We start from the raw sequence: 57,671 nt of genomic DNA, 5'->3' as shown, positions 1-57,671 counted from the left end.
GTTAGCTCACGCTTCCTACCTGGTCGGCTGCCAAGCTACGGGGGAAGCGATCGTGATCGATCCGGCTCGCGATGTAACGCCATATATCACAACGGCTAAATCCGAAGGCTTGAACATCATCGCTGCTGCCGAAACCCATATACACGCTGATTTCGTGTCTGGAATGCGCGAATTCGGAGTGGAGCAAGAAGCAACACTTTACTTATCGGGCGAAGGCGGCCCGGATTGGATATATTCGTATGTGAGTGATGAGAGCGGGAACGAGGTCAATCATCGCCTTGTGAAGGATGGAGACCGATTCCACATCGGCAATCTCGAATTCGAAGTGCTTCATACCCCTGGCCATACGCCTGAGAGCATTTCGTTCCTGCTAACGGATCGGGGCGGAGGGGCCGATTCTCCGATCGGCATTTTTACGGGCGACTTCGTGTTCGTCGGTGATGTGGGACGCCCTGATCTGCTGGAGAAGGCAGTAGGGCTGGCAGGCACGGCAGAGGAGGGAGCAAGGCAAATGTTCCGCTCCTTACAGCGCTTCAAGGAGCTTCCCGAATACGTGCAGGTGTGGCCTGCCCATGGTGCGGGAAGCGCATGCGGCAAGGCGCTGGGCGCAGTTCCTTCATCGACGGTAGGCTATGAGAAGCGCTTCAATTGGGCCCTGTCCTTCACGAACGAAAATGAGTTCGTTAACTCATTACTGGCGGGGCAACCCGAACCGCCAACTTATTTTCCGAGAATGAAGCACGTGAATCGGGTAGGGCCTACATTACTTGGCCAGCTTTTTGTTCCAGAGCAAATCGAAGGGAGTGTGGAAGAAGTCGCGAGTTTCGTGCAAGCAGGAGCAATCGTCGTGGATACTCGCCCATGTGCTGCATTTGGTGCCGCGCATGTAAAGGGAACGATTAATGTGCCATACAATCGTTCCTTTACTTCATGGGCCGGATGGCTCCTGAATGACGAGCATCCGCTGTATGTGATGGGGGAAGAGGAACAATTGCCTCACATTGCCCGAGATTTGCGATCCATTGGCATCGATCGAATTGAAGGTCTGATCGAAGCGACGAAGATGTGGGTGGATAGCGCCCTCCGTTCATCTTCCAAAGAATTGCTGGAATCTTATCCTGACGTTACTCCTGCGAGCATCGCAGACCAGGTAGTTGGCGGCGAGGTCGTAGTTGTGGATGTGCGCTCAAGTGCAGAATGGGAGGAAGGCCACATTCAACATGCCAAACATATACTGCTTGGCAAGCTGCCGGAACGTGTTCGTGAGGTGCCGACTGAAATGCCCGTGCTCGTCCAATGCCGAACCGGAATGCGTTCCGCCATTGCGGTCAGCATTCTTCAGGCACATGGCGTTACGAATGTCTTCAACCTGCAGGGCGGCATTGTCAGGTGGCAAGAAGAGGGATTGCCTATTGTAACGCGATAGATGGCAAGATCTTGGCCCATACATTTCAAGGAATACCATAAAATAATGAGTAAAAAGCGGGCAAAGCATGCTCGCTTTTTTTATTGGCTGTACAGGGAGTAATCCATTGACTATATACTATAGGGGGGTATACTATAAAAGTAACAAAACACGAACATACGCCCTAAGTATATAGAGGAGGGATCGGATGACGCATCTCGCGAAGTTTGCAGTAACTCCGGGTTTTGAAGAAGGAGGAAGTCTTTTTACGCCTAAACAGTTGTCACTGCTTGGTTCTATCGTAGGCAATCAGGCAAAGATCGAGCTGACTACCTTCAAGCAGCTGTATGTCGAAATGGAAGAAGAACGAATGGGTGAGGTACAGCAGCGGTTGAAGGAAGTAGGGTTAGAGATCTACCCAGCGGGCTTCTACACCAAGAGCTTGATTACATGTAATTTCTGCAGAGGAGCAGAAGACACGAATATGGAGCTTGCTAAGCAACTGAATGAAGCGATAGCCGGAATAGAGGTTCCATATCCGATCAGGATAGGCTACTCTGGATGTGCACTCGGAACAGGAGAACCGTTGCTGAAGGATATCGGAATTGTGAAAATGAAGGATGCATTCGATATATACATTGGCGGAGAACCGAAAACAATCAAGCCAACCCTCGGACAATTGGCGATTTCCGGAGTGACAGCGGAGCAGTTAATCCCTTGCGTCACCCGAATGATCGATTTCTTTCAAGCGAATGGCAAGAAGAAGGAGAAATACGCTAAGTTTATTCAACGCATGTCGTTCGAAAAGATCATCGAAGAAGCTGTGCGTACCGAAAGTAAAACTGAATCAAGTTAACCTTGCACGCTAGGGAAGATCTGCATGTATATGATATCGTTTATCGTTCTGATAACCTCTTATTTATAGTTGAATGATGCTTCATGCACTTGTGTATAAAAAAGAGCGGTCGGATCAAGAATCTTCTTGAATCGTACCGCTCTTGTATATGGATTATGAGAATTCGTTCAACGCTTCAGGCGTCCAGTCCGTAACCCCGTTATCCTCTAAAACACCCAAAATAACGTCTGTAATATCTGGATCCGCCATCAGCTTGTCTTGAACGCGGAAAATAATATCATCAGCGTCGGCTAAGGTTAAGCCCTTGCGCAGTTCGATCATCGCATCGACGTGATAATAGCGCCCTTCCTGCGTAATTCGCAAATCATTAATATCCGTAACGTCTGAGTCAGCAAGAATAAGGAAAGCTACCTTCTCCGCAACATCGCGAGGAGCTGCGACCCCGATAAGTCCAACCATATTGTCATACCCGACTCGAAAAGCAACGCCAATCATTAATATCCCGATTAGAAGCGTCGCAATTCCATCCAAAGCCTTAAATGCTGTCAAGGAAGTGACGACAACTGCGCTCATGGCCAATAAGGCACCCGTAACAGCAACAAGGTCTTCATAGAATACTAAGCGAGTGGGCGGTGCAGAACGACTAACATGCTTAAATGAAGCAGGGATAAATGCAATACCTTTTGTTTCAACTCTTGCTTCCTTCGTAATTTCCTTCATCGCTTTGAGCAAAATAGCTCCATCAACAACTAAATTGAATACTAATGCCGCGATATTTATCCAGAACGCCCCACTGCTCGCTTGTACGGGGTGCTGAAGTAAATGCAGGCCCTCACGTATCGTCTCGTAGGCCATAATCGTTACAACAATAACAGCCACCATACAAAAGAGGTTGATGACTCGACCGAATCCAGTAGGGAATTGGCGAGTGGGCTTCTTCTCCGCAAGTATACTGCCGACGAATACAAAGCCTTGATTCACGCTGTCCGCCAGAGAATGCATGGAAGATGCGAACATCGCCCCACTGCCGCTCATTGCAGCACCTGCGCCTTTTGCAGCTGCAATAATGGCATTTCCTATCATTGCAATTGCAGAGGACTTGTTTCCTTTCTTAATAAGCTGTAATACCGTTTCTCGTTCCGATTCGGGATCCATTGCTTCCTCCTAAATGATGAATAAGATAAATGAAATTGTTGCCTAAGCTTACTAATTTTATTACAAGAAGCTTAATGCAATCAATTATTAATACGTTTAAATCAAAAATAGTTTCGAGATTTCATTTTTGCTTCTATCATTGATATAATTACCAGGATAGGAGATTGATAGAATTACGCGACAGAGCGTGGCAGTTATGAACTGCTTATTCGTAATTACTAACTTACATTGATTGAGCCTTAGGGGAGGAAACGATACATGGATCAAGAAGCAAGCACCGCCGGATGGGATGCGATTGATCAAGCAGTCACAGCAATTTATGGCGAGCAGGAGCCTAAGCACTACGGCACGATCATTTCATATGCATTGGGTGGACATGATCCCTTGGATGGAATCAGTGCATTCAAGGCGGATTTTCCATACCCGCATTGGCATTTTGTCACCTATGGTTTTTCAGAACTTTATGATAAAGAATTAGACGATGAAGAATGTAGCGGATACGGGTTTGAACTTACATTCAGAGTGGTTAGGCAGGCTGAGGATGAGGAACCTCCCGCATGGGCGCTTAACCTGTTGCAAAATATGGGGAGATACGTATTCAACTCCGGCAATGTATTTCGATCGGGAGATTATCTGGATGCGAACGGGCCGATATGCTTGGATGCAGATACCCAATTAACAGCGCTCGCCTTCGCTGAAGATCCTGATTTGCGTGCAATCGATACCCCGAATGGCAAGGTAGAGTTCATTCAAATGGTAGGGATTATAAATGATGAGCTTGAAGCGATGCAAACTTGGAATACACTCGGCCTTTTGAATGTATCCCAAACGTACCTGCCTTATTACATTACCGATCTGGAGCGGGAGTCGCTTCTTCGCATGCCAGAAGTGGCCGAAGCTGCTGAGCGAGGAATGCAGAATGATGGTTCAAACACCGGAATCTTATTCGTTCAGCAATTAGGATGGGAATCTGGCAAGAATGGATGGTTAGGCAAGAAGCCGGCTAAACTCCTCATCGGTGCAAAGCAGGCGGACTTAATTGGGAAGCTGCTGCAGGGGCGGATCTTGAAGCGCAAAGAACTTACACTGGTTGGGCCAGAGGTTACAATCGTAATAAAATCGGGCGATCGTACTTCTCACGAAACGACAGAAAATGCGATTCAGTTGTTCGTAGATGATCGCACGGTTGCTGAACTAAGCACGAAGCTGGAGCCGAAGGCGGGCATGATCGAACTTGCGTCTACACAGAGCATCGTCTTTCAGATTGAGATAACAGAAATTAAGGATCAAGAAGGCAACGTCGTCGAGGTTATTGGATAAGGCTGACACGAGAGACATGAATGGGTATGAGGAGGAGTTGTCATGAGCTGGCTAAGAGAAGAAATTGCGATGAAGTGGCGCACAGAAGGAAAGCGGTATGCCTCGGAAATTAATGAATATGTGCGCGTCGGGATGGAAAGCAACTGGGAACAGGCACAACAAGAGCCGGTGGATGATCAGCGTTCGGGCATGGCCGCAGACATCGTTAACATGATACGGGCTGCCAATCAAGCAGGGGACACCGAACGGCTGCGTCAGGAGATTCCGCCAGCATCCTGGCCAATTACACCCGGTTATGAGGAGAAGCAGCAAGCTATTAAACCAATTGTCTGCCTGAATGATGGAACTGTTCTTGTTCGTACTTATGGCGGCAGCATCTATCTCATTCAGCAGGATCAAATTACAGAGCTACCTGACTTCTATCATATTGGATGCTCTTCGGACGGAAACTACTTCGCGCTGAGTAATGAACAAGGAATACGTATAATACGAGGAATCGTTACAAGCTTGGGGAAGGGCGAAGAGATTGCCGCTTGGTCATGGCAAGTTATACAGCAACGTATTAAGGCAATCTTGAATGATTGTGAATCACTTGCCGATTCAGAACATCCGGCTAGCCATATTGAGGAGGCTATCCCATTCGACAATGGCTCACGTCTTCTTCTCGTAACCGATTGCGGCATCTACTTGCTTAGCAAAGACAATGTTGAGCTGCTTCATCCTGAACTGACGGAGATGCAGCAATATGATTACGAGGATACTCACATCGATATGGTACACGGTGCTGTGTCTCCGGATGGACGCTGGCTTGCGTACGGCAGCCAGTGCAGTGAACATCTATTGCGAGATGCAGCAAGTGGGAAGGTGTATACGTTCGAGCCGCAGTCCAGTTATCCGCATTATTCCCTGTTCGCCCAGGACAGTAGCGAAGTGTGGTATAATGCATGCCATTTCTATAATGGGGCAACGATTCAAGTACCGCTTGCAGACTTGGAGCAGCTTGAAGCTGGGGCAGAACAAGAGTGGCCGCTCATGAATGATGAGATGCGTGTATACGCCGCTGCTGCATTGACAGATGGTCATATATTGGGTGATGCCTATGGATATTTGCGCAAAATAGACAGTGAAGGTAATGAGATATGGCGATATTTTGTCGGCAGCACCTTATCCGGTATAATCGTATCACCAGATGAATCACGATTAGCGGTAGGCACATACGGAGGAATGCTGCATCTCATTGACTTACAGAGCGGTGTCAAGAGCGAGTACAGCATCGGTACTGCGAATATCATAGAGATTGACCGCTGGATTCTATGGCGGGATGAAGAACCGCTCCGCTGGTAGCTGAAGTAAGGTAGAAATACGGAAGAAGTATGGCATAAAACGCTCTACTGATCGAACCTGCTAACCAGATAAGAATATAATATTGATGATCTGCGCTGTGTGAGTTTCTGAGTTTGTAAGTTGTCAGCAGCACACCATAAAATCATGATGTAAAATCTCTAATTGAAGAAAGATTTATTGAAGAAGGACTGGTATACAACGATGTCTAAACGATGCGCTTGGGTAAAAGAAAATGAGCCTCTATATGTGGACTACCATGACAAAGAGTGGGGCGTTCCCGTATACGACGATCGAAAGTTATTTGAAATGCTGTGCCTGGAAGGTGCGCAGGCGGGGCTCAGTTGGTGGACAATCTTGCAGAAGAGAGAGCATTACCGTGAAGCCTTCGATCAATTCGAGGCAGAAAAAATCGTGCAGTACACGGAAGAGAAACTGGAATCCTTGCTTGATGATGCAGGGATCGTGCGCAACAAATTGAAAATTCACAGTGTCGTTAAAAACGCGCACGCTTTTTTGCGACTCCAGAAAGAGCACGGCTCCTTCTCTACGTACATATGGAGCTTCGTCGATAGCCAACCCATTGTGAACCATTGGGCGACAATCAAGGAGGTTCCCGTTACAACCGATATCAGTGATCGAATGAGCAAACAGCTTAAGAAAGACGGGTTCTCATTCGTAGGCAGCACGATTTGCTATTCATTCATGCAGGCGGTTGGCATGGTGAATGATCATACGCTGGAATGCATCTGCCATCCGTCACATCAAACGATTCGATCTTAGTTTTGGATTGATGTCTGTTTGATGTATGAATAGAGGTATCGATTGAAAGGAGGTGAGAAATCGATGAGTTCCATTCACATGCTGGCCGGCATACCGGGTAGCGGGAAGAGCCATTACGCGAAGGAGTTGTGCAAGCAGCATAGGGCTGTTCATGTAGCAACCGACTCCATACGTCAGAAGCTGTTCGGAGATGAGGCGAAGCAAAAGAATACGTATGTCGTATTTGATGAAGCGTTCTCTCAGATTGAGCAAGCATTGGCTTCTGGGCGCAATGTAGTATTTGACGCAACCAATGTCAGCCGAGAACGAAGATTGAAGTTCTTGAAGCGGTTCAGGGAGGTCCCGGTGGAATGTCATGTGTGCAGCACGCCCTATGATATCGCCATGCAGCGGGCTCAATCTAGGAAGCGTAGGATTGACGAGACCGTTATGTCCAAGTTTGCTAAGCACTTTGAGTTTCCGGTACTAGGCGAAGGCTTTCAACAACTTCATATCGTGCATGCTCCAGCTGATGCTATGCTTTCGCGCTCGGAGCTGGAAGAGCTGCTTGCGGATAATCCGGATCACGACGAATTGTTCAACTATTTGTCCCGCTCTCCGCATTTTCAGGTGATGGTAGGATATGATCAACAAAATCCGCATCATTCGAGAACGTTGTCCGAGCATACCTATGCGGTGCTGGAATATGTACGTGCGTTCTACGAAGGAGATAACATGCTGGCAATGCAGTTCGCTGCACTGTTTCATGATGCAGGCAAGCCATTCTGCAAGGTGTGGAAGGAAAGACGGGGATATTACTCCTATTATGGTCATGAACATGTATCCGCAGCGATCGCCTGCCATGTCCTGAAGCAAATGGGGTACGACGAGGAATTTGTCCTGCAGGTTGTCAATCTAGTCAGCTTCCATATGGAGATCCTGCACGGCGGGGATGCTGGAGCATCTCATATTTATCATTTGTTAGGCGATGAGATGCTGGCTCAATTGTATTTTTTTGCGGAAGCCGACACTTTCGCGAAATAAGGAGGTGAAACGACATGAAAATCAAATATCCGAAAACGATGCACCTTCCCTGGTCCAGAAGCTATACGAATGACGATAAAATCTTGCGGAATACGGATCATTTCATCGGCCGCGAGGTTGTTGTTACAGAAAAAATGGACGGGGAGAATACAACGATGTATAACAATGGCATCCACGCTCGTTCCCTGGACAGCAAGGATCATCCTTCTCGGCACATCGTCAAAATGCAGCATGGCGGCATTCAATACATGATCCCTGAAGGCTATCGATTATGCGGTGAAAATGTATATGCGAAGCATTCGCTATCTTATACGGACTTGCCGAGTTATTTCATGCTGTTCTCGGTATGGAATGGGCAGAACATATGCCTATCTTGGGACGATACCCTCGAATGGGCTGAACAGCTTCAGCTTACTGTTGTTCCGGTGCTGTATCGGGGAATATGGGATGAGGAAGCCGTCAGGAAGTGCTATACGATGCAATCCCGCTGCGGTGGGGAACAGGAGGGCTATGTTGTTCGACTCGCGTCTGCATTTCATTATGATGCATTCAAGGAAAGTGCAGCAAAGTTTGTCCGCCGCAATCATGTACAAACCGATGAACATTGGTTAAGCAAGCCGATCGAACCAAATGGTCTTGTGAGACAATAATCGAATTTTCGCTAATTTACAATACTAGATTATAAGAAAGGAATGGGTATCATGTAATTCATAATAGAAGTACCGATCTATAGAGGATTTATCCTAACAACAAACTAAAAAACCAGCTTCCTCCTTAATCGGCAAGCAAGCTGGTCTGCTATCGAATACCGTATTTATTTTACCCCTGCTTTTTCTTGTTCAGGGCATAGGCCGTGCTTCTTTCTAGAAACTCCAATACCTCATCTGATATCGGAAATAACCCCGTCTCACTGGCAGGACGTTTTCTTACTTCCCAGAACTTCTCGCTTAACTCCTCATCACCCTCAAATGTAATCATCGACAGCTCATGCAGCTCAATTGCAATTTTGCAACCTTCATCCGATTCTGGCGGAATAGACTGTTGAATACACCATTCGATCCGCCGCAGACAGGACACATATTGTTGAGTGATTGGATCGCTATTGCCGAGACTCGGAAGAGTCTGGCGCAATAACTTGCTTTCTTCTTCTCCGAAGTAATCCATCCACTGCTCGGAATTCTCTGGTGCGTTCTGCACAAGACTCGATACCTTCTCCCAAGAGAGATTTCCCTCTATATCAATCATATGTATGAGTGTCGCTGTATTGGAAATGCTCGTCTGCAGCGATGTTAACTGCTTCTGAAGATGATTATAATGGGCAGTTAGGATGTGACGGTAAGACAGCTTGTCTATCAATTGCTGAATATCCTCCAGCGGGAGTGACAATGACTTCATGAGCGTGATCTTCTCAAGCGTAAATAAATCTGCTTCCGAATAATAGCGTCGACCGTTGTCTTCCTTATGACTTGGCGTAAGTAGGCCAATCTGATCATAGTACCGCAATGTTCGTACGGATACATTTCTCATCTTCGATACTTGTCCTGTTGTCCAGCGATTCATGTCAGTCCTCCTGAAAAAAGTGCTTGCAGGTTACGTAACGTCACCTAATATAGTTGGATTATAACATAGAGGATTGAGGGATGAAGATTGAAGACAACAGAGATGTGGAAGAAAAATGATCCTTGGACTTGGCGCCAAATGCTGGCCTTGCTGGCACTGGAATTCGTATTTGTGATTTTTGTGATTAAATATCCACTGCAGCAATTGTACGATGATTGGATGCAGAACACACTATATGCAGGCACGATGACGGGACTTACTATAGCCATAACGCTAATGCTGGGCATATATTTCGTTGCTTTACGGCCACAGAAATTGAGCTGGACAGAGGTTGGAGTAAAGTCATTTTCGGCTAAAGATTGGTGGAGAATCATACTCTGGATACTTGCACTTATTATACTCAGCTTGGCAACCGTTTATCTTACCAGCTTTCTAGGGACTACGGTGGAGAATAGTAAAACAGAGAGCCTAAAACAGCATGTTACGTTATTTACTTTGCTGCTTGGTGTCATATCGGCAGGGATCATTTCGCCAGTATATGAAGAAATCTTCTATCGAGGATTCATCTATCGCTGGCTGCGGACACGTGTTGGAATGGTAGGAGCATTTCTTATAAGCGCGTTGATCTTTACTGCAGCGCACTACCCAACGACAAATGCGATGCCCGTTAATTTCGTTGGCGGAGTCATATTCGCATGGGCGTATGAGCGTACGGGTTCCGTATGGCCTGGAATCCTTGTCCATGGCATAACGAATACGATTGGTGTTCTATTAACGGTGGCAGGCTGATGCTGATTTATCCAATCGAATCCGTACAGGTGATTATTCTGACGAACCTCGTCCATCTTTGGGCGGGGTTTTTCTATGCTTCCTGATAGTGACTACCGACTCTAAGAAGGGGGGAATGGAGTTAATCGTGCTTTACTTGTAAACAGAATGATTGAGAACATGGGAGGATCTGAATTTGACATCATCTATTTTAGAGGTATATAATTCAGTAGTAAAATAATAGGTGACCTAATTATTTGATTGTCTAATAGTTAGCTAATCTAATATAGAGATAAAACGTGTTCTAGAATCTATGAGGTGATGCGGAAATGTTCGATCCAGATACAACGGCGTATAAGCTCGTCCAATCGTTCATGCGATTCAATCGGGCCGAGTGGAATCAACGGATGTCAGCAGGCAAGAAGCGCAGTGAGATGATGATGCTGTTCTGCATCAAGCGCCATGAGCAAGAGGGAGAGCCGGCTATGCGGGTATCCGACATCAGCAAGCATCTGCGGCTCACTTCTCCGACGGTTACTCAGACCTTGAATGTGTTGGAGAAGAAGGGACTTGTGGAGAGGTTTATGGATAAGGAAGACAGGCGTGCCGTTCGAGTACAACTGACCGAAGAGGGATTGAAGACAACAGAAGAAGGTCAGAAACAATTCGAGGAACAGATTAACGGGCTGATTCAGCATCTAGGTGAGGAGGATAGCCTTCATCTCGCGGATTTGTTAAAGAAAGTATACGAATACTATGACATCCGCAGCCAACAACGAGAAAAAGAAAAGACACATGATGATGGAGATGGAGTTGAAGAAGCATGATAAAGTTGTTTCGGTATTTGAAACCATACCGAGTGCCGATCGGCGTCATATTAGCGCTTGTCTTTGTACAATCGCTGTCGGAGCTATATTTGCCGACACTCATGTCTGATATTGTAAACTTCGGGATTTCAAAAGGAGATGTCCCGTACATTTGGAAAATTGGCGGTCTCATGCTAGTGGTAGCAATCGGAGGAACAATCTGTGCGATTGTGAGCAGTTATTTGTCAGCCAAGGTTGCAATGGGGTATGGAAAATTAATGCGCGGCAAGGTATTTAACCACGTACAGCATTTTTCCCTGCAGGAGTTCGACAACATTGGTACTGCTTCGCTTATTACGCGCACAACCAATGACATTACACAAGTACAACAGGTGCTTGTCATGATTCTTCGCATGATGATCAGTGCTCCGATGATGTGTATTGGCGGGATTATTATGGCCGTTAATAAGGATGCCAAGCTAACGTTAGTGCTAGCCGTTGTCATCCCAATCTTGGCGCTTGCAATCTATCTCGTAGCTAGTAAAGGGATTCCCTTGTTCAAGGCGCAGCAGAAGAAGCTGGATAAGCTGAATCAAGTGCTTCGCGAAAGCTTAATTGGTATTCGGGTAATTCGTTCCTTCAATCGCACGGAGCATGAGAAGAACCGTTTCAACGAAGCCAATACAGACCTAACGCAGACAGCGGTAAAGGTAAACCGCATTATGGCATCGCTAATGCCAGTCATTATGCTTGCTTTTAACTTCTCAACTCTTGCGATTATTTGGTTCGGAACGGATCGAATCAATGCTGGCAGCATGCAGGTGGGCGATCTGATGGCATTTATCCAATATGCGGCTCAGATTATGTTCTCTCTTGTTATGGTATCGATCATTTTCGTTATGATACCGCGCGCCTCCGCATCTGCCACACGAATTAACGAGGTGCTTGACATGGAACCAGTCATTCGTGATCAGGATCATGTAAAGAAAGCGGAAGGACTTCGCGGATACATTGAGTTCGATCGCGTGACGTTCAGCTATCCGGGTGCAGAGAATCCAGCATTGTCCAATATCTCATTCAGCGCCCGCCCTGGAGAGACGACTGCCATTATCGGCGGTACAGGTTCCGGTAAATCTACGATGCTGAATCTTATTCCGCGATTCTATGACATTGACAGTGGGCGCATCCTGATTGATGGTGTAGATGCCAGAGAGTTATCTCAGGAGGGCTTGCGGGAGAAGATTGGGTACGTGCCGCAGAAGGCCGTACTATTCTCAGGCACAATTGCAGATAATATTCGCTATGGCAAGCAGGATGCGACCGATGAGGAATTGCAGCATGCAGCAGTAGTTGCGCAAGCTGCTGATTTCATTGCAGCTATGCCGGAAGGATACGATTCAGCTATTTCCCAAGGAGGAACGAACGTATCAGGCGGCCAAAAGCAGCGCTTGTCCATAGCGCGGGCACTTGTGCGCAAGCCTGAGATTTATCTCTTTGATGACAGCTTCTCCGCTCTAGACTTCAAAACAGATGCCATGCTGCGGACAGCATTAAAAGGAGAAACAACTAACGCAACTGTAATTATCGTCGCACAACGTGTAAGTACGGTGAAGGACGCCGATCAGATTATTGTGCTGGAGGAAGGACGAATCGCAGATATTGGCACGCATCAAGAACTGCTGAAATCTAGTGAAGTGTATCGTGAGATTGTATCCTCGCAGCTGTCGGAGGAGGAGATCGCATGAGTGAAAAAAATAAAGCAGCGAATTCCGGCCGTAAGCATGGTGGTGGACCGATGGGGCCAGGGATGATGATGCCGGGCGAGAAGGCCAAGGACTTCAAGGGTACCCTACGCAGACTTCTGGGTTATTTGAAACCGAGCCGAACCAAGCTATTCATCATCTTTTTGATGGCTATACTCAGTACCATATTTTCAATCGTCAGTCCGAAAATTATGGGGAAGGCAACAACCAAACTGTTTGAATTTACAATGGCGAAGTTCAACGGACTCCCAGCTGTCATGGACTTTGACTTTATTAATAATATCCTACTGCTGCTTGTTGGCTTGTACCTGTTCAGTGCGTTTTTCAGTTATATCCAACAATACTTGATGGCAGGTGTAGCGCAAAAAATTGTGTATGACATGCGTCAGCAGGTCAATGATAAGCTGAATCGTCTACCGCTCAAGTACTTTGACGGGCGCACGCATGGCGAGATTCTAAGCAGAGTTACGAACGATGTAGATAACATAAGTACAACGCTGCAACAAAGCTTAACGCAGTTAATTACGTCCATCATCACGATCATTGGAGTCATCGTGATGATGTTGACCATCAGCCCGCTATTAACCCTCATCTGTATGCTGACATTGCCGCTCAGTGCGATCGTCATTAAGATGGTGGCTTCTCGGTCGCAGAAACACTTTATGGGACAGCAAAAGTCACTTGGTGAGCTAAACGGGCATGTGGAAGAAATGTATACGGGGCATAATATTGTCAAAGCGTTCGGCCATGAGGAAAAATCACTCGAAGAATTTAATGAGGTTAATGAACGCTTGTATGAATCGGGTTGGAAGGCACAATTTATTTCCGGCATGATTATGCCGCTTATGAACTTCATCGGCAATATTGGATATGTGCTGATTTGTGTAGTGGGCGGATTGCTCGTGACGAAGAAATCGATCGAGATCGGTGATATTCAAGCATTCATTCAATACGCTCGGCAATTCACACAGCCAATTGCTCAAACAGCCAACATTGCAAACGTCATTCAATCGACGATTGCCTCTGCAGAGCGGGTATTCGAAGTACTCGATGAGGTAGAAGAGGTTCCAGAAGCAGCGAAGCCGGTTGAGATCGCACATCCAGTCGGCCAAGTGGACTTCGAGCATGTGCAATTCGGCTATAAGGAAGATGAACTGCTCATTACAGACATGAATATCCATGTAAATCCAGGACAAATGATTGCGATTGTAGGTCCTACTGGAGCTGGGAAGACAACGCTCATTAACCTGCTGATGCGCTTCTATGAAATTAATGGCGGTGCCATTAAAATCGATGGCGTGGATATAACCGACATGGAACGCAGCAGTCTGCGGTCGATGTTCGGTATGGTGCTTCAAGATACATGGCTCTTCAATGGTACCATTCGTGAAAATATCGCGTATGGCCGAGAAGGAGCGTCGGAAGCGGAGATTGTACGCGCAGCGAAGGCTGCGCACGCCGATCATTTTATCCGTACGCTGCCGAAGGGATATGATACGGTTCTGAATGAAGAAGCCTCCAACATTTCACAAGGTCAGAAGCAGCTCCTTACGATCGCGCGCGCGATTCTTGCGAATCCATCCATTCTTATCTTGGATGAAGCAACGAGCAGTGTCGATACACGCACTGAGGTTCATATCCAGCGCGCAATGAACGAATTAATGAAGGGAAGAACGAGCTTCGTTATCGCTCATCGTTTGTCGACAATACGTAACGCTGACCTGATTCTTGTAATGAACAAAGGTACTGTAATTGAGCAAGGAACCCATGATGATTTGCTCGAACAAAAAGGCTTCTACGCGGATCTATATAATAGTCAATTCGAAGAATCAACACCAGAAGCAATTTAATTTCTATAGCCTGAGTATGTCAGTCCACGATGGGTCAGCATACTCGGGCTTTTTATTTGCAAATGAAACCCGAATATAAGTTTACATAATAAATATTACGTTACTTCATTTAATTACAAGATCTCTATTTTTGAGTAAATTACGCGTTACAGAAACGAATAAAATTTGACAATTTCCGATTACGAGTGTAATCTATACCTCGGGATGTTAATTACATATGTAATCAATAGAAAGAAGGTTGAAGATATGACAGAAATTCCGCGAATCTCGGATGCTGAATGGGAAGTCATGAAGGTATTTTGGGGGACAAACCATAAGCTGTCAGCGAACGATGTAATCGAGAAGCTAAGTGAGAATAGCGACTGGAAGCCAGCTACGATTAAATCGTTAATTAATCGATTGCTCAACAAAAATGCGCTCGGCTATGAACAGGAAGGGAAAACCTATCTATATTATCCTGTAGTCAGTGAAGAAGAGTGCGTCAGGGCAGAGAGCAATTCCTTCTTGCAGCGTCTATATGGAGGCGCCTTGAAGCCGATGTTTGTTAATTTCCTGAAGCAAGAGAAGCTATCCACAGAAGAAGTAGAGGAGCTGAAGAAAATACTCGACGAGGGGCAGCGTAGAGATGAATAACTTATTAACATGGTTAACTATAATTTTTGATTGGGTTGCAAAGACTTCCTTAATGGCATCAATCATTGTTGTCCTTATCTTGCTTGTGAGGGCCGCATTGAAGGATCGTCTCCCGATCAAATGGCAGTACATGCTCTGGTTCGTTCTGCTTGCCAGGATGCTGCTGCCTTGGGTACCTGAAAGCTCGTTCAGCTTATATAATCTATTTTCATTTGCAGATAAACCAATTGCGCTTCCTATCTCGTCAATGGATGATGATATGAACAGATTATCGGCGGAACATGCATCAGGAACAAACGAAACCAGCCATATTTTGGACAATAGCATGTCTGGTGCTGAGCGGTCAGATGTCACGAATAACGATAGTCCTACATTCATTCACTCCGCATTGTCACTTAGCTGGTTACTTGGCGTATTGACAATGACAGCCTATGTGCTTGTATCGAACCGCAAATTTTCGCGCGGGATGATGAGAGAATCCTATGTCGTATCCGATGAAGACAGCTTGCGTGTACTTCAGCAATGTCGCGAGGATTTGAAGATAAAGAGAACACTGCCGCTGCTGATATCGAATGGAGTGAGCAGTCCTACACTGTATGGGGTATTACGACCGAAGATATTGCTGCCCGGCAAGTATTTTGCACAGTTTCGCAATGAAGAACTAAGACATATTCTGCTTCATGAATTTGTTCATTACATACGCAAGGATATTGTGACAAACTGGTTATTCACCATCCTGCTTATCCTGAACTGGTTCAATCCGATTCTATGGTACGCATCCAGTAAAATGAGGGAAGACCAGGAGCTGTCTTGTGACGATCGCGTCATTTCTTGTTTGGAAGAAGATGAGGTCAAACAGTATGGATACACCATTGTCAAGCTGGTGGAAGCGAATATGACAACCGGCTTTCGTCCTGTCAGTGCGACAAGCTTCTCAACCGACAAATCCCTCATTAAAAGGAGAATAAACATGATTGCTTTGTTCAAACGAGGTTCGTATAAATGGACCATTCTCGGAATCGCGATCATTTCCATTTTTGCCTGCATTGCCCTAACGAACGCGGCAGCGGATAAACCAGAGCCGAAGAAATCCGAAATCCTTGAGCTGTATGCAAATGAACCATTATTTAATCAGGTTAATGAAAAAATCCGCACTACGGTTAAGCAAACGGTTAGTGATGTCATGCAGCAGTTGGGCAAGCCGCTTCCGCTCCAAGAGATCATGCCCACAGAAGACACGAAGGATTTGTTCCTTGCATTCAAAAGCTCTCCAAATGACGGCCCCGGTCAGCGTTACATATGGGTAAACGCTGACACCGGCAAGCTATCGAGAGTACAACTAGGGTTGGATCTGACGCCAGAAGCAGCCGGCTCTGAATTGTTGAAGAAGGCTGCGCAAGCGCTGCAAGACAGTGGATACAAAGGGAATCCATATTTTAAAATCAGTCGTACCATTTTCAATGATCCAAACACGAATGAATATACGGTTCAAACGAAATTGATAGATAATCAGAACGATCATCGAGTTGAAGTGCGATTTTCGAATGACACAATCACTACGTCCTATGATGTAGGTCCTGACCAAATTTCGGATGATGAAAATAAAAAAGGTCAATACATGCTTGCTGTACTGCGCGGCAAAAAAGCTGATCAGCTCACCGCTGCATCCAAACTTTTCTCTGACAGCTACAATACCGTGTATTTGTCTTATGGTTCTGACGGCGGTGTCAGCTTCGATCCGAAAACCTATAAGATTCGTCAAATTTATGATTCTTCATTATCTACCTATTCGAGCAATCCTAAAACAAGCGCGAGCCAAAAGCAGAAAAAGCTTGAAATCACGGATGAGCAATTACAAACAGCTGCTTTCCCTCTTGTTGCTGAATTGCTCGGATATAATCTACATGAATATGAAATGCAGAGAAATCCAAAGGCTCCCGGCAGTGCTCAATTTGTCAAAGATGGAGAGCGTATATTTGCGATAGAGTTTAACGAAAACGGTGATATATGGATGATCAACGACTACACGAATTGAAGCAGACATTCATATCCAATTAACGACGACCTCAGACATAGTCGTGCATAACAAGTATTATATAAATTCATGACAGGAGTCCTGAATCATCAAGATTCAGGATTCCTGTATTTTGGTCAATGGTTTGGCTGCCGGGCCCTCTAATACATCGCCTTCATAGGAGAACCTTGACCCATGGCAAGGACAATCCCAGCTTCGTTCGCCGTGATTCCATTCCAGCTCACAACCCATGTGTGTACAAGTGGTATCAACGATATGAAGCATGCCCTGATCATCTCGATAAGCTCCAGCTCTTCTACCGTCAATCGATACAACAGCGCCTTCATCATTCGTTAGATTCTCAGGTTTGTTGTGAACACGCTCCAATTTGCCGCTAATGAGATGCTTGGCTACATCCGCGTTCTGAGCGAAAAATGTTTTCACATCAGGATCGACATGAAAGCGAGACGGTGTATATAGTTCCTGATAGGCATTCTCTCTCCCCAAAATCATATCCCTCAACAGGAGCGCAGCAGCCGTGCCATTGGTCATGCCCCATTTCCGGTATCCGGTTGCAATGTAAACATTCGGTACAGAAGAAGATATTTGTCCGATATACGGCATTTTATCCAAAGTAACTAAATCCTGAGCCGACCATCGATACGATATTTCTGCTGCTCCAAATACATCATTCGCGTATGCTTGCAGTGCTTCATAGTGCTTAATGGTGCAAATGCCTTGTCCGGTCTTATGACCTTCGCCGCCAATGAGTAACAAGCTTTCACCGGAATCCAATGCCGCTGTACGGATCGAGCGTTTTGGGTTCTCTGCGCTAATATACATGCCTGACAATTGAACATTCTTATTGGGGATGCCCACAACATAGGAGCGTTCAGCATGCATTCTTGCAAAATAAAATCCCATCCCGTCATAACAAGGAAAGTGGGAGCATGAAACGGCATGCTTGCAGGTTAACTTGAAGCCATCTTGCGTAATTACGGTCGGCAGCGTACCCTTATCGATGGTTTCTACAGTGGTATGTTCATAGATCTGCCCGCCTAATTCCACAAACAGCTGAACTAACTTGTCCAAATACTTAACCGGGTGAAATTGGGCTTGATTCCGCATGACGAGGGCCGCCTTGATCGGCACAGGCAGATCGATTTGAGTGACCATTTCACCGTCAATCCCCAGCTTCTCATAGGCAGCGAGTTCCGTTTGAAGCTTCGGCAGGTACTCATCCGAATTTGTATAGATATAAGCGTCCTGTTCCTCATAATCGCATGGAATCTTATGTTCCTGAACCATATGCTTAATAAATTGCTTTGCCTCGATATTCGCTTGATAGTACAGCTTTGCCTGTTCTTGACCGAAATGGTGAATGAACTCGTCGTAAATAAGGTCATGCTGCGCTGTTATTTTGGCCGTCGTATGACCAGTCGTGCCATTCAGCAGCTGACCTGCCTCAACAAGCACGACGCGGAGTCCTTCCCGTGCCAAGAGGTAGGCCGTTGTTATGCCGGAAATTCCGCCTCCAACTACTACAACATCTGCTTCCGTATGTTTAGCAAGTTTCGGGAAGGAGGGAATCGTTACGGAGTCCCGCCAATAGGATTCAGGAAATTGGGGGAGATCTTGAATGGACGAGGAATCATTGAGCATAGTAGCGAACCTCCTATATTGATTGTCTTTGTCTATTCATTTCCTTGGGAATCCGTGTTTAATCAGTATCTGATTGAAATCGTACATACAGAGTAGGGAATACAGACATCGATCGGTACATGCCGAATAAATAAAATAGCAGTGCTTCGAGACATAGTCCGTACGTTCAATGCCTTGCAGCCCAATTGACAGGGTCGCCATTCACGGATATTATCGATATCATAAATCTATGATTAAGAAGGGTTGTCCATGAAATTTACAAAAGCAACGAATTATGCGCTCCATACTATGCTCATGCTGATTGAGGCATCTACCGTTAAGCCAGTTGGCGTACAACAGTTGGCAGAATCCCAGGGCGTGTCCCCAACGTACTTGTCCAAAATATTAACGAGACTTGTGAAGGCCGGCATGATTGAATCGATCTCGGGAGCAAATGGGGGATATCGCCTGACTCGTCATCGAGATGATATTACATTTCTGGATATTATCCATGCTATCGAAGGCTCGACCTCGTTATTCGAATGTAATTTCGTCCACGGCGAAGAATGTCTGATTCAAGCGGTGATGAAGGAAGCGGAAGAGAAGATGGAGAATCATCTGAAGAATAAGAAATTAATCGATATCGCTCAACAACTCCATAAGAAATCGCATTCGTAATCTACTGAAATGGAGATCATTTCGTCTAGTACCTAATGTTGTTTTTAATATGTGTATCTCGAAATGTCGAATGTTCCAAACTACAAATAAATAGGAAGTGTTGATGCAGGGGGACAGAATAAATCTCTAGGGTTTGAACTGTTCGCTGAACGAAAAGTGAAGAGGGGTATGTTCTGATGTCAAATCGTCAATTGAATCCGAAGGTCGATGAATTTATACGGAAAGCGAAAACGTGGAAAGAAGAATACGAGCAGCTGAGACATATCGTTCTTGACTGTGAGCTGACCGAAGATTATAAGTGGATGCACCCATGCTACACCTATGAGAACAAAAACATCGTTTTAATACATGGGTTTAAAGAGTACTGTGCACTTCTGTTTCATAAAGGGGCCCTGTTAAAAGATCCAAGCGGAATTCTCATCCAACAGACGGAGAATGTACAAGCAGCCCGTCAGATTCGGTTCACCAATGTTCAAGAAATCGTTGAGATGGAAGATATCTTGAAGGCCTATATTAAGGTGGCCATTGAAGTTGAAAAAGCGGGGTTGGAAGTGAACTTTAAGCAAACGGCAGAGTACACAGTTCCCGAAGAATTTCAAGTTAAACTCGATGAAAACCCTGCCTTGAAAGAAGCATTTGAGGCGTTAACGCCAGGGCGTCAACGACAATACCTGTATTATTTCTCAGAACCCAAACAATCCAAAACGCGAACGTCAAGGGTTGAGAAATATACACAGCAAATTCTTGATGGAAAGGGATTAAAAGATTAGATTATTTGACGATAATCGTAGGTGGACAAGAACATACCTTCATGTAGATCCGCGCATTGCGCGGTTTTTTTATTTATATGCATGGCAATACAAACAATAGGGGTTGGATCGGACGCATGAAAATCAATCGTTGACAGGACACCTTTTGGTGTCTTATAATCAAACCGACACCAAAAGGTGTCCATTTTGAAGACAGTCATAGCGAAATTTGCAAACCTGATTATGTTTCACCTGAAATATTCTTTGTCATGACTGGTGCAGCTCTCTCTCATGCGTTTGCTAATGATTATGGTGATTACGGTTTTTATGCGATCCTCCCGCTTTCCTATGCAGCACTGAACATCGCCTCATGGACACTGTGTCCAAATAGCCGTAAACTCTAAGGAGGTGATAGAAGTAGTCATAGCTGATCCCTCATATCACCAACAGATTTCTACTACAGAATGTAAGATATTGGAGAGGTTGTTGTGGGTGAGAATAATCAGTTGCGGGATGTGTTTGACGCGATTGCAGATCCAACTAGGCGGAGACTCATTCGTTTGTTAGCAGAGAAAGAGGAGATACCGCTTCATGAATTAACGGCACAATTTCAAATGGGACGTACAGCGGTATCCAAGCATTTGACAATTCTTAAAGAAGCCGGACTGGTATATGACCGCAAAGTCGGCCGAGAGACACGATTTAGGCTGAATGCCGCACCACTGAGAGAAGTCCAAGACTGGGTGGCTTTCTACAGCAAGTTCTGGGGTTTGAATATGTTGCGCTTGCAACATTTATTAGAGGAGGAAGAAGAATGAGTGTAACATTAACACTGAATTTTCAATACAAGACTACAATTGAGAAGTTGTGGTCCGCATTAACCGATTCCAGCAAGCTTGCCAAGTGGGTGCAGAATATCCACACTGGTGAGGCAATGGAAAATGATTTTAAAGCCGTCGTTGGACATCATTTTCAGTTCCGCACGCAGCCGAACGAATGGTGGAATGGAATTATTGATGGTGAAGTACTGATTGTAGACGAACCCAACAAGCTGTCCTATACATGGGAAAGCGGGGAGAAACACACGATCACGTGGACACTGCAAGACTTAGGGAACGGAAGCGTTAACCTTCATCTCGAACAAACCGGAATCTCCAATGAACAAGCACTCGCAGGCGCTAAGTATGGCTGGACGAAGTGGTGCAGTGAGCTTGAGAAGGTATTCGCTTAGTAATAAAGAAGTACACAATAATGCAGCAATCAGCATGATGGGCACAGTTATCAATTATTAAGAAGAACTCTCCAAGTCAGGAGGGTTCTTTCTGTATTTTTACGTAACGCGAGTAATAACTGCTTCATAAATAGGAGAAGAATATGTTATCATAGATATTATCAGTCTGTAATATCCTATTTAATAAGGAGATGAGTATCATGATTTACGATTGCGTCATCATTGGGGGAGGACCCGCAGGACTGAATGCTGCTCTCGTCCTAGGAAGAGCAAGAAGAAGCATCGTCTTGTTCGACCACAATCGCCCTAGAAATGCGGTGACACATGCATCCCACGGTTTTATTACGAGGGACGGGGTTACAATTCCAGAATTCCGGCGCATCGCGCACGAAGAACTGGGTCGCTATCCATCCATCCGTCTGATGCATGTTGAAGTTACGACAGTTGCCAAAGTGGATGGTGTCTTTAACGTACACGACACAATGGGGCAGTGCATTCAAGCGAAGAAATTGATACTTGCGACAGGGGTCAAGGAAATATTCCCGCAAATAGAAGGATTCACTCCGCTATACGGAAAAAGCTTGTTCAACTGCGTATACTGCGATGGCTGGGAATTGCGTGATCAACCACTTGTGGTCGTGTCTGAACATGCTGCTGGATTTCACACCGCCAAGTTGCTCTATCAATGGAGCAATGATTTGGTTCTTTGTACGAACGGATACTCAACCCTTACACACGAGCAGAAGATGCAGCTTCAATCCAAAGGGGTGAAGGTCATGGAACAACCGATAGCCGCTTTTATCGGACATAATGGCAAGCTCCAACAAGTTCGATTCGCAGATAGAACAGAGCTTGCGAGATCAGGGGGCTTCGTCACTCCCAAGTTTGAACAAAGTGCACCATTTGCTGCACAGTTGGGCTGTGAATTGACCGCGACTGGAGGGATTCAAACAGATGATTCAGGGCGCACCACGATAACGGGTGTCTACGCAGCAGGGGATGCGGCTTCCTTTTCTCCCTCCCAAGTTGTATTCGCTGCAGCAGACGGCAGTCGAATTGCTATGCATATCAATAGAGTATTGACTGAGGAGGAGTTCGAACAAGTGGAAAACTAGATGGCACGAAATCACTTTGGTAGTCACTCAAATCTTTATTGGAGGGGTTACACATGAACATTCCATGGAATGAGCGTTACGGTTCAGCAGAATATTACTATGGAGAAGAGCCGAATGCATTTATCCGAGAACAAGCTCATCATCTTGACAATTGCCGAAATATCGTTGCTTTTGCGGAGGGAGAAGGCAGAAATGCCGTCTATTTAGCTCGTGCTGGACATCAAGTGACAGCGATTGACTACTCCGAGAACGGTCTCATCAAAACGGAAAAGCTGGCTCACAAGTACAATGTTCGAGTGCATACCAAGCAGGCAAATCTCCTTACGGATCATATCGCTCAACAAGAATACGATGCTGCAATTATGGTTTTCGGCCACTTTCACCAACGTGACCAAGGCTTAATCGTGAATAATCTGAAGCAGGCCGTGAAGCCAGGGGGCATTATTATGCTTGAAGTATATTCGAAGATGCAGCTTCGTTATGGAACAGGCGGCCCTCCGGATATAGAGATGCTATACGACCCCGCTGAGCTGCTAGCTTGGTGCAAGGAGCTTGAGGTTCTGCACTTCTATTATGGGGAACAGAACCGAGTGGAAGGAAAGGGCCATACTGGATTAGCTCATGTGATTCAAGTGATTGCAAGACATCATTCCGCCACAATTTGATCTTGAACCATCCTTTTTGGTGGAATATTATGTAAGGGAATGAACGTTCATTCCGAAAAAAGGGTGATAGCTAGTGACCACGAACAAAAGAGACGATATTTTACTCGCAGCATTGCATTTATTTACTGACCGCGGTTTCGACGCGACTACCGTACCGATGATCGCTGAAAGAGCCAAGGTTGGCGCAGGTACCATCTATCGTTACTTTGAGAGCAAGGAGGAGCTGCTGAATTCTTTGTTTCAAGAATGCACCGAGCAGTTCTTCCGCGCCGTCAAACAAGGCTTTCCTGAATCTGCAACCGTCCGCGAACAATTTCATCACATTTTTGTTCAGACCATCCATTTCGCGAAAGAGAACAGGGAAGCCTTCTCGTTCATTGACTCTCACTTGAATCCTCGATTATTGGACGAGAAAAGCCTCAAAACATTTGAAATAGGCATGGATTTTATTCGCCACTTCTTATTCAACGGCCAGCAGCAGAACGTTATCTCTCCATTGCCGCCAAATGCGTTAATCTCTATTTTCTACGGGGCGCTTGTCAAATTGTTCGAAACAATCCGGGCAGAAGTGCTCGAAGAAACGCACGAACTCCTCGTAGGAGTGGAGGAATGCTGCTGGAATGCAATCAGAGTTCATTAACTCGATTGTGTTCCCTTCTGCAACACGGAATGAATATTCATTCCTACCTGTCTACTGTCTACTGTCGACTTCAATCGTTCCTTGCTGCAATGTAACACTGACATCCATGAGCTACCTCTTGCGAACGAACCTGTATTCCATTTAGAGGAGGCAAAATCATATGTCTATTACGATTCCACAACCCAAAACCTACGGCCCTCTCGGCAACATTCCTCAACTGAATCCGAATACACCCATCTTATCTTTCATGAATCTTGCTAATGAATACGGTGAAATCTACCGCATGAAGCTGCCGTTTGGAACGCTTCATGTCGTCTCTGGGTACGAGTTGGCCAAGGAATTTAGCGACACTGATCGCTTCGGCAAAATCGTAGATAAAACCGTATTAAACAATGTGCGATCCTTTGCAGGGGATGGATTATTTACTTCTGAGACGGAGGAGCCGAACTGGAAGAAGGCCCATAATATTTTGCTCCCGAGCTTCAGCCGCACAGCAATGCGGGGCTATTTTGACAAGATGCTGGATCTCGCCATGCAGTTAATCCAGAAGTGGTCGCGGCTAAATCCTGATGACTATGTTGAAGTGCCGGAGGATATGACAAGACTGGCGATGGATACGATCGGGCTATGCGGCTTCAATTACCGCTTTAACAGCTTCTACCGTGATCAACCCCACCCATTTGTAACAAGTATGGTTCGGGCATTGGATGAATCCTTGAATCAAGCGCAGCGGCTTGGCATTCAGGATAAGCTTATGATCAAAACCCGGCGGCAATTCCAGCAGGACATTGATGTCATGTTCTCCTTAGTCGATAAAATGATCGCTGAACGCAAAGCGCACGGACACGAACAGGCAGATGACTTGTTAGCTTACATGCTGCAAGGCAAGGATCCAGACACAGGTGAAGCTCTGGACGACGCCAACATTCGGTATCAAATTATTACGTTCTTAGTAGCCGGACATGAGACAACAAGCGGATTATTGTCCTTCGCCCTGTATTTTCTGCTGAACAATCGCGACAAGCTGCAAAAAGGCTATGAGGAAGTAGATCGTGTATTGAAAGATCCCGTTCCCACCTACACACAGATCAAGGATTTGAAATACATTCGCATGATTCTCGATGAATCGCTGAGATTATGGCCGACAGCACCCGCGTTCAACTTGCATGTGAAGAAAGATACGCTGCTGGCGGATCGATATGAGATGAAGAAGGGAGATCGCCTGCTCCTACTGCTTCCTCAATTGCACCGAGATGCTGCAGTATGGGGATCTGATGCGAACGAATTTCGTCCAGAGCGATTCGAGGATCCAAGCCAAATCCCTCATGATGCTTATAAGCCTTTCGGAATCGGTCAACGCGCTTGTATCGGTCAGCAATTTGCGCTGCAAGAGGCGACATTAATGCTTGGTTTAATCTTGAAACATTTCGAACTCATCGATCACACCAATTATCAATTGAAGCTTATGGAGTCGCTGACCATCAAGCCCGAAGGGTTTACCATGCAAGTCCGTCCGCGACGCACTAAGATCGGAGCTGCAGCCATTCTCATTGAAAATCGTGACCCCTCTAATGAAGGAGCAGCCTTAAGCCGAGAGCCTCAACAACGATCCCTTCACCATACGCCGCTCCTCGTATTATACGGCTCCAATCTTGGCACAGCAGAGGGCATTGCCCGCGAACTGGCAGAGAAAGGACGTGAACTAGGCTTCCTAAGTAAAGTCGCACCCCTTAACGATTATCCAGATGGTCTTCCTAAGGAAGGCATCACCTATATCGTAACAGCATCATATAACGGTCAACCGCCGAGCAATGCACGACGCTTCATGAAGTGGCTGAAGGAAGTGGAGCCAGAAGCGTTGACAGGAGTTCGCTATTGCGTCTTTGGTTGCGGCGATCATAACTGGCCTAGTACCTATCAGAGCATTCCCATATCCATTGACGAACAGCTCGCAGCTAAAGGAGCGAATCGTTTGCTGCCTGTCGGCCATGGCGATGCCAGCGGTGACTTCGAAACCGAAGTGGAGGAGTGGCGCGCTAAGCTGTGGCCAGCAGTTATGCGTTCTTTGGATTTAGAATTTGATGGAATTGAAGGAACAGAGAAATCGACAGCTTCTTCGTTAACTGTAGAGGTTGTAAACATATCGGTTGAATCACCGTTTGCCGAATCATACCAGGTCCATTGTGCAACGGTCATAGACAATCACGAGCTGCAAAGAGGGGGAAACGGGCGTAGTACACGCCATATCGAGATTGAACTGCCTGAAGGAGTGTCTTATCTTGAGGGGGATCATTTAGGTGTGTTCCCTATCAATTCGGATAATCTAGTTGAACGGGTAATAAGCAGATTTGACTTAAATGGAAGCGATCACGTGGTGTTGCGAACAACAGGGAACCGTTCTTCCCATTTGCCGTTACATCGACCTGTGTTGATACATGATCTTCTAAGCCGGAGCGTCGAACTTCAGGAGCCTGCCAGTCGAGCACAAATTCGCGAGCTTGCCGCCTTGACGGTATGTCCCCCGCATCGAATCGAATTAGAAGCACTGCTTGGGGCAGAAGCCTATAGGCGGAACATCCTTGAGAAGCGAATATCAATGTTAGATTTACTTGAGAAATATGAAGCTTGCTCGATGACATTCGAGCGCTTTTTAGAGCTGCTCCCGCCACTAAAAATACGATACTATTCGATATCAAGCTCTCCTCGTGTACAGCCAAATCAGATTAGTCTCACAGTAGGGGTCGTACAGAGTCCAGCTTGGGATGGGCGCCATGAATATCGAGGAGTTGCTTCTAACTATCTTGCCGACAGACAACCAGGCGAATCTATTATGATGTTCATTCAGCCACCGCAGTCCAATTTCCGGCTGCCAGAGGATCCAAGCACACCTATTATTATGGTAGGCCCCGGGGTAGGGATTGCCCCATTCCGTGGATTTCTTCAAGCCCGGCAGGCTATGAAAGAGCAAGGGATTCCGCTCGGCAGCGCGTATCTTTATTTCGGTTGTCGAGATGCGACGGATCATATCTATGAAGAAGAGCTGGAGCAATATCAACAAGAGGGGATTGTTACGGTACACACCGCATTTTCTCGAAACGAAGGTCAACCAAAAACTTATGTCCAGCATCTCATCAAGCAGCGTCAGCACGAAGTGATCGGTCTCCTTGATCATGGGGGACAGTTCTATGTGTGCGGTGACGGAAACGCTATGTCACCAGATGTGGAGGCAACACTTAAGCAAATGTATCAAGAGGCTCATGCAGTTAGTGAGACGAAAGCAAACAGATGGTTGGAGCAGCTCGGGGTCGATGGGAGATATGTGAAGGATGTGTGGGCAGGCAGGAAAGTTTAATTAGCCAGAACAAGTTGTAAACGAGTTGCAGGACAAGGGCGCCCTAGATGGGCGTCCTTTACCATTTAGACAGCTAACTAGGTCATTCGTGTGATTGTGTTGCAAGAACAGGCTTTATATACTTGATTGGAGGTGGAAAGCACGGAAGACTTTCTAGCATCGCTGACTAGTAGGGGTGGAATATCGATGATATATATTGAAGCTGCCGGGGTCGAGGAAGACGAAATGTACTATTTTGAGATTGACGAGAACGGAACAGCTTATCGACAAATAAGCAAACATGGCGATTTGCATAGCGTGGTCTCCACTGCGCCCGATTTTGTGCTGTGCGATCAAGAAGTAATTATTGAGGCGAGCGATCGTATCCTTACGAAGGAACAATTTGAAATCGAGTGGCAGCAAGCAATTGAGCCTAGCCTAGCGGCATGGAAGAAAACGAAGAAGCAGTATCCCCCGGGGCGTCCGGTTCGCGGGGAAATTGCGATGTTTTATCCGCGAGGAGCAATCATCCGAGTGAGCGATAATGCTTATGCCATAACAGATTACAATAAACTAAGAGAACGAACACCGTCACAATATTTATATCCAGGCTACTGTGTAGATGGGATCGTCGCAGACTATGATGAGAACAATTTATGGCTGGTCATGGAGGACTGCAGGATGACGGAGGAAGCGCTTTGTAAGTAGAAGCATCGTATCTATTGAACCTAACTTTTTTCAGAAAGGAGGAGATGAGATGACGAAAGACGAGGCGCTATTTCTTCTCAAATGCCATGCCTTCCAACATGATGACATCGAGCACGAGAAAATGACGAATGGATTTTTAGGCATGCTGAGACCTTTTCGCGGTGAATTAATTGAAGATAATTTCCACGAGCTGATGAAGATCATTGAAGTTCTGGCCGATGAGTTCGCGAAGCCGCAAGTAAACAGAATCTTGATATCGTGCTTCTGGAGCATCTGCCAGCTATCCCGAGCATGGGCTTTATATCCTGACGGTATGCTGCAGAGCAATGGCCTGCTTTCCCAAGAACAGGTTCGAAAAATGGACGAATGGGTGGACATGATCTCGTATGCAGTGATGGTATTATTGGAAAGCGAAGATCAATTGGATGAAGCACTATGGTTATATCGAGAATACTTGAACAATCAAGAGAAATGAGCAAAGCGTGAAGGCGAACCAAGGGTATATCGAGGGAAATACATGCACTTGATTGGAGAGAATAGGATGAATAGCAAGCTTGCCTCATTAGACTGTATTCCATGGCAGCGAATGACAACCGCTTATGGAAGGGGAACGGACATTCCTCAACTGATTGAAGAAGGACAATATCATGAATTGGCTAATTTAATCGAGCATCAGGGGACATTGTGGCAGGTAACGCCATGGGTACTGCTTGTGTTGCTGCAGAAGCTGGCGGATCGAGCTCGCCAACCAGAACAAATTACGGAAAACGAAATGACGCCTTACGCAGCTGTTGCCTCCGCATTAGCCTTTCAAGACATGGAGGCGGGGCAAGCGGTTGACAAGATGGAAAACTTACTAGAAGAAAAGTACTTATGGCCGGAGAGCGAGGAAGAGGATGAGGAACAGTGGGAGGAAGGGGAGCCGCCTGGATATGATCCAATACCGTTCTTTAGTTATTATTACTATAGCTTTGACTTATTGAAGCAGGCAGTGCCTACTTTCACTGCAATCAAGAATGGCAATCGCCAGCTTGCTCCCACTATTGATGAGATTCTTCAGTTATTCGCAAGCTAATTTATACAGAACTTATCACCGTCAATAGAAGAATAGAGAAGGGTAATGCGTAATTTCGGTGATTTATCTATCTTTACCTTGGCCGCATGCTTTCCTGAACAGGTATAATAAATATACGTTAGCAAACCCTAACAGCACGATACATACGAAATAGCAGGAATGAAAAGGAGATCCAATGAACGAGAAGCCTTCTAATTTAGACGCAGGATGGAACTTTGACAACAGTTACTCCCGCCTTCCACATTCATTTTACTCCAAGCTGAATCCAACTCCTGTACGAGCGCCGGAACTTAGTGTTTTGAATGAATCGCTCGCAGCCTCCCTCGGATTGAGTGCAGAAGCATTAAGAAGTGAGTATGGCGTAGCTACGCTTGCCGGCAATACGATTCCAGAAGGGGCGCTACCGCTCGCCCAGGCTTATGCTGGCCATCAATTCGGGTATTTCAATATGCTGGGGGACGGAAGAGCAATTCTGATTGGCGAACATATTACGCCTACGGATGAACGATTCGATATTCAATTGAAAGGCCCCGGCAGAACCCCATATTCACGAGGCGGTGATGGTCGAGCCGCCCTCGGGCCGATGCTGCGAGAATACATCATCAGTGAAGCGATGTACGGTCTTGGCATTCCAACGACACGCAGCTTAGCGGTAGTGTCCACCGGTCAAGGAGTCATACGTGAATCAGAGCTGCCGGGCGCGATACTCACTCGTATCGCTGCGAGTCATATACGAGTCGGGACATTTCAATACGTATCCAATTGGTGCGGTGCCGAGGATTTGCATACTTTGGCTGATTATACGCTGAACAGGCACTTCCCAGGAGCAGCAGACAACAGTGACAACCGATATTTGATCCTGCTCAAAGAGGTTATAAAACGCCAGGCATCGCTCATCGCTAAATGGCAGCTTGTCGGATTCATTCACGGAGTCATGAATACGGACAATATGGCGATTAGCGGTGAAACGATTGATTATGGCCCTTGCGCCTTCATGGATGCGTACAATCCAGACACCGTCTTCAGTTCCATTGATCGAGAAGGCCGCTATGCATATGGCAATCAGCCGAATATTGGCGGGTGGAACCTTGCCCGGTTCGCGGAATCCATCTTGCCGCTGCTGCATGACAACGAGTTGAAGGCCGTGGAATTGGCCGAGGAAGCCCTGAATGAATACTTTGAGTTGTATCATGGTCACTGGCTGACTGGTATGAGAGCAAAGTTAGGCATATTCAATGAAGATGAGCACGATGAAGCCTTGATTGACGAGCTGCTGAATCTGATGCACAAGCACCATGCTGACTATACCAATACGTTTCGTGCATTGACCCTCAATACGGGCGAGAAAGAGTCATCTTTATTCGCTAGCACCGAGTATGGACAATGGCATGAGCAATGGCAAGCAAGACTAGCCAAACAACCGCAATCCAAGGAGCAGTCACTTCAGCTTATGCGCAGCAGCAATCCAGGCGTCATACCGCGTAATCATCGAGTTGAAGAAGCATTGGATGCAGCGTCGCAGGAAGGGGATTTTAGCGTGATGAAGCGACTGTTGGATGTTCTCGCGAATCCATTTGCGTACTCTGCGGATCAGGATGAATACTGCAAATTGCCGCCTACGCCTTCCCGTCCTTACCGGACTTATTGCGGCACGTGATAGACAGCACGAGCAGAAACTTGACATGTATATTTACAAGGTGTTACGATAAATGCATAAATTTTCTAGGGAGAGATGTTGATGTTGGCGGTCGTTCTTAACTAATCAAATTCCATAGTGAGGTATATGTAATGCCAGTGAGAAGTGTTGCTGCTTAGCAATATTTATTTGCTGTGGATTTGCGTACCCTCGGAATTAGTTAAGAACAACGGATATCATACTTGCCTTAGGTCATAAGTATGCCTATTTATTGAACCCGCATCCGTGCTTCTTGAAGCACGGATTTTTGCTTTATTTGGGGGCTTATTTAGGTATCAATCAAGTAGGGCGTAGAATGACGTTTGTTCATTCTGCGCCTTTTTTGTGTGCCATGAATGAGCGTCATTCCGCCACAGAGGAGGAATGACACAATGCGCAATTTTATCGACATCGCAAATGAAGGCGTACGCTTGGAAGAAGGGATCACTGTTATCGAGCAGCTCTTGTTGGAATGTTATTTGAACCCTGGAATCTCTACCAAAGAATTGGCCCGGAAAGCTCTTATTCCGATACCAACTGCTGCTGCTGTCAAACGGGAACTTATCAAGGTCGGGGCCATTGTTCAGGATAAAGGAGCACGCTGTACCGTGAAAGGAAAAGCATGGGTTGAGGAACAATGGGGATATCTCGGAATCCATAGAAGCCTATATCAAGAGCTGATGGCTTTCGAAAATGGGATTCATTCCGATCTGCACCATGTATTAGCCGATTTGCGGGAAATCATGAAGTATCGTCCACAGGCCGATACTCGAATCGATCAATCCAAATGTACACCGGAGACTAGCTTACGCAGAGCAGTGCTTTGTTTGAAGCAGCAATTCTTAATTGGGAAACAGATTATGTGTGTGGGCGACGACGATTTGGTTAGTGTATCAATTGGACTGCTGCTTCAAGCTCTATTCCCTAATGGGAGACATTCCAAAACAGCAGTGCATGTCGTTGACATGGATGAGCGATTTTTACATTACATTCATGATGTGGCACAGCACAAACGATTGCCGATTCAATGCATCTATCACGATTTAAGAGAACCACTGCCGGCAAACTTGCAAGGGAAGTTCGATTGTTTCTTCACAGATCCCCCGTATACGCTGCAGGGGATGAGCCTCTTCGTATCTCGAGGTATTAGCGCACTGCGGAAGAGAAAAGGCTTGCCGATTTTCTTATCCTTCGCACATAAGTCACCTGATTACATGTTTACGATGCAGCGTGAGTTCCTAAGAATGGGGGTGACGACCAGTGCAACAATGCCGCGATTTAATGAATACGAAGGAGCAGAGATTATCGCGAATCGGAGCCAGATGATCATTCTCAAAACGACTGAGCGTACCATACCGGATTGCTCAGGGACATTTGAGGATGCATTATACACAGGTGAAGTGAGGCAGACGATGCGAACGTACAAATGTAAACAGTGCGGGAACAAGATCACGGTTGGCTGCCAATGTGATATCGCAACGATAGAGCAGCTCAAGCACCGAGGCTGCCACTCATGCGGCAACGATACGTTTGATTTCATGAATAAGAAAACATTTTGATATATCAAGAAGGAGGAAACATGAACATCATCATTCGAAAAGAAACACAAGCAGACTACCAAGTGACTGAATCCGTTGTGAAACAGGCATTCGACTCATTGGAATTCAGTGATCAAAAGGAACATGAATTAATATCTCGTATCCGGCAATCCGACGCATTCATTCCGGAGTTATCCTTAGTCGCTGTTCTCAGTGATCATATCGTCGGTCACATCCTGTTATCTCGAATAACAATTCGTGGAGATCAGCACACCGTAGATTCACTTGCCTTGGCTCCCGTATCCGTGTTACCGGAATACCAAGCTCTCGGAATTGGAAAGAAGCTGATCCGTGAAGCACTGCAACTAGCTGTACAGTTGGAATACAGTTCTGTAATCGTATTGGGTCATCCTCAGTATTATCCGAAGTTTGGCTTCAAGAAGGCCTTTATATGGGGGATACAACCGCCATTTGAAGTGGCTGACGAGGTATTTATGGCATTGGAGCTGCAAGAGCACGCTCTGGATCACGCATCCGGGGTTGTGCAATATCCAAGTGTATTTTTTGAATAAATGGTCGTTCTGTCCGGTATGCAGATGAGCAGGCCAGGTAGCGAGTCATACATGGGAGAGTCAATGATGAGGTACCCAATTGTCGTGTATGATGCGAAATACCATGAACGATTAGTAGACATATGGCTTCGTAAGAAAGGGCGTTCAGCTCTCGACGGAACAGGCCGACCTTTTCCATTGCTGCATCTAGAACTAAAAAATGATCCATCAGGTTAAGCTTTTATATCGAAATAGAATCATGTAATTCTATTGCTGGTGAAATGATAAACGAAGTAATCGGGTGTTTTATATTCATATTTTATCTTTTGATGTTCAAGTCAGTCTCCTCAAAGGAGTTGGCTTGAACTCTTTTTGACTTGAGATTAATTTCACAATAATTCAAGATGATGGACGTCATATTTGGATTGATTCATCATATGATCGATACTGACCGAAAGGTTAGTAAAAAGTGAAGGAGGAGTAGCTTTGCCTGTAAGGCTCTACGAAAGAGAAAAAGTGTTGCAGGCCTGCATATCCGTATTCGCGAGCAATGGTTATAAAAACACTTCGACCGGGATGCTGGCTGAAGCAGCCGGCACATCGAAGGCTTTAATATTTCATCACTTTACTAGCAAGAAAAAGCTGTATTTCAGCTTACTGGATCATTGCTTTGAAAAGCTATTCAGCGAAATTCAAGCGGATTGCATATTCGATAACAAGGATTTTTTTGAGGCTATAGATACGATCAGCCGCTTAAAACTCAATTACTTTCGCAAACATGCCAATGAGTACAAATTGGTGTACGAAGCTTTCTATTTAACGCCTGATGAACTGAAAGAAGATATTGAGCTGAAGTATGGGCACGAAATTGCCATAAGGTATCAAGAGTGGGAACGATTATTTGAAAAAGTTCAGCTGCGAGAAGGCGTTCAGCGCAAGCAAGCTTTTGAGCTAATCAAGATTACGCTAGAGCATTTCCAAAGGAAGTTTATTGAGGAGCTCAAGGATATTGATAACATTGAAGAAGAATGCCTTAATGTCTTGCTTGATGAGATGAAAAGCTTCTGCTGCATGATCCGTCATGGAATTGCATCGGACACGACTGACACGAATGCATGACCCAATGATTATGGAAACGGCGAATGTGAAAAGGAGCGAAAATATGAAGAGATTAACGAGTGACGACTTTATCTCTACGGAACCAATGCACGATGTCGTCTCATTTTATGCGAAATTTTATGAGCAGCAGGAACCGCTGTACCGCCTTGATAATTTTTTTGGCATGGGGGAAGCATGGCTCGCATTTCGCCACGATGATGTTGTTGCAATATTGAAAGACCCGCGCTTCATCAAAGACATCCGCAAGCTGACACCAAGGGAACAACCCATAGAGGAGAACGTATCCGTGAATGCCTTGATGGAATGGGTAATCAACATGCCGAATATGCTCACTGTTGATCCGCCCGATCATACCAGGCTGCGCAGGCTGGTATCCAGAGCCTTCACCCCCAACATGATTGAGGAGCTACATCCCCGTATTCAGCAGATTGCCGATGAATTGCTGGATGCTGTGCAGGAGCAGGGAAAGATGGATCTTGTATCGGATCTTGCCTATCCGCTTCCTATCACCGTCATTTCGGAAATGCTTGGCATTCCCGTCGCTGAGCGAAGCCAATTCCGAGAATGGACGCGTACACTTGGGCAAGCCTCACTGGATCCGAAGGAAAGTGAGGCGGTTGTTGCCACACTGAATGAATTTATTCAATATATTCAATTACTTCTAGTCGAGAAACGCAAAAATCCTGGGAACGATGTAATCAGCAGTCTCGTTCAGACCTATGACGAAGGCGATCAATTAAGCGAGAATGAGCTCCTATCGACCATATGGCTGCTTATCTCCGCCGGACATGAAACGACATTCAATCTGATTGCGAATGGCACGCTGGCTCTGCTTCAGCACCCTGATCAGATGCGTCTGCTCCAGAACGATTCCTCTTTGGTGCCTTCTGCAGTGGAGGAATTATTGCGTTATGCCGGTCCAGTCTTGCTTGGCAACCGCATTGCGGGCGAAGATATAGTGCTTCACGGCCAGACGATCCGCAAAGGCGAAATGATTGTGATCACGCTGAACGGAGCCAACTTTGATCCGCATAAGTTTGCGAATCCCGGTACTTTGAACATTACGCGCGAAGAGAATGAGCACTTAACCTTTGGCAAGGGAATTCATCACTGCTTAGGCGCTCCATTGGCCCGATTGGAAGGTCAGGTTGCTTTCCGCACACTGCTGCGACGACTGCCTAATCTGCGCCTGGCCGTTGCTCCCGAGGAACTGACCTATAACAAGGACTCAATGCGTTCCCTTGCGAGCTTGCCTGTATTGTTTTAGGAACCTCATCAGGGTCGTCAGACTTAAATCGATGTTCATATGTCCCCAAGTTTTGTCGTGTCATTGATACGCAAGCTTGAGGACTTTTGCAAACATACAAGCCTTTAGCAAGATTGGAACAGCATCTATCCCACAGAACAGATACAATAAAGGTAACAACGAACCACTGCTAGAGGAAAGGACAGATTTTGCATTGGATTACAAGGACGATATTCAGCGCAGTATCGAGTATATCGAAACAAATCTAACCAGAGAGCTTACCGCCATTGAAATCGCAGAGCATATCGGATACTCGGTATATCATTTTTGCAGAGTATTCAGCGTCCACCAAGGTATGCCTCTGATGGATTTTGTGCGTAAGAAAAGATTGATTCAGGCAAGGAGAGAGCTGCTCCCGAACCGTAAAATTATCGATATTGCCCTAGATTACGGGTTCGAAACAGCAAGCGGTTTTTCTAAATCCTTCCGCAAAGAATTTGGCTACAGTCCGACCGTCTATCTTACTAAGTTCAAAGCATGGCACTCAAGCAATCTATACATTCATTTGGAGGGAGACAGAATGCACCCTATTTTTGTAACGAAATCCGAATTCAAAGTAGCTGGCTATGGCATTCACACGAATCTGGCGAACGGGTATACGAAAGACATCGCAGCCTATTGGGATACGTATATCGGAGGCAATTTGGAAAGTAAGATGTATGAGCAATTAACTCCGCCGGAGCACGGCGAGGTAGGAATCTGTATCCCCGCATCAGATGAAGGGAATATTGTCTATTTATTTGGCGTTATCGTTAAAGATTATAGCAAGGTTACTCCCGACATGATAACTGTCGAAGTTCCTGAGGCACATTATGCCGTCTTCACAACACCGCCAGTCGATTATTTCGAAAGCGATGCAGCTTATGATGCAGATCCGCTAGCTGCGGCCGTTCAAGCAACCTGGACCTACATTTTCGAGGAATGGTTCCCGAACAATGAGTATGTATACGATGAATCCAAGCTCGATTTTGAATTTTATGATGAACGCTGCCACGGACAGCGCAATGTCGTCATGGATATTTATGTCCCAGTCCTAAAATCTGCTGTACAGGGGGAATAGAGTATGGAGAAGAAATATTATGGAGAATTATGTTCCTTATTTTATGATTTGGATAAGCCGGAAGCGCCGAATGAGCAAATGGACTTTTGGATGTCTTATGCCGATAAGACAATGAGAATATTAGAGCCAATGTGTGGATCAGGCCGGTTTCTACTCCCATTTCTTGAACAAGGCTATCAGATCGATGGATTCGATGTGTCTGCGAATATGTTACATAGATGTATAGAGAAGCTCTCAACATTAGGCTTCAGTACACGTATTGATTTATGTGATTTCAACAACTTTGAGACGTCGATTGCGAAGTATGATCTTATCTTTATTGCAGCCGGATCATTTTCCTTACTTACGGAGCGGGACGAGGTTATCAATGCTCTCCACGTTATGAAGAATTGCCTCACTCCAACAGGTCGCATCGTATTAAGCATTGCATCCGACCTTCCTTATCGGGGAATTGGGCAATCAAGCGTAAATCAAGAGCAATTCGAGTTGGCAGCGTTCGAGGAAGGCAGGAGGGTAGGGAAGGACTCCGTAGAAGTAGCCCTGCGAAGCAAGCATGCTTACGATACGGATCAACAAATTTTGTACTCGATGATTTCCTACGAGTTGTACATCGATAATAGGCATGTTCGTACCGAATGCGAGGACTTTCATTTGAGACTGTATCAACCCAATGAATTCGACCGCATCGTTGAGCAATGTGGGTTCGTGATCGCTCATAAATATGCCAATTTAGATAAAAATAATGTTGATTTCCAGCAGGCAGAAGATATCTATTACGAGCTTCATACATAAAACGTCAAGGGTGGCTTAATCCTGCAGCAGGAAGGCCGCCCTCATCGGTTCATGCAACAATGTATGGATTGCTCGTATCATTATTGTTCACAATGACATCTGCGCACAGTTGTGGAGGTGTTCCTCAATATACAGCTGGGATGCTGCATGATATCGATTCACAAACACAGCTTCCGCCTTCTCATAACTTCCGAAAGCAAGTGCCTCCCGCAGTGCCCCTCTATTTCTAGCAATTGCATAATCCGTATCTACAAACACCTTGAAATCGAAGAGCGTCCGCAGCTCCTTTTTCAGTAAGAAGGTTCCATCGATGATTACAATCAAATCCTTGGCTGCTAATTGCAATTCTGGATTCACATATACATCCTGAGCTAGATCCAATGAGATTGTCTGGTAATACAGGCTACCATTGGGGCCGAGGGGAACGAGAAGCTTTTGTTTGAATGACTCATAATCATGAGCATCCTCGTAATATCCGGTTGCAGAATCCTTGCCTTGTCTGTAGCGAATTTGCCTTGGATGATGAAAGTGATCAATACTAGCTCTAATCACGCGACTTTGCCTACAATGAAGTTCCTCAGCTAGCTCATTTGCAAGTGTTGTCTTCCCAGATGCAGTGATTCCACTAATCCCCACACGAATCGGATGGTCTAATCTCAAATCTACGATTCGATCCGCGATTTCAGCGATTAACTTTCTTCGCAACATATTGCTCCTCCTTATGTGATTGAGCAGCATCCATTCTTTTATTTGCAGGTCGAAAACGTGTGGGAATGGGATGGTGATATCAGATTGATTTATGAATGAGCGGACACTGGAATATGCGTAAAGCTAGCAAAATCGAACAAGCCCATATCAGTCAACTTCAGTTCCGGAATAACCGGCAAGCAGAGGAATGACAAGGTGACAAAAGGATTGAACTCCTTAGAAGCGCCAATGTGTGCCAATGCATCATTGAGACGCTCCATCCGATCAAGTACCTCCGTGTATTCGCCCTTCGCCATCAATCCTGCCAATGGAAGCTCGATCGAAGCGAGGACTTCGCCCTGGCTTACCACAACCAAGCCGCCCTCTAAGTCACGCAGCGCCTGAACGGCTGTCAGCATATCCTTATCGTTACTGCCGGCTACAACCAAGTTGTGCGAATCATGTGCTACGGTAGAGGCAATCGCTCCGGATTGTATGCCAAATCCCTTCACAATGCCTAGTCCAACACAGCCAGTATGGTGATGTCGCTCGAACACGGCGATCTTTAATTGATCCTTCTTGGTAGAAGGGCAGAAGTACCCATTCGCTACGTCTACTTCCTCGATAAGATGTGTCGTGATTAGACTATTCGGATTAATGCCGATAATGTGGCAGTGTCGTTCTGATTCACCCAGTTCAATTTGCAGATCATGCTCCGTAATTTCAGACAGATGTACGGTCTTCAATAAAGGGGCAGGGATATCAGCTGCTTGGATCTTCGGCCCTGTATACTGGCCATTCTCGCCGACTAAGCTTCCGCCTTTGTACACCTGAGCAATCGTCAGTTCCTGCAAGTCATCCAACAATAACAGATCTGCCTCGTACCCTGGGGCAATCGCACCCTTCGCATGCAAGCCGAAGCATTCAGCTGCATTCAGAGAAGCCATCTGAATCGCTTGCAGCGGGTCAAGACCGTATCGAATAGCAAGGCGTGCATTATGATCAACGCTGCCCTCATGGAGCAGCTCATCCAAGTGCTTATCGTCGGTACAGAACACACAACGGCGGGCATTGCTCGCTGTAACAGCCGGGATGAGCGCCTCAACATCCTTCGCAACCGATCCCTCGCGCAGCATGACATACATACCTCTGCGCAGTCTTGCCTTTGCTTCCTCAGCTGTCACACATTCATGGTCATTGCGAATGCCTACAGCTCGGTACACATTGATAGCTTCTTCATCTAATCCAGCACCATGGCCGTCAATCAGCTTGCCGTGCCGATGCGATGATAACAACTTGTCCACCATATCCGCATCACCACGGCGTACAGAAGGGTAATCCATCACTTCCGCTAATCCTAGGACGCGTGGGTGAGTGTAGAAGGGTTCCAGACTGGCAGCATCCAGCTTCGCTCCGGCATGCTCGAATGGCGTACAAGGGACACACGATGGGAGCATGACAAAGACGTCCAGCGGCAGATTTTCAGAGGCATCGAGCATATATTGAATGCCATCCGCTCCCGCAACATTTGCAATCTCGTGGGGATCTGTAATGACCGTCGTAACTCCATGCGGAAGTACAACACGAGCGAATTCGGATGGCGTAACCATAGCAGATTCAATGTGAACGTGCGTATCGATGAAAGAGGGTGCAATATAGCGGCCTCTCGCATCGATGACGCGATCTCCTTCATAGCTGCCGCCAATTCCTACGATAATGCCATCTACAATCGCGACATCACCTTCCATAATTTCTAGATTGAAGACGTCAACGATCTTTCCGTTCGTGATGACAAGATCAGCAGACTTCATTCTGCCCGCTGCGGCAATTCGATTGTTCCAATGCTGCTTGCTCCAATTCATTCGAAATCACATTCCTTTTCTCGTTGTATGAATAGTGTGGGGATAAAGCACCCATATAAATACAAAAAAACTTTAGTTCTGATAACTAAAGTTTGACGGTAAGGAGCAAGAACAGCCTGTCCATGATAGATAGAAGAGTTAGCGCTCAATCCGATCCCACATAGCAAGCATTCTTTTCCTCGTAGTCAAACTGTTTACGGCAGCTCGGTAGAGACGATTGGACCATATTTCCAAAGTTATACGAAGAAGTATACGGTTGTAATTCTCTACATTGTATAGGGCGCCATTATTCCCGTCAACCCGGGAGCTTGTTCCTAGCAGATCAATTGTTTGTAATAAGAGGAAGAGAAAACAACAGGAATGAAGAGCAATATAGGTTAAAGAGGAAATGAGTGATGAAACCATAATTGTAAGGCCATATGGCAAATGGGGAAGTAGAAGAACAGAGGTAGTGAGAATCCCTCTGTTCGTTAGTTGTGAAATCATACATTACCATCGTGATATTACAATTCTAATCCTTCAAAGCATATAGCTGCTGTTGATTCACTGGTGACGTAATTACTGCTCCCGCATAGAAATTCAATAATGCCATCATATCTTGCGTACTTTGACTGGAATTGCTGGATAGATTGTTAACCGGCTGTTGAGCTACAGACGACTCAGCATTGCTAATGAATTCACCAAAAGTCTGTTTTGTTTCGCCTAACAATACTTTGCTGCCGTCTGGTCTGACGAGATATTGCCGAATATAGCCGTCTTCACGGGCCGTTACGAGTTTGCCCTTTTTATTCTCTTTTTCATCGGATTCCTGCTTTTGAATTTCCTTCATTGTGTCCGCAAATAACGGCTCAGATTGTGGCTTGGATCGCTTCGCGGCAGGCGGGATTCGATAATAAGATTCAATACGCATCTATGTAACCCTCCATTTTGTATGTTATTAGTAATTTGCTTTCATGTTATCTATCGGAAAATAACAGCTTATTGCTTAATAATTTTGAAAAAAGAATAATGAAGTTATGTCTTGAACCTGGGCAGCACATACAAAACAGGCGTATTTCACCTCTATTTCTAGCTGCTTGACCGCGTCATCTTTCATTATCATTTCATATAATTGTAATGATAGGGGGGGTAATTTTGTGTAATCATGGGTTTGAAGATGACCACTGCAACAGCTCGATGGAAATATTGCAAAGTACTGCTGATATGGCATTCCGTGTTCCTGTATTTTTAAGCCATCCTAGTACACTAAATAATACACAGTTGAGATTTTTAAGTCGCTTAATTACAGAGATTCAGAACGCGCTTCTCTATCCTCGTACGCTGCCCGATACAGAACAGTACCCGGAGAAAACCTTAACGAGTGTACGCCGTATGATCCTATCCAGCTACGGTTTAATTTGCAGCAGGTGTTCGCAATGTATACGCAGACCAATACTGGCTCACAACCACCAGCGCCGTCTTGGGAGGGAGCACCGTTCTTGCAAATTGAACCTTCTATGGCGTATCTATACGGATTGCCTATGCTGTTGATTAAGGAAAAGGGAGTAAACAGTATCGGAATCTGGAATCCCTTAGTTCAACCTTATTTTATTATCGAATGGGATTCGACGAAGCTGCTCAATGATTTCTTCGGAACTGTAGAATGGAAAGAGTTGTTCCAGAACTGGGTCGCTAGGGTTAGAAATGGTTATTTCATACAGACTGAGCCTTCATTCCAATATGAATGTCGGGAAAATCTGTAGAGAATTAAGGAAAATGCTATCATTTGAATATAAATAGGATACGCCACAAAAAGTACCTCTATCCCATTTCGAAAGAGGTACCTTTGTGTAGCGTATATAATTTCAAGTCATGCAGGGCATAAGAATCTGATTCGAAATGAATTAAGAATTGATAACCTGAATCCCTTTGATAATATTCCATACAAAGTAGTACACGCTTATCGCTCCGCATACACAAAATGCGATAATTGCACCGATTCCCCATGCGACGCCAATGTCGCGTACACTAACCCCAATTAAGCCAAACAACATTACCGCAATAATGACCGCGATACTTGGAATAAGGTGAGTCCATAGCGCACGTTTGGCATGGCTTCTTGTTACCGAATCTCCAACAATCCAGGCTAATACAGGGAATAAGATAGGCGCAAAGAGAACGCTCCAGTACGAAAATGCCGATATTACTTTATTTTCTTTCATTTATGTTCACCTCTAGTAGTTATTGTTCTTGTCTTGTTCTGATACATAGATCATACAATAAGACTTTGGCTCTACCTATCGATCAAGCTTTCAATATCATTACGAATTTGTAAGCCTGGGGCAAGTTTCATCATTCGATTCGCCTCGTAGTCCATCCGTTGATTGCTTACATGCATGATTCCTATAATAAGTTCAAGGGAATTCATTTCCAACGAAACTTGTCCATCGCGCTTATGAGACGCATCGCCATACGATAAAAGGTGGGGAAGATCTTCATCTGAGAAGCATCGAGGTTGGCATGAGGCCTGCCCGGGGATGGGTATCCGATTGTCGGGTATCACGATTCTATGAAGGGGGCTGTATCTTGCCGTCATGATTCCGCCATCATATTAGCTTCGCTTATCAGCTGACTCGCTGCTAAGGAAATTATTGATAAAATGCAATTGGAGGAATTACAATCATATCGATTGGCTAGATTTAATAAAGAAAGCAGATCATAAGCGATCAAGCTGACTAATGCACTTGGATAGCAGCTTGATCGCTCATGTCACGTACTACTTGAGTATCTTGTCAATAATCCCATATTCAAGCGCTTCTTCTGCAGTCATAAAGTAGTCGCGATCCATGTCTTTCTCAATTCGTTCGGCGGGCTGACAAGTATGGCCAGCCATTAATTGCACAAGTCTCTCGCGCATCTTGAGAATGCGTTTGGCGCTGATGGCAATGTCGCTTGCCTGTCCTTGAGCGCCTCCATGGGGTTGGTGAATCATGATTTCGCTATTGGGTAGTGCAAAGCGCTTGCCCTTGGCTCCTGCTAACAGCAGAATCGAGCCATAGGAGGCGGCTAATCCTGTACAGATGGTATGAACCTGCGGCTTAATGTATTGCATTGTGTCATAGATGCCAAATCCTGCAGTGACCGAGCCTCCTGGACTATTGATGTACATATAAATGTCTTTATCTGAATCCTCCGCTGCAAGAAGAATGAGCTGCGCAACAACACTATTGGCCAGACTATCATTAATTTCAGAACCGACAAAAACAATTCGATCCTTCAGCAATCGGGAATAGATGTCGTAGGAGCGTTCGCCTCGACTCGTTTGCTCAACAACATATGGGATATAGTTGGACATGGTAATACCTCCTCTGTTTTTCCACTGTGGAATATCCAGAAAACGAATGGATCGCAGCAGAAGATACGGTTCAGAGGACAAAAGTTTTTTTCACAAGGTTGCGTAACGCAATGCATGCTTCATTCGTTTACTGATAAGAAGATAAACCATAATTGCCGCCATGAATGATTCATGTTAGGCATGAAGAAGGCTGATGAAGTGAAAGCGAGAACGAGCGAATGAAGGAGTTGACTGTGAAGGATGACCAATCTAGATCAAGTGCAGAGCGTCGAACAACCTAATCTGAAGCAGTTGAACGACGTACTGAACAGATATTGCCTCTCTCTCACACATTCCAAATGGGATTCTGAGGATCTCGTACAGGATACGTGGGTCAAGATTCTAGCCCGTGACAAGGAGATAGAACACAACAACCCTGAAGCGCTGCTGCTGCGTACGGCTAAGAACGCTTGGATTGACCAAGTACGCCGAAGACATCGATTGGATCAAATTCTGGTAAAGCAGCAGCTTCAATCTCAAGAACACAATAATCCTATACAGGAGAATAGTACAATTGACATCGAAGCCGCCTTCCAATATATGATGACACACTTGTCTCCTCTGCAAAGAACCGTCCTCCTTATGCGCAGCGTACTCGGGTATTCTGTTGCTGACACTGCAAATAAGCTGAAGACAACGGAAGGGGCGGTGAAGGCTGCATATCATCGAGCACGGAAGGTGCTGCTTGATGTGAAGGAAGATGAATACATGGAAGAAGCGGCCCTGCCAGACAATGTGGAAGCTCAAAGCCACATACGGGCACTCGCTATTGCATTTGTCAATGGAGAAGTCAATGAGGTATTGAGACTTGTGCAGGGAGAACAGGATCTCGTTCCTGTATTAAATATGTACTCTAGGTCGAATCAGATGCGTTATAAACAGAAGCAGCGGGATTATAAGCAGATGTTCCACCATTTCGAAGCCTTACTAGCTGCATAAAGTATGCTCGTATGGAGCAATGCAGCATGCTGTTTCTGGATAATCTGTGAATCGCTTAGCCCGCCTCATGCATACACGTCGATATGGGCAAACGTCTTCAGCATGTGACACGTAACATGGAGCTGAGGGCGCTTGCCCGATTCTCCTTTATGAAAAGGTGAGAAGGGGAGCAATTTAGCTAGTTTAAGCGAGCAATAATAATGATAACCGTGCTATAAACATCTTTGGATTTTCATAGTGTTGTAGACAATCCCAACATTAGGAAGTAGACTGCTTATATAGTATTTTGGACATGTCTACTTATTCATCGATGAGAGGAAATTGAAGATGACAGATGAACAATTACATCACATTCTACACTGTTTTCGCTTCCATAAGCCAGAAATCACTTTCCTGAGGCATAATGAGAATCGGACATATAAAGTGAGCGACGCTGACGGCAGAACTTATGTCCTACGTGTTCATCAGCCGTTTAAAGAAAGTATGACAGGCTTGCAACATACTTATGAAGGTTTGCTAGGTGAACTGCTCATGCTGGAAGCCTTGGCGAAGGAGAGCAGCCTGCTGGTGCAATCGCCGCTGCGCAATCGAGATGGGGAATTGATTACCGTCATCGAACATGAAGGGCAGCGATTGAACTGTTCGGTTCTAACATGGCTGGAAGGTAGGGATCTTCAGAAAGAAGACGTTCAGAAGCCAGAATTGGTCAAGCTGCTCGGATCTCAAGTTGCTAAACTCCATGAATTTTACCGTCAGTATCCGCGCGATCGGGTAAAGAATCGACCAGAGCAAGGGATTGCATATAATGTTGGCTTGATTTCAACAATACATAAAGGGTTGGAACTCGGTTTATTTGTGCCTTCAGATGTCGCAATCATCGAGAAATGCATTCATCTTATCAACGATAAACTTGAGCAATTCGGAACCGAGGATAGATGGGGACTTATTCACGGTGATTTAGGTTTTGGTAATATGATTATCTCTCCTGATGGTCAATTAAGCTTTATTGACTTCGGATTCTTTGGCCCGGGATACGATTGGACAGACATCTCCATGGGGGCGATGATGGCTCCCGCAGCACACAGAGATATATTCCTAGAGGGATATTACGGAACTGCGAACATAGATGCGGACGAGCTTGTTCTCATCGAAGGCATGATGCTGATTTCGATTATCGGATATTACGCGTTTCAAATGGGGAACGAGTCCGTACATAATTGGATGCGGGAGAAAATGCCGAAGTTTTGTGTTGATCATTGTTTGCCATTCCTAGCAGGAGAGCGAATATTTTATCAGGTATAGGGTAATTATGTCACGTCGAGTCCTTATATTTTTCTTAGAGGATTGATAAGATAGAGGAAGATCATTTATTTCATGAAAATCAATAAGAGTAAGAGGAGGAGGAGCTCCTATGCACGCGAAGAAAGTCCCCCGTTAAGCCCGAGGCCCTCCATTCATGAATCTGTATCCACTCATTCCAATTACACAAACTAAGGGAGAGATACACAAATGACCATGAATGGACCAGTTGAAATTTCAAGACAAGAAAGACTGGCAACCTGTTGTGAACTTGCCGACCGCTTGCAGAAGGTTTATGGTGAGCAAATTATTGCAATCGGAGTGTACGGCTCCGTATCCCGAGGCACGGACGGTCCTTATTCGGACATTGAGATGTTCTGTGTGCTGAAGAACGCAGATGAAGAGGTAGACTTCAGTTACGAATGGTCATCCGGGCCTTGGAAGGCCGAAGTGAATGTACGAAGTGCAAGTGTGGTTCTGAACGATGCCGCCACAGTGGAAGGGGACTGGCCATTAACACACGGGCCGTTCTTCTCACCACTAAGCCTCTATGATCCGGATGGATTTTTTTCTAAGCTGAAGGAAGCGGCACAATTACCCTCAAGTGTGGATTTCTCGAATGCAATTCATGAAGTGCTCGTGGGAGAAATGTATGAATTCATTGGAAAGCTCCGGAATGCAAATCGAACCGGCACACAAAGCTATCTTCCTTACTTAGCTATGCAATTTGCCAAGTACGGCGCCATGTTAATCGGTCTTCACAATCGGAAGCTGTATTCGACAGGAGCTAGGGTACTTCCAGAATCATTAGAGCTGCCAGAGCGCCCAGATGGCTATGACGCGGTCGCCAATATGGTCATGTCTGGTCAGTTGTCTGAACCGGATCGAATTATTGATGCGTGCGAACAGTTCTGGAATGGACTCGTCTCATGGGCTGAAGAGCATGGTTACAAGATTCATTCGGAACGTATTCCATTCTAAGAAATCTTGGCGGCGTTACATGGCGATTGATGACCTGATCATCAAATCACAATCATGTACACAAGCTCTGCTCTAAGCAGGGCTTTTTTTATAATTCAACAGGTGGTAAGCAAATGTACCGTGATAATTCGATCATAAAAAGAAGATGATTCCGCCTGTTTTTGAGATTCATACTCGTTTTCGGGTTTGAATCCAACTGTTTGATTTTTCCTATAAATGAAACTTGTCTCACCATTTGAGATATGTGATACTATTGTTAACTGCAAAAAAGGGAGGTGAATGCATTGCTGTTGGAACTCCAGGATCTGATGTCTTCTGATTTGATTCCGTATTTTATCTCGATCGGTCTAATATGCTCACTGACGTATGCTTACGTTGCACATCTGTATGTCGCAGTCGATCGCTTCTTAGTCCCTGCATACAGAGGCCGAGTCGCGATTGTTCCTCATCAGGAACGGATCGTCGGTCGGACAGAGATACATCACTGGCTAACCAGAAGCGTGAAGCGAAAAGAAGCGCCGGATGGAGATTCAGGAGACTGCCGTTCCTTGATTGGAATCAGAACGTTACCCAATCAAGGAGGACGATTATGGAGCAGTTCAATGTATTCACCTACAAGCGAAAGTTCATTCTAATCGGGGCACTGGTGCTCCTAGTGCTATTAAGCGGATGCGGGGTAAGCGGGCCTAATGCGACCGTTGATGCTAATACGCCAGGCTTTTTTAATCATTACATTGTGTATCCGTTTGTGTATCTGATTCAACATTTTGCGGCATTTTTCGGTGGAAGCTATGGCCTGGCATTGATTTTGCTCACGCTGCTCGTACGATTAGCGCTGATGCCGCTCATGATGAGACAGTATCGCAATCAGCAGAAGATGAAACAGAAGATGGACGTATTGCAGCCTGAGTTGAAGCTTCTTCAAGATGCATATAAGGATAAGAAGGATGCGGAATCAAAAGCAAAGATGCAGCAAGAGATGATGCAATTGTATCAGAAGCATCAGGTGAATCCGCTGGCAATGGGCTGCTTGCCGCTGCTTATTCAGCTGCCTATCTTGTCCGGATTGTATTATGCCATTAAGTTCACACCGGAAGTAGCTGCACACTCGTTCCTATGGTTCCAGCTCGGACGACCAGACGTTGTGCTCCCACTGCTCGTTGGGATCATCTACTTCTTTCAATATAAGGCTACACAAATCGGCATGGATCCGATGCAGAGCAAGCAGTTTGCATTTATGGGATACTTGTCTCCCATTATGATGACCGTGTTTTCCCTGACCACTCCCGCAGTCATACCGATGTATTGGTGTGTAGGCGGCGTGTTCGTTATTCTGCAAACACTGCTTGCGAAGAAGTTGTATCGGACGAAGATAGAACCAGCCGCAACCGTTAGCAACAATTAAAAAGCGTAACAACAAAGCAATCAAAGCTGTCCTGAATGAATTCGTGGGGCAGCTTTTTATCTACTTGAAAATGGATAAAGAGGTATTTAGACAATGGAGGGAATGGGTATGGAGTACCAATCTAGCATATTTACGCAGGAGCAAATCGAAACTATCGTGAAGCGATTTGGAAATACATTTTATGAACAGATGCTGCGCCATCTCGATGATTATGCCGAGAAGTGGTCGTTGTCCTCATTGCAGCTAATCCCATCCTTTTCTGCAAACATAGTGTTCACTTGCTATTCGGATCAGGTTGGGCATGCGGTATTGAAAATAGGAGAACCATCGGAAACGATATGGACGGAAGTTTCAACGATGCGTCTATATAATGGTCAGCGATTCTGTAAGGTGTACGAGGCGGATATTGAAAATGGCGTTATTCTTCTTGAGCTTCTTCAGCCGGGTACTCCGTTACGCGACGAGCAATCCTTACAACGGAGATTAGACATATTCTGTTCCTTATATTCGAATCTACATATCGCGGCTGTTGAGGCGGAAAAGTTCCCAACCTATATCGGTTGGGTTGAGCGGATAACAGATTACATGAACCAGCGCAACGATTGCCCTGAATTATCTAGACATATGCAGCGTGCAAGAGATATTTGCTTGTCCATTGCTTCATCCTATTCGCAAAATCTGCTGCTGCACGGCGATCTTCATCATGATAATATGCTGCTCAGCAGCGATGGGGAATACGTGATCATCGACCCGAAGGGTGTGATCGGTGATCCTATATTCGATATTCCTCGATTTATTTTAAATGAGTTCGACAACGAAATAACTTCAGCATGCTATGAGAAGATAGATGGTATCATGATCACGCTGGCACGCAGGCTATCGATTCCGCATCCTATGATTAGGAAGTGCTTATATGTAGAAACGGCAATGGGAATGTGTTGGTGTGTAGAAGACGGTTCGACACCTGAGGAATATACTGCCCTTGTCCAAAAAGTAGCCTTTGCCGAGGCAATCATGAACGAGCAAGGTACCTGGTAAGAATGATTGATGCAGCGAACCAACTGCTATATGATTGAAATGGAGTCAAATAGGCTCCCATGCTTTTACGCGAGGCAGGAGGGAAGATACATGCAGTTTTTATTGTTCTATTAATACGGGCTTCTTCTTAACCAGATAGAAGCTCGTATCGTAACCATTCCTATGGCTATCGATACGAAATGATGATATTTCGGAGGTAGCAAATAGATGGAACATATTTGTTTTGAACTCGAAAACGTCGAAGTGACGTATTTAGATAAAGAGATACTCAAGATTGCCCGGTTAGCTGTACATCAGTTTGACCGCATTGGCATCGTTGGCAAGAACGGGGCAGGGAAGAGCACGCTTCTGAGGTTGATTGCAGGTACTGTTCAACCCACGAGCGGGAACGTGAAGCGGCATGTCGAGTATGGCTTGTTTGAGCAAATGGAGGCGCCTGCAGATGCTGAAGCAGATCCAGCGTTACTAGGCAGATTGGCGGTTCCGAATCGTACTGAGGGTTTAAGCGGCGGGGAGCAGACAAGGCTGAAACTAGCGCACATGCTGACTCATTATTATGAAGCACTGCTCATCGATGAGCCAACAACCCATTTAGATCAAGCGGGCATTGCGTTCCTGCTCGATGAGCTTCGCTATTACTACGGAGCGCTTGTCCTGATCAGTCATGATCGTGCCGTACTGGATGAGCTCGTCACGACGATTTGGGAAGTGCATGAAGGCAAGGTGCGTGTGTATTCAGGGAACTACAGCGATTACGTCGAGGCGAAGCGCCTGGAGCGCGAACAGCAGATGCAAGCACACGAGCAGTTTATCAAGGAGAAAAACCGCCTAGAAAAAGCTGCACAAGAGAAAATGAAGAAAGCCGAAAAGATTGCGCAAGCAGGCAGTATGTCTAAGAAAGAGTCGAAGGCATTAGCAAACCGCATGTTCGAAACCAAATCGAAAGGCACCAGTCAAAAAGCAGTCCATCGTGCCGCTCGCGCTATTGAACATCGTATGGAAAAGCTTCAAGAAGTAGAGGCCGTGCAGGAAGAGAGACAGATCGTGTTTCGCCAAGCGAAAACAGTAGAATTGCACAATAAGTTTCCCATTATGGCGGACAGACTCACGCTCCAATTGGGTGACACTGTATTACTTAAAGATGTAAATTTCCAGCTCCCTCTGGGGAAGAAAATAGCGATTACGGGTGCAAATGGAAGCGGAAAAAGCTCTCTGTTAGCACAAATAGCAAATGCGGGGGCAGGCTTAACCATTTCCCCAAAAGCGAAAATAGGCTGGTTCCGTCAAATGAGTTATCACTATACAAGCAATGAGTCCGTGCTGCAATTCGTCAAAAATCGTTCCGACTATGAGGAAGGTTTTTTGCGAGGTGTGCTGCATGCTATGCAGTTCGTCGGGACTGACATTCAGAAGAGTGTCCGATCCTTAAGCGGTGGGGAAGCGATTCGTCTCCAGCTGTGCCAGCTATTCCTAGGGGAATATAACATACTATTGTTGGACGAGCCGACCAACTTTTTAGATATTCATGCTATAGAAGCATTGGAGCGGTTCATTGCCGCATATGAGGGAACGATCATCTTCGTGTCTCATGACAAGAAGTTCGTGGAGCATGCCGCGGATGTACACTTCCATCTCTCGGATCGCAAATTGCATTTAATGTAAACGTAGTTAAGCATCCAAAATAAGCCGCCAAGTTCGACTTGGCGGCTGTTATCTTTTCAGCTGTGTCCTCAGTTATGCGTTCAGCATTCCTGCGAAGCACAGCGTGCATAGAAAGCACGCATAGCTCATCAGGACAAAGCTTTCAGACCCGTAACCCCAATAATAATGGCGATGAGGCTCACGATACGTGCTGGGCTTTTGCTTTCACCGAAGAAAATCATATTGAGAAGCACGGCTCCAGCAGTACCAATGCCGACCCATACTGCATAGCTGACACTAACCTGAAGATATAGGAATGAAGTATAGAGTAGGGCAAAAGAAGCTCCGAATCCACCTAAGAAGATCACTCCATTTTGCAGCGTTTTATGCTGGGAATACTTCTTAAGCCCGACTACACCGACCATTTCACACATTGCCGCTAGGAAAACAAACAGCCATCCCATCGTTACGCAACTCCTTTCTGTTTATGATCCGTGGCAGCTTGATCTGCCAATTTAAGTCCGATAACGCCTGCAACAAGCACGATCATAAAACCAATTTTGCCTATGCTAAGACTCCCGCCGAAGAACAATACATCCATCAGTGCCGTACCGACTGTCCCTGCACCTGCGAAGATCGCATATACGGTACCGGTAGGTAGCTTCTCACAAGCCTTAGCCAAGAAATGAAAATCAACAGCAATAATTCCGAGAATAATGGCCCAATGCCACCACGATGAGGCCATATTAAAGCCGTATACCCACAGCAGCTCGAACAGGCAAGTGAGCATCACATACATCCATGAACGATTCATGATAACACCTCTCTTAATATGAATGACATTCAGTCATTTTGTAGACAAAAAGATAGGCCCTTGTGCTACAGGACCTGAATCCCTAGTGCGTGAGTGACGAAGGCGTATACTTCCTCCGCTTGCGCTTGTATTTCTGATTCATCCGCTTGATCGAACAGATACACTTGCTCAGCTGCGGATTCAATGGCCCCAATCACAATTCGCGCCGTTCTAGCAGTGTTGAGCGATTTCCGGATTGATCCGTTAGCTTGAGCCCTATCGAGCAGTGCAGTAACCCAGTCATAATAAGGCTTATAAATGGATTCCCATTCCTTAAGATGCTCACTGGAGGCTAATCCTGCATACAGCAGCGCTAGTTGCTCTCGGCCATCATGATGAAGCTGGAATACCGTTGCAATAAAGGACTTGATCTGATCCCGAAATGGGGCATCCTGATCTACTGAGCTCTGGAGCGCTTCTATAATCTTCTGCACCATGACTTCTGCAATAGAAGGCATGACAGCCAGCTTAGAAGGGAAGTAAAGATAAAATGTGCCCTGTGCAATCCCGGCTCCCTTCACGATATCAGATACCTTCGTCTTTTCGATGCCTTTGCTGCACAATACTTCGATAGCCGCACGAACAATACGTTCCTTTTTGTCTTCGATGAGTATGACCTCCTCTAACTCGATCACAAATGACTGACTATCATTCATTTTATAGGAGAAGACGAACTGTTGTCAAATGAACAAACATGCTTATACAATATACGCTAGCAACAATCAATTTCATGCAAATATCGGCAAAAAGGCACAATACATTCTTTAAAATTGAAGAAACCTATTTTACGCTTACTTTTAAGCTCGATAACGTTTATAATATATCGAGTACAAAGACTATAAGAAAAGGTGTCATGAATGAGCATATTAAACGTAGAACGACTCAGCCACGGCTTTGGAGACCGTGCGATCTTCAAGGACGTATCCTTCCGCCTGCTCAAGGGCGAGCACATTGGACTGATTGGCGCCAATGGAGAAGGCAAGTCCACTTTTATGAATATTATTACTGGCAAACTACAGCCGGATGAAGGCAAGGTTGAATGGTCCAAGCGCGTGCGCGTCGGCTACCTCGATCAGCATGCCGTACTTAGCAAAGGTTTGACAATTCGTGATGTATTGAGAAGCGCGTTCCAATATTTATTTGATATGGAACAAGAAATGAACGACATGTATGGCAAAATGGGTGACGTAACGCCGGAGGAACTGGAGAAGCTTCTAGAGGAAGTCGGTACGATTCAAGACACACTTACGAATCAAGACTTCTACTTGATCGATGCGAAGGTCGAGGAGACTGCTCGAGGACTTGGCTTGGTTGATATTGGCCTGGACAAAGACGTACATGACTTGAGTGGCGGTCAGCGTACAAAGGTGCTGCTCGCAAAGCTATTGCTTGAGAAGCCAGACATCCTGCTCTTGGACGAGCCTACGAACTATTTGGATGAACAGCATATCGAATGGCTGAAGCGTTATCTGCTAGCGTACGAGAATGCGTTCATTCTCATCTCGCACGATATTCCGTTCTTGAATAGCGTTATTAACCTGATCTACCATATGGAGAACCAGGAGCTTAACCGCTACGTGGGCGACTATGACAAGTTCCAGGAAGTCTATGAAATGAAGAAGCAGCAGCTGGAATCTGCCTATAAGCGCCAACAGCAGGAAATTGCTGACCTGAAAGACTTCGTTGCACGCAATAAAGCAAGCGTCGCGACACGCAACATGGCGATGTCCCGTCAGAAGAAGCTCGACAAGATGGAAGTGATTGAACTAGCGAAGGAGAAGCCGAAGCCGCAGTTCAACTTCAAGGATTCCCGCGCTTCCAGCAAGCTTGTATTCGAGACAAAAGACTTGGTTATTGGTTACAATGAGCCATTGTCCCGTCCATTGAACCTCCGTATGGAGCGCGGCCAAAAGATCGCCTTCGTCGGTGCGAACGGTATCGGTAAGACGACATTGCTTCGCAGCATCTTGGGCGAAATTCCTGCAATCTCGGGCTCTGTAGAGAAAGGTGACAACCTGGACATCGGGTACTTCGAACAGGAAGTCAAAGACGCGAATTACAATACATGTATCGAAGAGATCTGGAAAGAGTTCCCTTCCTTTACACAATTCGAAGTTCGTGCAGCACTGGCGAAATGCGGACTGACAACGAAGCATATCGAAAGTAAAATTGCGGTGCTAAGTGGTGGGGAAAAGGCGAAAGTTCGCTTGTGCAAGCTCATTAACGTGGAGACAAACTTGCTCGTACTCGATGAGCCGACGAACCACTTGGATGTCGATGCGAAGGAAGAGTTGAAGCGTGCCCTTAAAGCGTACAAAGGCAGCGTTCTGCTTATTTCCCACGAACCTGAATTCTATCGCGATATCGTGACAGAGACATGGAACTGTGAATCTTGGACGACAAAAGTATTTTAATTGAATATGTAAAAAAAACGACTCTGTTACCACGGAGTCGTTTTTTTGTACATGAACACAGACTGACTAAGTTCATTTAATATGGCCGTTCCGTACCTGTTTGAAGAAAAGTTTGTTATGCACATCAGTTCCAAATCTAACACCTGAGATTGTTTCCCGTTGAGATACCGAGCAAATTAGCGAAGATCGTAAAGAAGTTGACCCGATTTTCAACCGCCGCTGGATTTGAGCCGTTACATTCCTGTGTCCCGTTAATGGAACGAATGGTCTCCCCGTAGCCTGCTCCGTTGACAATTGCATTATGCGGAGTCATAGTCCCTGCTCCGTTCTGTGTGTTCCAGAACCACAAGGCTGTTTTCCATGCTACCGAGGAATCCTGCGCGACCAAATCTGGATTGGTCAGAAGCGGAAGTCCCAATGCAGCGCCAGCAGCACCATAGTTGTAGTTCCAGCTTATTTGGAGCGGGCCTCTTCCATAGTACTGCTTTCCAGGAGCACATGGATACTGAACATTATTGTTATTGCAATAAAACGGATAATTTGCCGTATCCAACTCAACGATGTATTTTAAATGTCCCGTTTCTTGGGCTACATTTCCTAGAAAAGCTGCTGCCTCTTGTTTTTTGAGTGCGTCGCTTCCTGTATTGGCAAAGGCAGGGTAGGAGGACAGAGCGGATACTAAACCAGAATAAGTATAGAATGGATTGCGGTTAGGGAACATTTGATTGAATTGAGCCTCGGTAACGACAAAGCCGCCACCAGTACCTCCAGAAACAGGCTTGCAAGTTTTACTGGAGCTTTGCGGGGAAGAAGTAACGGGAGTTGTCGTGTCATTTTGCGCGGCAACCGTATACGTATAGGTTGTTCCGTTCGTCAACCCTGTATCGGAAAAGGACAAAGCGCTGATCCATTTATACCAATCGCCGTTGCGATAGACGTCGTAGCCTGTAGCGCCATTGATAGCATTCCAGCTTAAGCTGCAGGTTCCATTCGATGCACTTACCGATAAAGTAGGAGCTGGCAATGTGCTGCCGCCTGAGGCGGTTGGCGTGCAAGCTTTGCTGGCGCTATGCGGGGATGTCTCTACCGGACTAGTCTTGTCATTTTGCGCAGCAACCGCATACGTATAGGTTGATCCATTGGTCAATCCCGTATCAGAGTAGGACAACGTATTTGTCCATTTATACCAATTGCCGTTGCGATAGATATCATACCCTGTAGCTCCGCTAATCGCATTCCAGCTCAAGGCACAAGCTGCATTCGAAGAACTAACCGTTAACGATGGGGAAGTTAAAGCAGCAAAGGCAGTAAGAGGAGATACAAGAACGGTTACTATCACAATTGCTAGCATGAATACTCTCTTATCGATCATCTTTTTCATAGAAAGCCTCCTTATAGTAAAGTAAGAAGAAATAGAATCAAACAATTGGTCATCCTTGTACATAGCCTCTGATTCGAAGGAGTCGATTTAACATGGGAATGTGATAGAATGAATACTTCTTTTTCAATAGAGGAGATTAGATCAATTTTCATACATGTTGTGGAAATAAGTTGAGGCCATTAAACTGACGGCTTCTGTGCACGATAGGAGCGCAGCGTACCGAATATGGTCGCAAACTGACCGGTTTGCTCCACATTCTCAAATCCACATTCCTGGTACAATTCAGGAAGAATACCGTGGACATGATCCCGGGTCGTTGTGAAGCCATCCAGCCATTGAATCGGGTAAAAGGCAAGACGCATCAAACTGTTTTGCGGTTTATCAAAATCAATGATGTTAATCGTCCCGCCAGGACGCAAGGTGCGATGCAGCTCTTCTATCGTTCGACGCTTCATATCGAGGGTCAGATGGTGGAAAAAGAGACTTGAAAAAACGTGATCCAAATGGGCATCTGGAAAAGGGAGATCCGTGGACATTCCTTGCTGAAACTCAATATCCACCTTATTCTGTACTGCCTTATTCTTCGCAATCGCCAATATTTCTGGATCAGCATCAAGCCCTATAATTTCAGCTTCCCCCTGCGTTTGCTTCAACATTAACGTCAATGTGCCCGTTCCACAAGCCAAATCGAGAATACGTTGAGCTGGCTTCACATTCCCTTGCTGAACCAAATGGGTCTTGAACTTGTTCTCTTTCATCCCCCATTTTAACACCGGATCATATATAGGGGTTAACCAATGGAACTTCATAGCCGGAATATACCCTTTTTGTGTCATGAATGCACAGCCCCTTTACTCCTTAGTTCGAATGCAGAAGTATGTAAGATGTGTAATGTGGGATTCATCATATGTTATTCTTATTCTCTGTACTATACTAACATATAAGGGTAAATATGTCAGGACATTAGTATTAACCTCCATTGAAAAGTTCATATATATGACCTGGTACGACACGGTTATCCCGCTTATATCCAATGTCCTGAATCCATGGAGGAATTTGAATTCGTCATGCAGATTCCATCTGAAGAGAAGCCGCGGTTCATGATCGGTGACAACGGAACATGTATATATACCGATCCACGACAGACGATGAGTAGTATTTGAATTGGTATTGTTATTGATACTTGCCAATATGGCTTGTGCTTCGGGTGTTCGCCCATTTCCAATTCGCCCTGTATGGAATAATGTATCCATAACAACGCAGCGGCGATGGAGGCGGATTCAATGCCCGTGAAGAGCGGCAAGGAATATATAGAACGGATTAACAACAATCTCCCCGATGTTAGAATCGCAGGGAGGAGGGTAAGTGGGGAAATTTCCGAACACGAAGCCTTCAAGGGACTTGTGGCTACACAAGCGAACATGTATGACATGCAGGTTGCCGAGGAATTGAAGGGACGCCTCGTATATTCTTCCCCCTCAACAGGCGATCCAGTAGGTCTTTCCTACATGCAGCCGAGGACGATGAAGGATCTCGTACAGCGGAGAACCATGATGGAGACATGGGCGAGTGTCCATCACGGATTCCTCGGTCGTGCTCCCGATTATATGAACACAGCCATTATGGCCTATGCATCTGCTGCGGGGGTACTTGAAGAAGAATATCCTGCGTATGCATCCAACTTGAAACGGTATTATGAGTATTGCCGCGAGAACGATATCACTCTCTCTCATGTATTCATTCAGCCTAAGGCAGCTAGAATATCTACCTTTCTCCGTACCTTCAAAGAACCGGAAGCTGCCCGTATCGTGGATAAAAATAAGGATGGGATCGTTGTTCGCGGGGCGTTTCTATTGGATACACAGGGAGCAACCTCAGATGAAATACTCGTATATCCAACTCCTTTCTCTTGGACTGAAACGGAAGACAATCCTTATTCATTCGTATTTGCGGTTCCAAGTAACCTAGAGGGCATCCGTTTTATATGCAGAGAAAGCTTCTCAGCAGGCGATTCTTCCTATGATTACCCGCTTAGTTCCCGATTTGAAGAGATGGATACGCTTGTCGTGTTCGATGATGTTACTGTCCCATGGGATCGGGTATTTGTATGCGGGGACGAGAGGATGGCGTCTCGGCTCATGACGGAAAGTCATTTCCACGTTTATGCCGGCACTCAAATCATTTGCAAAAATATTGCAAAAACGGAGTTCATGCTCGGTACGATCGAAATGCTGGTCGAAGCCACAGGGATTAATAACCATGAACATATTATTGAAAAGGTTACAGAAGTTATTGTAGCCGTGGAGACGCTCAAGGCTTTCCAACTTGCAGCCGAGAAGGGAGCAGCTAAGGACAGGTGGGGCAGTATGCTTCCTAATCGCAAGCCGATTATTGCCGCCAATGTATATTATCAGAAGATGTATCCTCGTATCATTGAAATCATCCAATTGATCGGCGCCAGCAATTTAATTATGATTCCACAAGAGAGGGACTTCAACACCGATATTCGCGATCAGCTAGATCGTTACATGAAGGGTATCGATCTGGATGCCAAGAAGAGCGTGCAATTGGCGCGATTGGCATGGGAGCTGAGCGTCAGCTCATTCGGCGGGAGGCAGTCTGTCTATGAGCGCTTCTTCTTTGGCAA

54 protein-coding genes, 2 pseudogenes and 1 riboswitch (2 of these 57 only partly in view) are annotated in these 57,671 nt (G+C 45.7%); of the genes and pseudogenes, 43 read left to right on the top strand and 13 right to left on the bottom strand.

The features are described from left to right. Both PBN151_RS14605 and PBN151_RS14600 read left to right on the top strand, forming a co-directional pair. Positions 1-1,426: the 3' portion of an MBL fold metallo-hydrolase gene (locus tag PBN151_RS14605; RefSeq protein ID WP_072729553.1), read on the top strand. The gene continues 29 nt to the left of window position 1, outside the view; the window shows 1,426 of its 1,455 coding nt (coding positions 30-1,455); the start codon falls outside the window, past its left edge; its stop codon occupies positions 1,424-1,426. A gap of 187 nt (positions 1,427-1,613) precedes the next feature. Next, positions 1,614-2,261: an NAD(P)/FAD-dependent oxidoreductase gene (locus PBN151_RS14600; RefSeq protein ID WP_072729552.1), complete on the top strand. Its 648-nt coding sequence runs from the start codon at positions 1,614-1,616 to the stop codon at positions 2,259-2,261. 153 nt (positions 2,262-2,414) lie between these two features. Here PBN151_RS14600 and PBN151_RS14595 read toward each other — a convergent pair whose 3' ends face one another. Continuing rightward, on the bottom strand, positions 2,415-3,416 hold the full coding sequence (locus PBN151_RS14595) for a cation diffusion facilitator family transporter (RefSeq protein WP_021255980.1): 1,002 nt from the start codon (positions 3,414-3,416) through the stop codon (positions 2,415-2,417). A gap of 258 nt (positions 3,417-3,674) precedes the next feature. Here PBN151_RS14595 and PBN151_RS14590 point away from each other — a divergent pair, with 258 nt between their 5' ends. The 5 genes from PBN151_RS14590 (at position 3,675) to PBN151_RS14570 (ending at position 8,533) form a co-directional block, all read left to right on the top strand. Continuing rightward, positions 3,675-4,736, top strand: coding sequence for a suppressor of fused domain protein (locus PBN151_RS14590; RefSeq protein ID WP_072729551.1), 1,062 nt, complete (start codon positions 3,675-3,677; stop codon positions 4,734-4,736). A 42-nt stretch (positions 4,737-4,778) separates the two neighbouring features. Further along, positions 4,779-6,080, top strand: a complete 1,302-nt coding sequence (locus PBN151_RS14585) for a WD40 repeat domain-containing protein (protein WP_072729550.1) — start codon at positions 4,779-4,781, stop codon at positions 6,078-6,080. 201 nt (positions 6,081-6,281) lie between these two features. After that, positions 6,282-6,860 carry a DNA-3-methyladenine glycosylase I gene (locus PBN151_RS14580; RefSeq protein ID WP_072729638.1) on the top strand — a complete coding sequence of 193 codons (579 nt, stop codon included), beginning with the start codon at positions 6,282-6,284 and terminating at the stop codon, positions 6,858-6,860. 63 nt (positions 6,861-6,923) lie between these two features. Beyond that, a complete protein-coding gene (locus PBN151_RS14575) occupies positions 6,924-7,883 on the top strand; it encodes an AAA family ATPase (RefSeq protein ID WP_072729549.1) in 960 nt (319 codons plus the stop codon). Between the two features lie 14 nt (positions 7,884-7,897). Beyond that, the gene (locus tag PBN151_RS14570) at positions 7,898-8,533 is read left to right on the top strand and encodes an RNA ligase family protein (RefSeq protein WP_072729548.1); all 636 of its coding nucleotides are present in this window, start codon (positions 7,898-7,900) and stop codon (positions 8,531-8,533) included. A 169-nt stretch (positions 8,534-8,702) separates the two neighbouring features. Here the strand turns inward: PBN151_RS14570 and PBN151_RS14565 are convergent, their stop codons facing one another. Further along, positions 8,703-9,443 (bottom strand): MerR family transcriptional regulator, encoded by a 741-nt coding sequence (locus PBN151_RS14565; RefSeq protein WP_072729547.1) that lies wholly within the window; start codon positions 9,441-9,443, stop codon positions 8,703-8,705. A 102-nt stretch (positions 9,444-9,545) separates the two neighbouring features. Between PBN151_RS14565 and PBN151_RS14560 the strand changes: the two genes are divergently transcribed. The 6 genes from PBN151_RS14560 (at position 9,546) to PBN151_RS14535 (ending at position 17,298) form a co-directional block, all read left to right on the top strand. Next, entirely contained in the window at positions 9,546-10,232 is a 687-nt protein-coding gene (locus PBN151_RS14560; protein WP_370510423.1) for a CPBP family intramembrane glutamic endopeptidase, read from the top strand. 308 nt (positions 10,233-10,540) lie between these two features. Further along, the gene (locus PBN151_RS14555; RefSeq protein ID WP_072729545.1) at positions 10,541-11,038 is read left to right on the top strand and encodes a MarR family winged helix-turn-helix transcriptional regulator; all 498 of its coding nucleotides are present in this window, start codon (positions 10,541-10,543) and stop codon (positions 11,036-11,038) included. Next, entirely contained in the window at positions 11,035-12,762 is a 1,728-nt protein-coding gene (locus PBN151_RS14550; RefSeq protein WP_072729544.1) for an ABC transporter ATP-binding protein, read from the top strand. Before PBN151_RS14555 ends, PBN151_RS14550 begins: the two co-directional genes overlap by 4 nt. Beyond that, a complete protein-coding gene (locus PBN151_RS14545) occupies positions 12,759-14,630 on the top strand; it encodes an ABC transporter ATP-binding protein (RefSeq protein ID WP_072729543.1) in 1,872 nt (623 codons plus the stop codon). Before PBN151_RS14550 ends, PBN151_RS14545 begins: the two co-directional genes overlap by 4 nt. Positions 14,631-14,876: 246 nt before the next feature. Further along, positions 14,877-15,263 (top strand): BlaI/MecI/CopY family transcriptional regulator, encoded by a 387-nt coding sequence (locus PBN151_RS14540; protein ID WP_072729542.1) that lies wholly within the window; start codon positions 14,877-14,879, stop codon positions 15,261-15,263. Then, entirely contained in the window at positions 15,256-17,298 is a 2,043-nt protein-coding gene (locus tag PBN151_RS14535; RefSeq protein WP_072729541.1) for a M56 family metallopeptidase, read from the top strand. The genes PBN151_RS14540 and PBN151_RS14535 overlap by 8 nt, the downstream gene beginning before the upstream one ends. A gap of 96 nt (positions 17,299-17,394) precedes the next feature. Here PBN151_RS14535 and PBN151_RS14530 read toward each other — a convergent pair whose 3' ends face one another. After that, positions 17,395-18,939, bottom strand: coding sequence for an FAD-dependent oxidoreductase (locus PBN151_RS14530; RefSeq protein ID WP_072729540.1), 1,545 nt, complete (start codon positions 18,937-18,939; stop codon positions 17,395-17,397). Positions 18,940-19,188: 249 nt separating this feature from the next. Here PBN151_RS14530 and PBN151_RS14525 point away from each other — a divergent pair, with 249 nt between their 5' ends. The 20 genes and pseudogenes from PBN151_RS14525 to PBN151_RS14440 all read left to right on the top strand — a co-directional run bounded on the left by PBN151_RS14525 (position 19,189) and on the right by PBN151_RS14440 (position 37,151). After that, on the top strand, positions 19,189-19,596 hold the full coding sequence (locus PBN151_RS14525; RefSeq protein WP_065291810.1) for an Rrf2 family transcriptional regulator: 408 nt from the start codon (positions 19,189-19,191) through the stop codon (positions 19,594-19,596). 176 nt (positions 19,597-19,772) lie between these two features. Then, positions 19,773-20,366, top strand: a complete 594-nt coding sequence (locus tag PBN151_RS14520; RefSeq protein WP_072729539.1) for a YdeI/OmpD-associated family protein — start codon at positions 19,773-19,775, stop codon at positions 20,364-20,366. 236 nt (positions 20,367-20,602) lie between these two features. Then, positions 20,603-20,749, top strand: a pseudogene (locus tag PBN151_RS31945) (DoxX family protein); the annotation flags it as partial. An 84-nt stretch (positions 20,750-20,833) separates the two neighbouring features. Next, positions 20,834-21,163: an ArsR/SmtB family transcription factor gene (locus PBN151_RS14515; RefSeq protein ID WP_021255963.1), complete on the top strand. Its 330-nt coding sequence runs from the start codon at positions 20,834-20,836 to the stop codon at positions 21,161-21,163. Beyond that, positions 21,160-21,576 carry an SRPBCC family protein gene (locus PBN151_RS14510; protein ID WP_072729538.1) on the top strand — a complete coding sequence of 139 codons (417 nt, stop codon included), beginning with the start codon at positions 21,160-21,162 and terminating at the stop codon, positions 21,574-21,576. Before PBN151_RS14515 ends, PBN151_RS14510 begins: the two co-directional genes overlap by 4 nt. 200 nt (positions 21,577-21,776) lie before the next feature. Continuing rightward, positions 21,777-22,691 (top strand): NAD(P)/FAD-dependent oxidoreductase, encoded by a 915-nt coding sequence (locus PBN151_RS14505; protein WP_072729537.1) that lies wholly within the window; start codon positions 21,777-21,779, stop codon positions 22,689-22,691. Between the two features lie 53 nt (positions 22,692-22,744). After that, entirely contained in the window at positions 22,745-23,356 is a 612-nt protein-coding gene (locus PBN151_RS14500; RefSeq protein ID WP_072729536.1) for a class I SAM-dependent methyltransferase, read from the top strand. A gap of 73 nt (positions 23,357-23,429) precedes the next feature. Continuing rightward, on the top strand, positions 23,430-23,996 hold the full coding sequence (locus tag PBN151_RS14495; RefSeq protein ID WP_072729535.1) for a TetR/AcrR family transcriptional regulator: 567 nt from the start codon (positions 23,430-23,432) through the stop codon (positions 23,994-23,996). A 160-nt stretch (positions 23,997-24,156) separates the two neighbouring features. Then, positions 24,157-27,348: a bifunctional cytochrome P450/NADPH--P450 reductase gene (locus tag PBN151_RS14490; protein WP_072729534.1), complete on the top strand. Its 3,192-nt coding sequence runs from the start codon at positions 24,157-24,159 to the stop codon at positions 27,346-27,348. Between the two features lie 186 nt (positions 27,349-27,534). Continuing rightward, positions 27,535-28,035 carry a hypothetical protein gene (locus tag PBN151_RS14485; protein ID WP_072729533.1) on the top strand — a complete coding sequence of 167 codons (501 nt, stop codon included), beginning with the start codon at positions 27,535-27,537 and terminating at the stop codon, positions 28,033-28,035. 49 nt (positions 28,036-28,084) lie between these two features. Further along, a complete protein-coding gene (locus PBN151_RS14480; protein ID WP_072729532.1) occupies positions 28,085-28,510 on the top strand; it encodes a hypothetical protein in 426 nt (141 codons plus the stop codon). Between the two features lie 66 nt (positions 28,511-28,576). Further along, on the top strand, positions 28,577-29,110 hold the full coding sequence (locus PBN151_RS14475) for a hypothetical protein (protein ID WP_072729531.1): 534 nt from the start codon (positions 28,577-28,579) through the stop codon (positions 29,108-29,110). 175 nt (positions 29,111-29,285) lie between these two features. Continuing rightward, positions 29,286-30,767 carry a protein adenylyltransferase SelO gene (locus tag PBN151_RS14470; RefSeq protein WP_072729530.1) on the top strand — a complete coding sequence of 494 codons (1,482 nt, stop codon included), beginning with the start codon at positions 29,286-29,288 and terminating at the stop codon, positions 30,765-30,767. A 410-nt stretch (positions 30,768-31,177) separates the two neighbouring features. Continuing rightward, complete coding sequence (locus tag PBN151_RS14465) at positions 31,178-32,344, top strand: bis-aminopropyl spermidine synthase family protein (RefSeq protein WP_072729529.1); 1,167 nt, start codon at positions 31,178-31,180, stop codon at positions 32,342-32,344. Positions 32,345-32,364: 20 nt separating this feature from the next. Further along, a complete protein-coding gene (locus PBN151_RS14460; protein WP_072729528.1) occupies positions 32,365-32,895 on the top strand; it encodes a GNAT family N-acetyltransferase in 531 nt (176 codons plus the stop codon). Positions 32,896-32,946: 51 nt separating this feature from the next. Beyond that, on the top strand, positions 32,947-33,111 hold the full coding sequence (locus PBN151_RS31310) for a hypothetical protein (RefSeq protein WP_175560715.1): 165 nt from the start codon (positions 32,947-32,949) through the stop codon (positions 33,109-33,111). 249 nt (positions 33,112-33,360) lie between these two features. Continuing rightward, positions 33,361-33,993 (top strand): TetR/AcrR family transcriptional regulator, encoded by a 633-nt coding sequence (locus PBN151_RS14455; RefSeq protein ID WP_072729527.1) that lies wholly within the window; start codon positions 33,361-33,363, stop codon positions 33,991-33,993. A gap of 43 nt (positions 33,994-34,036) precedes the next feature. Further along, a complete protein-coding gene (locus tag PBN151_RS14450) occupies positions 34,037-35,260 on the top strand; it encodes a cytochrome P450 family protein (protein ID WP_072729526.1) in 1,224 nt (407 codons plus the stop codon). 193 nt (positions 35,261-35,453) lie between these two features. Next, positions 35,454-36,359: an AraC family transcriptional regulator gene (locus PBN151_RS14445; protein WP_072729525.1), complete on the top strand. Its 906-nt coding sequence runs from the start codon at positions 35,454-35,456 to the stop codon at positions 36,357-36,359. A gap of 3 nt (positions 36,360-36,362) precedes the next feature. Beyond that, the gene (locus PBN151_RS14440) at positions 36,363-37,151 is read left to right on the top strand and encodes a class I SAM-dependent methyltransferase (protein ID WP_072729524.1); all 789 of its coding nucleotides are present in this window, start codon (positions 36,363-36,365) and stop codon (positions 37,149-37,151) included. Between the two features lie 49 nt (positions 37,152-37,200). Here PBN151_RS14440 and PBN151_RS14435 read toward each other — a convergent pair. From PBN151_RS14435 to PBN151_RS14425, 3 genes and pseudogenes are all read right to left on the bottom strand, one after another. Further along, a pseudogene (locus PBN151_RS14435) lies at positions 37,201-37,859 on the bottom strand (hypothetical protein). An 89-nt stretch (positions 37,860-37,948) separates the two neighbouring features. Continuing rightward, positions 37,949-39,700 carry an adenine deaminase gene (gene ade, locus PBN151_RS14430; protein WP_072729523.1) on the bottom strand — a complete coding sequence of 584 codons (1,752 nt, stop codon included), beginning with the start codon at positions 39,698-39,700 and terminating at the stop codon, positions 37,949-37,951. A 162-nt stretch (positions 39,701-39,862) separates the two neighbouring features. Beyond that, positions 39,863-39,964: riboswitch (purine riboswitch) on the bottom strand. Positions 39,965-40,211: 247 nt separating this feature from the next. Further along, positions 40,212-40,610 carry a hypothetical protein gene (locus PBN151_RS14425; protein WP_072729522.1) on the bottom strand — a complete coding sequence of 133 codons (399 nt, stop codon included), beginning with the start codon at positions 40,608-40,610 and terminating at the stop codon, positions 40,212-40,214. A gap of 505 nt (positions 40,611-41,115) precedes the next feature. On the opposite strand from PBN151_RS14425, the gene PBN151_RS31940 reads away from it, so the two are divergent. Next, positions 41,116-41,442, top strand: coding sequence for a hypothetical protein (locus PBN151_RS31940; RefSeq protein ID WP_227774677.1), 327 nt, complete (start codon positions 41,116-41,118; stop codon positions 41,440-41,442). 141 nt (positions 41,443-41,583) lie between these two features. Here PBN151_RS31940 and PBN151_RS14415 read toward each other — a convergent pair whose 3' ends face one another. Beyond that, on the bottom strand, positions 41,584-41,901 hold the full coding sequence (locus PBN151_RS14415) for a magnetosome magnetite crystal formation protein family (RefSeq protein WP_072729521.1): 318 nt from the start codon (positions 41,899-41,901) through the stop codon (positions 41,584-41,586). A 554-nt stretch (positions 41,902-42,455) separates the two neighbouring features. Beyond that, positions 42,456-43,034, bottom strand: a complete 579-nt coding sequence (gene clpP / locus PBN151_RS14405) for an ATP-dependent Clp endopeptidase proteolytic subunit ClpP (protein ID WP_072729519.1) — start codon at positions 43,032-43,034, stop codon at positions 42,456-42,458. Positions 43,035-43,274: 240 nt separating this feature from the next. On the opposite strand from clpP, the gene PBN151_RS14400 reads away from it, so the two are divergent. The 7 genes from PBN151_RS14400 (at position 43,275) to PBN151_RS14370 (ending at position 50,397) form a co-directional block, all read left to right on the top strand. Further along, the gene (locus tag PBN151_RS14400) at positions 43,275-44,012 is read left to right on the top strand and encodes an RNA polymerase sigma factor (protein WP_072729518.1); all 738 of its coding nucleotides are present in this window, start codon (positions 43,275-43,277) and stop codon (positions 44,010-44,012) included. A gap of 327 nt (positions 44,013-44,339) precedes the next feature. Further along, complete coding sequence (locus tag PBN151_RS14395) at positions 44,340-45,314, top strand: phosphotransferase enzyme family protein (protein ID WP_072729517.1); 975 nt, start codon at positions 44,340-44,342, stop codon at positions 45,312-45,314. 207 nt (positions 45,315-45,521) lie between these two features. Then, entirely contained in the window at positions 45,522-46,292 is a 771-nt protein-coding gene (locus PBN151_RS14390) for an ANT(4')-I family aminoglycoside nucleotidyltransferase (RefSeq protein WP_072729516.1), read from the top strand. A gap of 284 nt (positions 46,293-46,576) precedes the next feature. Then, positions 46,577-46,927 carry a hypothetical protein gene (locus PBN151_RS14385; RefSeq protein ID WP_072729515.1) on the top strand — a complete coding sequence of 117 codons (351 nt, stop codon included), beginning with the start codon at positions 46,577-46,579 and terminating at the stop codon, positions 46,925-46,927. Next, positions 46,882-47,697, top strand: a complete 816-nt coding sequence (gene yidC / locus PBN151_RS14380; RefSeq protein WP_072729514.1) for a membrane protein insertase YidC — start codon at positions 46,882-46,884, stop codon at positions 47,695-47,697. The genes PBN151_RS14385 and yidC overlap by 46 nt, the downstream gene beginning before the upstream one ends. Positions 47,698-47,805: 108 nt before the next feature. Further along, positions 47,806-48,735 (top strand): aminoglycoside phosphotransferase family protein, encoded by a 930-nt coding sequence (locus PBN151_RS14375; protein WP_072729513.1) that lies wholly within the window; start codon positions 47,806-47,808, stop codon positions 48,733-48,735. A gap of 207 nt (positions 48,736-48,942) precedes the next feature. Further along, positions 48,943-50,397, top strand: a complete 1,455-nt coding sequence (locus tag PBN151_RS14370; RefSeq protein WP_072729512.1) for an Msr family ABC-F type ribosomal protection protein — start codon at positions 48,943-48,945, stop codon at positions 50,395-50,397. 128 nt (positions 50,398-50,525) lie between these two features. Here the strand turns inward: PBN151_RS14370 and PBN151_RS14365 are convergent, their stop codons facing one another. The 3 genes from PBN151_RS14365 to PBN151_RS14355 form a co-directional block, all read right to left on the bottom strand. Next, positions 50,526-50,840 (bottom strand): DMT family transporter, encoded by a 315-nt coding sequence (locus PBN151_RS14365; RefSeq protein WP_021255599.1) that lies wholly within the window; start codon positions 50,838-50,840, stop codon positions 50,526-50,528. A gap of 2 nt (positions 50,841-50,842) precedes the next feature. Continuing rightward, positions 50,843-51,190 (bottom strand): DMT family transporter, encoded by a 348-nt coding sequence (locus PBN151_RS14360; RefSeq protein ID WP_370510422.1) that lies wholly within the window; start codon positions 51,188-51,190, stop codon positions 50,843-50,845. Positions 51,191-51,255: 65 nt separating this feature from the next. Next, positions 51,256-51,837 (bottom strand): TetR/AcrR family transcriptional regulator, encoded by a 582-nt coding sequence (locus PBN151_RS14355; RefSeq protein ID WP_072729637.1) that lies wholly within the window; start codon positions 51,835-51,837, stop codon positions 51,256-51,258. Between the two features lie 249 nt (positions 51,838-52,086). Here PBN151_RS14355 and PBN151_RS14350 point away from each other — a divergent pair, with 249 nt between their 5' ends. Continuing rightward, positions 52,087-53,643, top strand: a complete 1,557-nt coding sequence (locus tag PBN151_RS14350; RefSeq protein ID WP_072729510.1) for an ABC-F family ATP-binding cassette domain-containing protein — start codon at positions 52,087-52,089, stop codon at positions 53,641-53,643. A gap of 136 nt (positions 53,644-53,779) precedes the next feature. Here the strand turns inward: PBN151_RS14350 and PBN151_RS14345 are convergent, their stop codons facing one another. Next, entirely contained in the window at positions 53,780-55,024 is a 1,245-nt protein-coding gene (locus tag PBN151_RS14345) for a glycoside hydrolase family 19 protein (protein WP_072729509.1), read from the bottom strand. Positions 55,025-55,203: 179 nt separating this feature from the next. Then, a complete protein-coding gene (locus PBN151_RS14340; RefSeq protein WP_072729508.1) occupies positions 55,204-55,860 on the bottom strand; it encodes a class I SAM-dependent methyltransferase in 657 nt (218 codons plus the stop codon). Positions 55,861-56,292: 432 nt separating this feature from the next. Between PBN151_RS14340 and PBN151_RS14335 the strand changes: the two genes are divergently transcribed. Next, on the top strand, positions 56,293-57,671 hold the 5' portion of the coding sequence (locus PBN151_RS14335) for a 4-hydroxyphenylacetate 3-hydroxylase family protein (RefSeq protein ID WP_227774676.1). The gene runs 88 nt beyond the window's last position; only the first 1,379 of its 1,467 coding nucleotides appear in the window; the start codon lies at positions 56,293-56,295; its stop codon lies off the right edge, out of view.

The sequence above is a fragment of the Paenibacillus sp. NAIST15-1 genome (assembly GCF_001894745.1).
GTDB lineage: Bacteria > Bacillota > Bacilli > Paenibacillales > Paenibacillaceae > Paenibacillus_B > Paenibacillus_B suaedae.
Note: the sequence above shows the minus strand (reverse complement) of the source record. Positions and strands in the feature narration are given on the sequence as shown.

Excerpts from the sequence above, each read along its gene's own strand:
- PBN151_RS14600 (WP_072729552.1), top strand. The coding sequence starts at position 1,614 with ATGACGCATCTCGCGAAGTTTGCAGTAACTCCGGGTTTTGAAGAAGGA.
- PBN151_RS14595 (WP_021255980.1), bottom strand. The coding sequence starts at position 3,416 with ATGGATCCCGAATCGGAACGAGAAACGGTATTACAGCTTATTAAGAAA.
- PBN151_RS14590 (WP_072729551.1), top strand. The coding sequence starts at position 3,675 with ATGGATCAAGAAGCAAGCACCGCCGGATGGGATGCGATTGATCAAGCA.
- PBN151_RS14585 (WP_072729550.1), top strand. The coding sequence starts at position 4,779 with ATGAGCTGGCTAAGAGAAGAAATTGCGATGAAGTGGCGCACAGAAGGA.
- PBN151_RS14580 (WP_072729638.1), top strand. The coding sequence starts at position 6,282 with ATGTCTAAACGATGCGCTTGGGTAAAAGAAAATGAGCCTCTATATGTG.
- PBN151_RS14575 (WP_072729549.1), top strand. The coding sequence starts at position 6,924 with ATGAGTTCCATTCACATGCTGGCCGGCATACCGGGTAGCGGGAAGAGC.
- PBN151_RS14570 (WP_072729548.1), top strand. The coding sequence starts at position 7,898 with ATGAAAATCAAATATCCGAAAACGATGCACCTTCCCTGGTCCAGAAGC.
- PBN151_RS14565 (WP_072729547.1), bottom strand. The coding sequence starts at position 9,443 with ATGAATCGCTGGACAACAGGACAAGTATCGAAGATGAGAAATGTATCC.
- PBN151_RS14560 (WP_370510423.1), top strand. The coding sequence starts at position 9,546 with ATGTGGAAGAAAAATGATCCTTGGACTTGGCGCCAAATGCTGGCCTTG.
- PBN151_RS14555 (WP_072729545.1), top strand. The coding sequence starts at position 10,541 with ATGTTCGATCCAGATACAACGGCGTATAAGCTCGTCCAATCGTTCATG.
- PBN151_RS14550 (WP_072729544.1), top strand. The coding sequence starts at position 11,035 with ATGATAAAGTTGTTTCGGTATTTGAAACCATACCGAGTGCCGATCGGC.
- PBN151_RS14545 (WP_072729543.1), top strand. The coding sequence starts at position 12,759 with ATGAGTGAAAAAAATAAAGCAGCGAATTCCGGCCGTAAGCATGGTGGT.
- PBN151_RS14540 (WP_072729542.1), top strand. The coding sequence starts at position 14,877 with ATGACAGAAATTCCGCGAATCTCGGATGCTGAATGGGAAGTCATGAAG.
- PBN151_RS14535 (WP_072729541.1), top strand. The coding sequence starts at position 15,256 with ATGAATAACTTATTAACATGGTTAACTATAATTTTTGATTGGGTTGCA.
- PBN151_RS14530 (WP_072729540.1), bottom strand. The coding sequence starts at position 18,939 with ATGCTCAATGATTCCTCGTCCATTCAAGATCTCCCCCAATTTCCTGAA.
- PBN151_RS14525 (WP_065291810.1), top strand. The coding sequence starts at position 19,189 with ATGAAATTTACAAAAGCAACGAATTATGCGCTCCATACTATGCTCATG.
- PBN151_RS14520 (WP_072729539.1), top strand. The coding sequence starts at position 19,773 with ATGTCAAATCGTCAATTGAATCCGAAGGTCGATGAATTTATACGGAAA.
- PBN151_RS14510 (WP_072729538.1), top strand. The coding sequence starts at position 21,160 with ATGAGTGTAACATTAACACTGAATTTTCAATACAAGACTACAATTGAG.
- PBN151_RS14505 (WP_072729537.1), top strand. The coding sequence starts at position 21,777 with ATGATTTACGATTGCGTCATCATTGGGGGAGGACCCGCAGGACTGAAT.
- PBN151_RS14500 (WP_072729536.1), top strand. The coding sequence starts at position 22,745 with ATGAACATTCCATGGAATGAGCGTTACGGTTCAGCAGAATATTACTAT.
- PBN151_RS14490 (WP_072729534.1), top strand. The coding sequence starts at position 24,157 with ATGTCTATTACGATTCCACAACCCAAAACCTACGGCCCTCTCGGCAAC.
- PBN151_RS14485 (WP_072729533.1), top strand. The coding sequence starts at position 27,535 with ATGATATATATTGAAGCTGCCGGGGTCGAGGAAGACGAAATGTACTAT.
- PBN151_RS14480 (WP_072729532.1), top strand. The coding sequence starts at position 28,085 with ATGACGAAAGACGAGGCGCTATTTCTTCTCAAATGCCATGCCTTCCAA.
- PBN151_RS14475 (WP_072729531.1), top strand. The coding sequence starts at position 28,577 with ATGAATAGCAAGCTTGCCTCATTAGACTGTATTCCATGGCAGCGAATG.
- PBN151_RS14470 (WP_072729530.1), top strand. The coding sequence starts at position 29,286 with ATGAACGAGAAGCCTTCTAATTTAGACGCAGGATGGAACTTTGACAAC.
- PBN151_RS14465 (WP_072729529.1), top strand. The coding sequence starts at position 31,178 with ATGCGCAATTTTATCGACATCGCAAATGAAGGCGTACGCTTGGAAGAA.
- PBN151_RS14460 (WP_072729528.1), top strand. The coding sequence starts at position 32,365 with ATGAACATCATCATTCGAAAAGAAACACAAGCAGACTACCAAGTGACT.
- PBN151_RS31310 (WP_175560715.1), top strand. The coding sequence starts at position 32,947 with ATGGGAGAGTCAATGATGAGGTACCCAATTGTCGTGTATGATGCGAAA.
- PBN151_RS14450 (WP_072729526.1), top strand. The coding sequence starts at position 34,037 with ATGAAGAGATTAACGAGTGACGACTTTATCTCTACGGAACCAATGCAC.
- PBN151_RS14440 (WP_072729524.1), top strand. The coding sequence starts at position 36,363 with ATGGAGAAGAAATATTATGGAGAATTATGTTCCTTATTTTATGATTTG.
- ade (WP_072729523.1), bottom strand. The coding sequence starts at position 39,700 with ATGAATTGGAGCAAGCAGCATTGGAACAATCGAATTGCCGCAGCGGGC.
- PBN151_RS14425 (WP_072729522.1), bottom strand. The coding sequence starts at position 40,610 with ATGCGTATTGAATCTTATTATCGAATCCCGCCTGCCGCGAAGCGATCC.
- PBN151_RS31940 (WP_227774677.1), top strand. The coding sequence starts at position 41,116 with ATGTATACGCAGACCAATACTGGCTCACAACCACCAGCGCCGTCTTGG.
- PBN151_RS14415 (WP_072729521.1), bottom strand. The coding sequence starts at position 41,901 with ATGAAAGAAAATAAAGTAATATCGGCATTTTCGTACTGGAGCGTTCTC.
- clpP (WP_072729519.1), bottom strand. The coding sequence starts at position 43,034 with ATGTCCAACTATATCCCATATGTTGTTGAGCAAACGAGTCGAGGCGAA.
- PBN151_RS14400 (WP_072729518.1), top strand. The coding sequence starts at position 43,275 with ATGACCAATCTAGATCAAGTGCAGAGCGTCGAACAACCTAATCTGAAG.
- PBN151_RS14395 (WP_072729517.1), top strand. The coding sequence starts at position 44,340 with ATGACAGATGAACAATTACATCACATTCTACACTGTTTTCGCTTCCAT.
- PBN151_RS14390 (WP_072729516.1), top strand. The coding sequence starts at position 45,522 with ATGACCATGAATGGACCAGTTGAAATTTCAAGACAAGAAAGACTGGCA.
- yidC (WP_072729514.1), top strand. The coding sequence starts at position 46,882 with ATGGAGCAGTTCAATGTATTCACCTACAAGCGAAAGTTCATTCTAATC.
- PBN151_RS14375 (WP_072729513.1), top strand. The coding sequence starts at position 47,806 with ATGGAGTACCAATCTAGCATATTTACGCAGGAGCAAATCGAAACTATC.
- PBN151_RS14370 (WP_072729512.1), top strand. The coding sequence starts at position 48,943 with ATGGAACATATTTGTTTTGAACTCGAAAACGTCGAAGTGACGTATTTA.
- PBN151_RS14365 (WP_021255599.1), bottom strand. The coding sequence starts at position 50,840 with ATGGGATGGCTGTTTGTTTTCCTAGCGGCAATGTGTGAAATGGTCGGT.
- PBN151_RS14360 (WP_370510422.1), bottom strand. The coding sequence starts at position 51,190 with ATGAATCGTTCATGGATGTATGTGATGCTCACTTGCCTGTTCGAGCTG.
- PBN151_RS14350 (WP_072729510.1), top strand. The coding sequence starts at position 52,087 with ATGAGCATATTAAACGTAGAACGACTCAGCCACGGCTTTGGAGACCGT.
- PBN151_RS14345 (WP_072729509.1), bottom strand. The coding sequence starts at position 55,024 with ATGAAAAAGATGATCGATAAGAGAGTATTCATGCTAGCAATTGTGATA.
- PBN151_RS14340 (WP_072729508.1), bottom strand. The coding sequence starts at position 55,860 with ATGACACAAAAAGGGTATATTCCGGCTATGAAGTTCCATTGGTTAACC.